Source organism: Brevundimonas sp. Root1279 (genome assembly GCF_001425945.1).
GTDB lineage: Bacteria > Pseudomonadota > Alphaproteobacteria > Caulobacterales > Caulobacteraceae > Brevundimonas.
In genome coordinates this window covers 108,976-161,053 of record NZ_LMEB01000009.1, presented here as the reverse complement: position 1 = coordinate 161,053, position 52,078 = coordinate 108,976, and the positions used below count along the sequence as shown (strand labels likewise).

Below are 52,078 nucleotides of genomic sequence, written 5' to 3'. Positions count from 1 at the left end.
GCGCGTGAGGTCTGAAGTGCCCCTGCCCCGCATCGCCCTCGTCGTCGCCCGCGCCAGGAACGGGGTGATCGGCCGTGACGGCGGCCTGCCCTGGCGACTGCGCTCGGACCTGCAGCGCTTCAAGGCGGTGACCATGGGCAAGCCCTGCATCATGGGCCGCAAGACCTGGGAGAGCCTGCCGCTCAAACCGCTGCCGGGGCGGATGAACCTGGTCCTGACCCGCGACGAGGGCTACGGCGAATCCGGCGCGACCAAGGGTGCGCTGGTCTGCACCACCCTGGACGAGGCCATCGAGATCGCGCGGGAACAGGCCGAGGACGACGGGCTCGACGAAATCTGCGTCATCGGCGGCACGGCACTGTTCGAGGCCGCCATGCCCCGCGCCAAGCGGCTGTACCTGACCGAGGTCGACGCCCAGCCCGAGGGCGACGCCCTTTTCCCCGGCTTCGACGAGGGCGACTGGACCGAGACCGCGTCCGAATCCTTCCCGATCGGCGACAAGGACGACCACGCCTTCACCTTCCGAATCCTGGACCGAAAGTGAGAACGCCATGCTGATCGTGACCACCAACGACGCCCCCGGCTACCGGATCGTGAAGACCCTCGGCGTCGTGCGCGGCATCACCGTCCGCTCGCGCAACGCCATCTCGGACGTGGTCGGCGGTGTGCAGTCGATCTTCGGCGGCCGGGTCTCGGCCTATGTGAAGCTGGCCGAGGACGCGCGGCAGGAGGCCTATGACGAGCTGGTCGAGCACGCCAAGGCCCAGGGCGCCAACGCCATCCTGGCCATGCGCTACGACGCCAACGAGATCATGCCGGGGATCACCGAAGTGCTGGCGTACGGCACGGCGGTGGTGGTGGAGGAAGGTTCTAGGGACTAGGTTTTAGGGGCTAGGGGCGGTCCCGCTTCCCTAGAACCTAGCCCCCTAGAACCTAGAACCTACGAGAGCGTCGCCATCGCCGAGCGTTCGAAGTCGCGCAGCTCGTCGTGACGGCCGTCGCGGATCTTCTCGACCCAGTGCGGATCGGCCAGCAGGGCGCGGCCGACGGCGACGAGGTCGAACTCATCCTTCTCGAGGCGCTCGATCAGACCGTCCAGCGAGGCCGGCTTGGAGCCGGCGCCGCCGAAGGCCGCAATGAACTCGCCGTCCAGGCCGACCGAGCCGACGGTGATGGTCGGCAGGCCCGAGACCTTCTTGGTCCAGCCGGCGAAGTTGAGGTCCGAGCCCTCGAACTCCGGCTCCCAGAAGCGGCGCTGCGAGCAGTGGAAGACGTCGACGCCGGCCTCGACCAGCGGGGTAAGCCACTGCTCCAGCTCGGCCGGGTCGTGGGCGTTCTTGGCCCCGAAGTCGTGCGACTTCCACTGCGACAGGCGCAGGATCAGGGCCATGTCGGGGCCGACGCCCTCGCGCACCGCCTTGACCACCTCGGCCCCGAAGCGGGCCCGGTCGGCGATGGTCCCGCCGCCCCATTTGTCGGCGCGGTCGTTGAGGCCGTTCCAGAAGAACTGGTCGATCAGATAGCCGTGGGCGCCGTGAATCTCGACGGCGTCGAAGCCGAGCTCGCGGGTGGCGCGGGCCGATCGGCCGAAGGCGGCGATGGTGTCGGCGATGTCCTCGTCGGTCATCGGCTCGAGCTTGCGGTTGCCCGGCGTGGTCATGCCCGAGGGGCTGTCAACCTTGCCCAGCGGCTGCCAGTCCGCGCCCTGGCCTCGGGCCGAGCCGACGTGCCAGAGCTGGGGCGCGATCAGGCCGCCGGCGGCGTGGACCTCCTCGACCACCTTCTTCCACTCGGGCAGAGCCTCGCCGTGGAAGACCGGCACCGCGGCGTCGTTGCGGGCCGCCGGACGCTCGACCACCGTGCCCTCGGTGACGATCAGGCCCACCCCGCCCTCGGCGCGGCGGCGGTAGTAGCCGGCGACGTCGGAGGTGGGGATCCCGCCCGGCGAGAAGGACCGCGTCATGGGGGCCATGACGATGCGGTTCGGCAGTGTCAGGGACTTGACGGTGAACGGGCGGAACAGGGCGTCGACGGACATGGGCAACTCTGGAAACTGACTGGAACCGGCAAGGTGGCGATTCAAGTTGCTTTTGGAAACCCTGTCCTCTGCCTTTTTTCCTTTCGTCGTCCTCCGGCGAGCGGAGGATGACAAAACGGAGGGGCCTAAAGTTCGAGCGCCTGAGCGATGCTCGCGGCGATGTCGGCGAACCGACGCGCGACATCGCCGCTGGGGTCGCTGATCACCACCGGCACGCCCGCATCGCCGCCCTCGCGCACGCTCGCCTCCAACGGCAGGTCGCCGAGGTAGGCGACGCCCAGTCGCTTGGCCTCAGCCTCGGCGCCGCCCTGGCCGAAGATCGGGCCGCTCATGTTCTCGATCAGGCCCAGCGTCGGGACCTTCACCTTCTGGAACAGGGCGTGGGCGCGACGGGCGTCGGCGAGCGCGACCTCCTGCGGGGTCGAGACGATGACGGCGCCGTCCAGCGGCGTCTTCTGGATCAGGGTCAGTTGCACGTCGCCGGTGCCGGGCGGCAGGTCGACGACCAGCACGTCGAGCGGCGCATCCTCCGTGCCCCAGCGGGTCTGGGTCAGCATCTGAGTCAGGGCCTGGGAGGCCATGGGGCCGCGCCAGATCATGGCGTCGTCCGCCTGGGTCAGCAGGCCGACCGACATGGCCTTGAGTCCATGGGCCACGTGCGGCTCGATCATGCCGTCGCGGTAGTCGGGCTTGCCCGAGATGCCGAGCATGGTCGGCAGCGAGGGGCCGTAGACGTCGGCGTCGAGCACGCCCACCGACAGGCCGCGCGCCGCCAGGGCCGCGGCCAGGTTCACCGAGACGGTCGACTTGCCGACCCCGCCCTTGCCCGAGGCGACGGCGAGGACGCGGCGCACATGCGCGGGGCGGTCGGTGGGGACCGGGGCCTTGGGCCGGGTCTGGTCGACGGCCTGGGGCGACAGGGAGGCGGTGCGCCGGGCCGGCGCGTGCGCCACGGCCTCGGCGCTGAGCACGACGGAGACCCGGGTCATGCCCGGCAGGGCCTTCAGCGCCGCCTCGGCGGCGTCGCGGACGGGGGCGTAGAGGGCGGTTTCATTGGGGGCGACCTCCATGACGAAGCCGGCGCGGTCTTCGGTCACGGTCAGGGCCTGGACCAGGCCCGAGGCGGCCAGTCCCTTGCCGCTCTTCGGGTCGAGGACGGCGTCGAGGGCGGCGAGGACGGAGGCGCGGTCGGGCAAGGCGGGATCCTGCGGGGCTTGCGGGGCGGGTCGCGGGCGTTCTATCGCCGAAAGGCCCCGCCTGTCTGGACGAAAATCCGAGCCCGCCTTGACCGAACCCCTCATCACCCTGATCGCCGGCGCGACCGCCTCGGGCAAGTCGCGGCTGGCGCTGGAGACGGCGGAGCGGACGGGGGCGGTGATCGTCAACGCCGACAGCCAGCAGCTCTACGCCGACCTGCGGGTGCTCAGCGCCCGGCCCTCGGCCGAGGAAGAGGCCCGGGCGGAGCACCGCCTCTACGGCGTGGCCGATGCGGCGGAGGCCTGGTCGGTGGGGCGGTGGAGCCGTGAGGTGATGCCGCTGCTGGATCAACTGGCCGGGCGTCCGGTGCTGATCGTGGGCGGGACGGGTCTTTATTTCACGGCCCTGACCAAAGGCTTGGCGGATATTCCTGACGTTCCGCTGGAGGCGCGCGAGGCGTCGGGCGCAGCCTTCGACGCCCTGGGCGAGACCGCCTTCCGCCGCCGGCTGGCCGAGGTCGATCCGGCCGCCGAGACGCGCATCGAGAGCGGCGATCGTCAACGGTTGACGCGAGCCTGGGCCGTGGCCGAGCACACCGGCCGGGCGCTCAGCGACTGGACCGCCGACACCACCCCCCTGCTGGCGCCGGGGTTGTGGACGGGCCTGGTCGTCGAGCCGGACCGGGCGGCGCTCTACGCCAACTGCGACCGGCGGGTGGCGCAGATGGTCGAGCACGGCGCGGTCGAAGAAGTGCGCGCCCTGCTGGCCCGCGGCCTCGATCCGTCCCTCCCGGCCATGAAGGCCGTCGGCGTGCGCGAGTTCGGCGCCCATCTGGCCGGCGAGACGACGCTGGCCGAGGCCGTCGAAGCGACGCGCCAGGCCACGCGCAACTACGCCAAGCGCCAGCTGACCTGGTTCAGGAACCAGACCCCCGGGTGGGCGCGGACCGCAGCCTGATCAACCGATCGTGACCCCCGACCAGAGGTTCGGCGCGCCCGGACGCCCCTCTCCGCAGTTTCACGGCGGTAGCGGGAGACTCCAGACATGGCGCAGGCGAACCAAGGGCCGCTGGCGGCCGTCATCGAGGGCGGCGATCAGGGAGAGACCCTGACCGGAACGGCCGGCGCGGACCAGATCAGCGGGCGCGGTGGCTCGGACGTCATTCGGGGCGGCGACGGTAACGACGTCCTGTACGGCTTCAGCGCGGCCGACCTGCTGCCGGGGGCTGGACAAATCGCGGCGACCCGGGTGGCGGCGGGCCTGGCCAATCCGCTCTTCGCCGCCTCGCCGCCGGGCGATCCGGACCGGCTGTTCATCGTCGAGCAGAACACCGGCCAGATCCGCATCCTCGATCTGCTGACCAACACCCTGCTCCCCACGCCCTTCCTGGATATTCCCCAGGAGCAGCTGTCGACGGGCGGCGAGCGCGGTCTGCTCGGTCTGGCCTTCCATCCCGGTTTCGCGGTCAACGGCCAGTTCTACGTCAACCTGACCAATGCCGCCGGCGACACCGAAATCTGGCGGTACGTCCGCACCACGGGAAGCGACGTCGTCAATCCGGCGACCCGCAGCCTGGTGATGACCTTTGACCAGCCGTTCGCCAATCATAACGGGGGCTGGATGGGCTTCGGACCCGACGGCCTTCTGTACATCGCCTCGGGCGACGGCGGCTCGGGCGGCGATCCGAACAACAACGCCCAGAACATCGACAGCCTGCTCGGCAAGGTGCTGCGCATCGGTGTGGACCGGGACGACTTTCCGGCAGATCCGACCCGGAACTACGCAATCCCGCCGGACAATCCGTTCATCAGCGTGTCGCCCGGCGCGGATGAGGTCTTCATGCTGGGGCTGCGCAACCCCTGGCGCATGAGCTTCGACACGAACGGCGACCTCTACATCGCCGACGTGGGCCAGGGCGCGCGCGAGGAGGTCAACGTCATTCCGGCGGGGACCGGCGCGGGGCTGAACTTCGGCTGGCGCATCCGCGAAGGCGACCTGCCCTTCAACGGGACGGACCCCGGCGGCCTGACCGAGCCGGTATTGGTCTACGGGCACGGCTCGGGGCCGATGCAGGGCAATTCGATTACCGGCGGCTACGTCTACCGCGGGCCCGGCGGCGCCGTGGGCTCCTACTTCTTCGGCGACTTCGTCAGCGGCAACCTATGGACCACGCGGGTGGTCAATGGCGAGGCGGTCGACTTCATCCGCCGCAACGAGCAGCTGGCGGTCGACGCCGGGACCGTCAATCAGATCGCCTCCTTCGCCGTGGACGGAAGCGGACGGCTGTACGTCGTCGGGCTGGACGGCGAGATCCACCGCCTGACCCCGTCGGAGACGGCGGGTGACGGGAGCGACAGGCTGTACGGCGGCGGCGGCGACGACACGATCTACGGCGGCGTCGGCGATGACGTTCTGGCCGGCGAGGCGGGCAATGACGTCCTGAACGGAGCGCTGGGGCGGGACGTGCTGCTGGGCCTGGACGGAAACGACATCCTGAGGGGCGGCGCGGGCACGGCCAACCAGTTGCAGGGCGGCGCAGGCGACGATCGCTATGTCCTCGACGCCAACGACACCCTCGTGGAGCTGGCCGGCGGCGGCATCGACACGGTCGAGACCTCGACCCTGGCGCGCTTCAGCCTGCCCGCCCAGGTGGAGGTGCTGATCCACACCGGCGCCGGCGACTTCGTCGGTCAGGGCAACAGCGTGGCGAACACCCTGAGGGGCGGAACCGGACGCGACGTCCTGATCGGCCTGGGCGGCAATGACGCTCTGGAAGGCGGCGCCGGCGCGGCGAACCAGCTGCAGGGTGGGCTTGGCGACGACCGCTACGTCGTCTCGGCCGCCGACACGATCGTGGAGCTGGCGGGCCAGGGCGTCGATACGGTGCAGACCACGCTCGCCGCCAACACCCTGGCCGTCAATGTTGAGAACCTGACGTTCCTCGGCGCGGGCCCCTTCCGCGGCGTGGGCAACGCCTCGGCCAACACCCTCACCGGCGGGAGCGGCGCCGACGTCCTGGCCGGGAGCGGGGGGAACGACACGCTGAACGGCGGCGGCGGCTCCGACATCGCCGAGTTGCTCGGACTGATGGCCGACTATCAGGTCGTCAATCTGGGCGGCGGGACCTGGCGGGTGACGGACGCCGTCGCCGGGCGGGACGGCGTGGACCTTCTCACCGGCGTGGAGCAGATCCGCTTCGCCAACGGCCAGGTGCTGACGCTGGGCGCGGCGGCGGCGCCGGAGGCTACGGCCAAAGATGTCGACTGGGCTCTCAGCCCTTGGGAGCGGGACGCGCCATTCTGAAGCCTAGTGCGCCGCCATCCAGGCGGCCGCCTCGGCCAGGGCTTGGTTCATGACATCCGCGTCCTTCCGCCCCGTTTTGGCCGGCACATGGAAGCTATGGTCGGCCTCGGGAATGAGTTGGAGCGTCGCGCGGTCGGCCAGCGGGGCGACGACGCCCTCGAGCAGGGCGAGGTCGGCCAGGGCGTCCCGGGTTCCCTGCACGAACAGCACCGGAATCGTGATGTCGGACAGATGCGCCGCGCGCTCGATCGAGGGCTTGCCGGCGGGATGCAGCGGGAAGCCGAAGAAGACCAGGCCGCGGACGCCCTCGAGCGCCGACTTCGCCTGGGCCTGGGAGGTCATTCGCCCGCCGAACGACTTGCCGCCCGCGAACAGCGGCAGGCCGGCCGCCCGCTCGCGCGCCGCCGTCACGGCCGCGCGCACGGCGGCATGCGCCACGGCCGGCGCGTCCACGCGCTTCCCGCCCTTCTCCATATAAGGGAACTGATAGCGCAGGGTCGCCACGCCCAGCCGCTCGAGACCGTCGGCGATGGCGGCCATCGAGCGATGGTTCATGCCCGCGCCGGCGCCGTGGGCGAGCACGAGGCAGGCCTTGGGACGTTCCGGCGCTTGCCAGAGGCCGGAGACGGACTCCCCGTCGGCGACGATGATGGAGACGGGATCGAGCGACATTCCGCGACCATAGATTGACCGGAGCTCGAAAGAGGAGGAAATTCGCTGCAAGGGTGGCTGATCGAGGACTCTGGAGGAGTCGTCATGACCTTCGTCGCCGCCATCGCGGCTCTCGTCGCCCTGGTCCCGCAGGACGCCCCTTCGCAACAGCCCCTGCCCCCGGCCGCCGTCCTGCCGCCCGTGGATGTGACCGCCGCCCCGGTCCAGGCGCCGAACAGCGCGCCCGCCCCGATCGCCGGAGAAGATCCGATGGACCGGGTCACCTGCCGCTCGGAGCCGGTCGTCGGCAGCCGCTTCAACAGCCGCGTCTGCATGACTCGTCGCGAATGGGCGCAGCGGCGGGAGGAGTCGCAGAACCTCGCCCGCCGTCTGGACGTGCAGAACAGCAACCGCGGCCGCGTCTACGCCCCGACCAACAGCGGCTCGGAGTAGCCGACGGCCTCTTGGAAGCCGGGCCCGGAAGCCCTATATTCCTCCTGTCCGGGTTCGCCCGGACTATGGCGATAAACGTGCCTGTAATAAGCGGACCGGACCCGGGTGCGATTCCCGGCGGCTCCACCATTTCTCCCCGCGTTATCGGCGGAGCGAGCATGGGGCCGACTAGCATCGACGGACGTGTAAAGAGGATTGCTTTCGCTCGTCCTGACCCACCGTATCGGGTCATTTTCTAACTGCGAACGATAACTTCGCTGGGGAATACGCCGTCGCCGCGTAATGCGGTTCCGGTAATTCCAATCTAAGTCCTGGGGGTTCAGATCCTCAGGCGGGGCCCGGAGGGCGCCTGGCAACAGAAGCCCTCCACTTCCTCCCGACAACCTTGACCAATGTGCTAGCTAACCAGCAGTTGTTGACCTCGCGAACCCCCGTTCGTAGGCTGGTTGCCTCAGGCCGTTTTCGTGAGCGGGCCCACAGGAGGGATGCATGCTGGTTTCGATGTTGGCGCTCGCGCTTCTGACCACCCAGGAAGTCCTCCCGCCGCAGCCGGTCATCCAGGCCGCGTCCGCCGCGCCCGCCGCCGAGCCGGAACGCCGCGTCTGCCGGAACGAGCGCGTGACCGGCACCCACCGGCGCCAGCGCGTTTGCCTGACGCGGACCGAACAGGAACATCTCCAGTTCATGGCCGAGCGGCATCACAACACGGTTGTGAACGACAGGCCGACGGACGCAAGCGAGACCGATCCGGGGGCGGCCCCCGCTGCGGTTCACCGGGCCGGCGGCGGCTGAGCCTGCCGTCGTCTCAAAGGCCAGGCCCGCAGAACACCTCGCCGGACCGCCCCGCTTGAGTCGGGCTGGTTAACAGCGCGGTGACTACACTTCGCATCTTCCGTCAGCCATCGGCTGCCGCTATCTGTCGCCCGGCAACGAGGATACTCATGGCCGAAGAGACGCCCCCCGTCGATGAGATGCACTACGAGCAGCTGGCGCAGGACGCCCTGCGCGGCGTGATCCGCTCGGCGCTCGAACGGGCCGCCACGCCTGAAGGCATCCCGGGCGCACACCATTTCTACGTCACGTTCAAGACCCGGGCTCCCGGCGTCAGCGTGCCGCCGGACATCCTGGCCAAATACCCCGACGAAATGACCGTCGTCCTGCAGCACCAGTACTGGGACCTGAAGGTCGAGCCGGGCCGCTTCTCGGTCATGCTGAAATTCGGCGGCATGCCGAAGGTGCTGGCCATGCCCTACACGGCGGTGACCCGCTTCTACGACCCGTCGGTGCAGTTCCTGCTGCAGTTCGAGTCCCCGGCCACGGTCGAGGAAATCGCCGCCGAGGTCGCCGCGGCCGAGCCGGCCAAGGCGCCCTCCCCCGAGACCGGCGACGACGGCCCGAAGGTCGTCTCGCTCGACCAGTTCCGGAAAAAGTAAGCCCCTTCCCACCGCCCACGCTTGAGCTAACCTCGGTCTTACGGGACTGGGCGAGGCGGATATGCGTCGGAACGGGATTCGGAGAACGGCGCCGCTGCTGGCGGCGATGGCGGCTTTGCTGGCGGGCCCGGCCTGCGCCCAGTCTCCGCCCGCACCCGGCCGCTTCGACGGCTGGACCACGGCGGTGATCGCCGCGGATTGGCGTGACGGCCGCGGCCAACCCATGCAGGCCTTCGACAACGCACGGCGCGATATCGTCCGCGGCTTCCAGGCGGCGGGCCTCCCGCGCGCGACGATGACCGACTACTCGCTGCGCCCCGACGCCCCCGACCCGGTGACCTCGGCCGAGGCCCTGCAGGGCGTGGCCGAGACGGCGGCGCGCGGCCAGAGCGGGTGCCTGCTCTACTTCACCTCCCACGGCTCGCCCGACGGCATCGTCTTCGGCCCAAAGGAGACCATCAGCCCGGCCGCCATGGCCAATCTGGTGCGGCGGTGGTGTGGATCGCGGCCGACGGTGGTGATCGTCTCGGCCTGCTACTCCGGCGTCTTCATCAACGCCCTGGCCGCCTCGAACCGGATGATCCTGACCGCCGCCAGCCGGGAGCGGACCTCATTCGGCTGCGGCGCCGAAGAGACCTATCCATGGTTCGACGGCTGCGTGCTTGAGGCCCTGCCCACGGCGCGCGACTTCCTGGCCCTGGCTGCCGGCGCGCGCGCCTGCGTCGCTCGCCGGGAGCAGGAAGCCGGCATCACCCTATCTTCCGACCCGCAGCTCTACGTCGGCGCCGACATGCAAATGCGTCTGCCGACGCTCCGCTTCGAGCGAAGCGGTTCCTAGGGGCGCGGAAACACTCTGATCGAAATCCGCTCGCGCTCGCCTTCGCTGCGCTCGACCAGCAGGCGGGCGACCTGGCTGTCGTCGTGGAACAGATAGCCCTTGATGGCGTCCAGCAGGGCCTTGGCCAGGTTGTCGAGGTCGATCCACGGCGGCTCGCCGACATGCTCCATGCGGATCTCGACGACATAGTCGCCCCAGGACGGACGCGAGGTCCATTCCTTGCGCATGAACTCATAGACCAGCGGCTTGTAGTATTTGGCCTGGGTGGTCAGGCCGTCGATGGTGATCTCGACAGCCCCGTCCGCCTCGCGGGCGCGGACCTTGCCGGTCCCGATCCAGCCGGCGCTCACGGTCGGCACTGCTCCGGAACCTCGCCCTCGATGCGGGCCGAGCGGATGGTGACGGGCGGGGTCAGTTGCTCCTCCCCGTCGGCGGGCGACATCTGGATACGGCGCGCGACGTCCAGCCCCTCGACCAGCCGTCCGAAGGCGGCGAAGCCCTGGCCGTCTGGATTGCGCCCTCCGCCGAAGTCGAGGCTGGGCGTGTCCTGGGTGACGATGAAGAAGCTGGAGGTGGCGGTGTCCGGGCCGTCGCGGGCCATGGAGATGACGCCGGCGACATGGCTCAGCCCGGTGTCGCGGGTCCGCTCCAGCGGGATCGAGGGGCGCGAGTCGTCGTCCGAGCCGCGCGGCGTGGCCGCCTGGATGACGTCGATCGGATTGGGATTGGCGTTGGTCGCACGCACCACGGTGCGGAAGAAGCTCCCGCCGTCGTAGTCGCCGTCGGTCGCATAGGCGAGGAAGTTGCAGGTCGACAGCGGGGCCTTGTCCAGCGCCAGCTCCAGCACCATCCGCCCGGCGTCGGTCTCGAGCGTGACGCGCGGATTGTCGGAGGCCGCGGCCGGGCCCGTCGCGCAGGCCGCCAGGGCAAACGCGCCCATGATCGTCGCCGCCTTGATCCGCATCGCCTGACTCCTCCGCTTGTCCCCTCGTCCGCCCGTGCTACACCGCCGCGCATCCTCCCGCCACGCCTGAAGAGCGCCTTCGCCATGAGCAACGTCCGCACCGAAACCGACACCTTCGGCCCGATCGAGGTCGCCTCGGATCGCTATTGGGGCGCCCAGGCCGAGCGGTCGCTGGGCAATTTCAAGATCGGCTGGGAGAAGCAGCCGCTGCCGATCGTGCGGGCCCTGGGCATCGTCAAGCGCGCCGCCGCCGAGACCAACATGGCGCTGGGCAAGCTGGACCCGGCCCTGGCCGACGCCATCGTCAAGGCCGCCAACGAGGTCATCGAGGGGAAGCTGAACGACCACTTCCCGCTGGTCGTCTGGCAGACCGGCTCGGGCACCCAGTCGAACATGAACGCCAATGAGGTGATCTCGAACCGCGCCATCGAGATGCTGGGCGGCGAGATGGGCAGCAAGAAGCCGGTCCATCCCAACGACCACGTCAACATGAGCCAGTCGTCGAACGACACCTATCCGACGGCCATGCATGTGGCGTGCGCCGAGCAGGTGGTCCGCGACCTGATCCCCGCCCTGAAGCACCTGCATGAGGCGCTGAAGGCCAAGTCGGACGCCTGGCAGGGCATCATCAAGATCGGCCGCACCCACACCCAGGACGCCACCCCGCTGACCCTGGGCCAGGAGTTCGGCGGCTACGCCCAGCAGGTCGCCAACGGCATCGAGCGTATCGAGCAGACCCTGCCCAAGCTGATGGAGCTGGCCCAGGGCGGCACCGCCGTCGGCACCGGCCTGAACGCCCCGGTCGGTTTCGCCGAGAAGGTCGCCGAGCAGATCGCCGGCATCACCGGCCTGCCCTTCACCACCGCCCCCAACAAGTTCGAGGCCCTGGCCGCCCACGACGCCATGGTCTTCAGCCACGGCGCGATCAACACGGTCGCCGCCTCGCTGTTCAAGATCGCCAACGACATCCGCTTCCTGGGCTCCGGCCCGCGCTCGGGCCTGGGCGAACTGGCCCTGCCGGAGAACGAGCCGGGTTCGTCGATCATGCCGGGCAAGGTCAATCCGACCCAGTGCGAAGCCCTGACCCAGGTCTGCGTCCAGGTGTTCGGCAACCACGCCGCCGTCACCTTCGCCGGCTCGCAGGGGCATTTCGAGCTGAACGTCTTCAACCCGGTGATGGCCTACAACTTCCTGCAGTCGGTGCGCCTGATGGCCGACGCGGCGATCAGCTTCACCGACAACTGCGTCGTCGGCATCGAGCCGCGCGAGGACAACATCAAGCGCGGCCTCGACAATTCGCTGATGCTGGTCACCGCCCTGAACGGCAAGCTGGGCTATGACGCCTGCGCCAAGATCGCCAAGACCGCGCACAAGAACGGCACCACCCTGCGCGAGGAGGCCGTCGGCGGCGGCTATCTGACGAACGAAGAGTTCGACGAGGCCGTGCGTCCCGAAAAGATGATCTCGCCGGGCTGAAGGGAGGCCCGATGACCTTCATCCTGATCGCCGCGGTCGTCTTCGCCATCTTCTGGCTGATGGCCCGCTCGATGACGCGTGAGAAGACCAGGGTGAAATCGGCCGAGGCCGCCCGTCAGCGGCTCGTGGCGGAGCACGCTCTGGACGACGCCTTCGTCTCGGAGGACGACGGCAGCCTGATCGGCCTGTCCACGACGCGCCGGATCCTGGTGCTCGGCGACAAGGACGGCGACCGGGTCATTCCGTTTGAGGCCCTTCGCCTGGTCGAAGGCCTGCGCGACGACGCTGTCCTGGTTCGCGCCGCTCGCGAGCCCCTGGAAGCCGGCCCTGCCAGCGAGGGCGACGCCCTGCCCCCGCCGACCACCCGAACCCTGAGCCTGCGGATCACCGCCGATGATCCGGAGCCGACGGCCCGGTCGGTGCTCTTCCTCGACGGCGGCAGGCACGGGTTGGAGCCGCACAACGCCCACCTGCGCCAGCAGGCCGCCCTCACCGAGGCCTGGTACCGCAAGGTGGTGGAGGCGATGCGGGGCTGATGTCCAACGGCGAAACGCCCTTCGAGCGGGAAGGCGCCCAGCACTTCCCGGGGTCCCTGACGGCGGACGAGGTCGAGGATCTGCGCGCCGTCGCCGATGCGCACCTAGGAGCACGACCGGGCGCCCGGCTCACAGGCTCCGACACGCTGTCCCGCGTCCTGTCGTCGGATGGGCCCGTCGGCGCCGTCGCCACTGTACTGACGTCGCCGGCCGCGCGACCCGTTCGCGCCGTGCTGTTCGACAAATCGCCCGCCGCCAACTGGGTCGTCGCCTGGCACCAGGACCGAACCATCCCGGTGCGGGCGCGAACCGACGCGGAGGGGTTCGGTCCTTGGTCGAGCAAGGACGGAATCCTCCACGTCGCGCCGCCGTTCGAAGTCCTGGCGCGGATGATCACCCTGAGGGTCCACCTTGATCCCGTCGACGCGGACAACGCTCCGCTCCGGTTCGCCGTGGGCACACATCGGATCGGTCGTGTCGCGGCGGAGGACGCGGTCGCTGTCGCGGCGCGGGCCGAACAGCGGGTCTGTCTTGCCGAGACCGGCGACATCTGGGCCTACCGCACCCCGATCCTGCACGCCTCGGACCGGGCGGCGGGCCAGCGGAGGCGACGCGTTCTCCAGGTCGACTACGCCGACTTCGACCTGCCGGCCGGCTTGGAATGGCGAGGCCTGGCGGCGTAACGCCAGCCCGAACGACCGCATTGGTCGTACCGGCCCTTTACGGTTAGGCTCCCTCCATCGACGACCGGGAGCAGGCCATGGCTGATGTCCGCGTGTTCTTCGCCACCAACCGGAACCACCAGCCGGGCAACAAGAAGCAGATCTTCGGACGGACCTTCAATCCGGACGGGGTCGCGGCGCTTCGGTACGGCTACGCCGACTTCCAGACCGATCCGAAGAAGCCGGTCCTCAAGACGCTCAACGTCTATCCCGACGTGCTCAACGAGCCGGACATCACCAAGACCGGCGGCGGCATGTTCATGGACGACCTGCGCAAGGCCATGTCGCGCGGGCCGCGCTGCGACACCCTGGTCTTCATCCACGGCTACAACGTCAGCTTCACCGGCGCGCTGCAGGCCGGGGCCCTGCTCGCCCAGGGCCTGAGCGTCGGCGGGCATCCGGTGAACATCGTGGTGTTCAGCTGGCCGTCGGACGGCTCGGCCATCCCGTTCATGTCCTACTACAGCGACCGCGAGGACGCCCGCGCCTCGGGCCCGGCCATCGCCCGCGCCTTCCTGAAGTTCCGGGATTTCGTCGTGGCCCTCGACGGCCAGGACTACTGCCAGCGGCGGGTTCACCTGCTGGCGCACAGCATGGGCGCCTATGTGCTGCGCCACGCGCTGCAGGCGCTGCTGGCCAAGGATCGCGAGAGCCTGACCCGCCTGTTCGACCAGATCATGCTGGCCGCCCCGGACGAGGACGACGACGTCTTCGAGCGGGACGACAAGCTGCGCCTGCTGCCGCGCATCGGTCGCCAGGTGACGGTCTATTTCAACCCGAACGACAAGGGACTGACGGTCTCGGACAAGACCAAGGCCAACCCGGACCGGCTGGGCTCGGACGGGCCTCGCTTCGTGGACCTGCTGCCCAAGAAGGTCGAACTGGTCGACTGCCGGGTGGTGGCCGGCGACGCCGACCCCTTCATCGAGCACAGCTACTATCTGCGCAGCCAGGCCCTGAGCGACGACATGTCGGCGGTGATGGGCGACGTCCCGCTGGACGACATCCCCAACAGGACCTGGGTCGGACGCATCCGCTCGTGGCGGCTAGGCGAGGAGACCGGGATCAAGCCGGCCGAACCGCCCCGCCCGACCGAGCCCGATGAGCCGCCCGACTGAGCGGACAGCAGAAAGGCCCCGCCGATGACGACGGGGCCTTCCAGACGTTCAGCGCCGCCTAGTGCTTCTCGGTCCAGCGCGCCTTGGCGTCATCCTTGGTGACGTTGAGGTGCACATGCTCGTCGACGTGATCGACCCAGCTCACCGGGATCATGTGGTGTTTGAAGCCGCCGGTGATGTCGAGCTTGGCCAGTTCGATCTGGTCGCCATGGACGTGATCGACCCGACCGACATGCTCGCCGTCCGAGCCGATGACTTCGAGGTGTTCGCGGATTTGAGAGACGTCTACCATGGGGATTCCTCACGTTTCGGGGGGCTTGAGAAACCGCCCGGAATGCGCCGGGTTGCATAGCGGAGGCCGCTGATGGGCGAGGTCGTCAACCTGAACCGGGCGCGCAAGGACAAGGCGCGCGGTGACGCCAAGGCGACGGCGGCGGCCAATCGCGCCGCCTTCGGCCGGACCAAGGCCGAGCGGGTGAAGACCGAGACAGAGAAAGCCCGGGCCGAGCGCCTGCTCGACGGCGCCAAGCGCGAGGACTGAGATGGCCGACGGAACCGATCGCAAGGTCAAGCACGGCCTGATCCCCATCCTGGTGGCCATGCGGGTCCAGGGCGAGCGCGACCGGCGCGCCGCCGAGGCCGCCAAGAAGGCCGGCCAGCCGGCTCCGGCGAAGAAGAAGCGCGGCTGGTTCAATTGATGCCACCGCCGCTGAAACCACTTATCCGAGCCAGGCGCTCATCGGCTGTGTGGTTTATCCCGGGGGCCGTAGTTCTGACAGCCCAAGCGCTTCCTTGGGTGCTGTTCGCTGCAGGTTGGCCGATGAAGAGCCACTTCTTGCTTATCGTGTATCACCTGATCCTTCTGCTAAGCACCGCCTCCCTCCTTCGAAGTGTGTTCTACTTCGGGGTCTGCTGGTTTCGCAGGAATCGATACGTTGTCTTCGCAGACGCCACGAATGCCCTCATCGTGCTCGACCCCGCAGCGATCCGACTGGATGTAACAAGCGTCGTCAGCGGCGAGGTCGTGCACCCCTCCTCGCGGCTTCGAGAATTCGTTCGCCTCAAGCTCGTGGCAGGTGAGCAAAAGCTTCACACCGGTCACTACGAGGGTCAGGCACCTGCATTGCTAGCAGCCATCGACGCTCTGCGCGCCGCCGGCCATCGCACGAGCGCTGGCCCTTGGAGCGCCGCGACCTAGGCCGCCGAGACCTTGGGCGCGCGGATCAGCAGCGCCTGGCCGGAGAGGACGAGCAACAGGCCCGCCAGCGCCGGCCAGCCGAAGCGGGCGCCCTCGAACAGAACCGAGACCAGCATGGCGATCGGCGGGGTCAGGGCCGAGATGTAGCTGGCCAGGGCGTAGCCGCGGGTGCGGGCGACCCAGAAATAGACGGCGAAGGCCACCACCGACCCGAACACGGCCAGATACAGCAGCGAGATCAGATAGCCGGCCGTCATCTCGATGCGCCATTCGACGCCGGTGGCGAAGCCGTAGATCGCCAGCATGGCCGTGCCGTAGGCCATCGCCCAGGCGGTGGAGCCGAGCACCGGCGAACCGGCCTGCTGGCCGCGCCATGAGAAGAAATTGCCCAGAGCCGAGCTCATCACGGCGACAACGGCCATGCCGATGCCTATCAGGGCGTGGCGGCCCATGTCGGCGGCGATCATCTCGCTTCCCGACAGGACGATGACGCCCAGGACGCCGAGACCGGCCCCGAACCAGGCGGCCGGCGCGGCCTTCTGACCGCCGACGACGCGGAACAGGATCAGGTTGAGGAAGGCCAGGGCGGCGAAGATCACCGCCACGATGGCCGAGGCGACCCGTTCCTCGGACTGGTAGACGAAGGCGTAGCTGAGCGCGAAGACGAACGCCCCCTGCCCGATCGCGGCCAGGTGCTGGGCCTTGTTCAGCCGCACGGGCTGACGGGCGATCAGGCAGCCGGCGAACAGCACCAGGGCGGCTAGGCCGAAGCGCCAGACCACCGAGACAATCGGATCGACCGTCCCGAGCTGCCAGGTGATGGCGTACCAGGTGGTGCCCCAGATCAGGGCGCAGACCACCACCCCGCCGATCGCCAGCAGGGTCGCGCGGCGCAGGCCGGCGGGGGTCGTGGCGACGGTGTCGGTGGGCGCGGTCATACTCGCCAAGTGGAGGAGGCCGCGCATGGGCGCAAGCCGAGGAATGGGTCGGGCGGCATAAGGACCGCTTATGGCGTCCGAGACGCGCCGATCAGGCCCGCAGCTTCAGGGCCGCGCGACGCGCCTCGGGCACCGCCTCATAGACGGTCGCCGGACGGATCCGCAGGCGGGCGCGGGCGGTCTCCAGCGGCTCGGCGAACAGGGCCTCATAGTCGAGCCCCGGCAGCCAGCGGGCGGCGCGGCCGTTGCGCCAGGCCTGCCAGACGGCGCGGCGGGCCGGCACGGCCGGGTCCTCGCGCTGGATCTCGCGGGCAGCGCCCCAGCCGATGAAGGCGAAGCCGAGGTTGCGGGTCTGGGCGTAGGAGAAGGCGACCACGCAGGCCTCGCCCAGCGCATCGGTGCCGTAACCGGTCAGCACGTGCCAGACGTCGTGGATGTCGCGGATGCGGCGCGAATACCAGATGACAGGATGCTGGGCGTCGGTCATCGGCGCGACCTTGCGCGCTTCGTCAGCCAGCCCCTCGGCGGTGAAGCCGCGCGCCTCGCGGAACTCGCGGTAGACCGCCCCGACGGTGCCCGGCTTGAACCGCGCCAGCCAGACCGGATCGTCCAGCTTGTGGGCCAGCTCGGTGCGCAGGAAGGCCTGGCGGCCGCCCTCCATGGTGTCGAGCATGCGGTAGTAGCCGCGCCGAATGGAACGACCGCTGAGCGCCCGCATGATCTCGAACACCTGGGCGGTGTCTTCCTTGTCGCGGACCAGTCGACGGAAGGCCCTGAACGCCTTCATCGGCTCCAGCTTCTGCGGGCGCAGGCGGTCGAACTCGTCGAAGTCGGCGGCGGTCATGAAGGCCATCCTGTCGGCAGCCCGGTCAACATAGCCTGAAGGCCGCTCCAGGTGAACGCCGATCATTCAACGGCGCGGAGGCCGCCCTCGGGAACATGCCGCCACCGTTGCGAGTAGTACGCCATAACGCCCACGCGAGGCGCAGCCTTATGCTTCGACGGCGCGTTCTGCTAAAGCTCGCTCAACGTCGAGGAAGCCATGCGCCGCGCCATCTTCGCCCTTCCCCTCGCCCTTGTGCTGGCGGCCGCCTGCGCGCCGACGCCGGGACCCGCGGTCGACACCACCCAGGTCCACGTCAGCGTCAGCTATCGCGAGCGCATCATGCTGCCGCCCGGCCATGTCGTTTCTGTGCGAGTGGAGGATGTGAGCCGCGCCGACGCCCCTGCCGTCGTGGTCGGAGAGGCGAGCATGACGACGGGCGAGCGCGGCCCGCCCTATGAACTGACCGTCGACGTCCCGACCAACCGGATCGATCCCCGCCTTGAGTACGCCGTCCGGGCCGAGATCCGCGAGCCTGGCGGCGCCCTGCGCTTCACCACCGACACGCGCCATTCCGTGCTCACCCGCGGCGCGCCCGACCGGGCCGAGATCATGCTGGTCGCCGCCCGATGAGCCGCCCCGCGTGAGCAGTCTCGTCAAGCGTTCGGTGTCCCTGTCGGGCCACGCCACCTCGGTGGCGCTGGAGCCGGCGTTCTGGGTCGTCCTGGACCGGATCTCCGACGAGTTGCAGCTGACCAACGCCGGGCTGATGAAGCGGATCGACGAGCGCCGGGGGCGCACGCCCCTGGCTTCCGCCTGCCGGCTGCTCGCGCTGGCCTGGGCAGGCGGCGACCGAAGCTTCGCCGAACACGGATAGGCCGATTGACAGGCGCTGCCGTTGGCGCATTCTCCGTCTCGGAGACCTCTCACATGAACAACGAGAAACTGATCCCGGCCGCCGTCTTCGGCGGTCTGTTGGCGCTCGGCCTGATCGGCGGCGGCTGGTTCATCGGACAGGGCGTGGTCAACGCCCGCGTCGGCGACCGCTCCGTCAGCGTACGCGGCCTGGCAGAGCGTGACGTGAAGGCCGACCTGGCCATCCTGCCGCTGCGCTTCACCGTCTCGGGCGAGGTGCTGTCGGACGTACAGGCGCGGATCGACAACGACCTGGCCATCGTGCGCCGCTTCCTGGCCCAGCAGGGCTATCCGGATGCGGCCGTCACCCTGGGCCGGCTAGAGGTCAGCGACACCCAGGCCCAGGCCTACGGGGCCGCCGACGGGCGACCGCGCTTCATCCTCTCCCAGACGGTGATCGTGCGCACCAATGACGTCGACCGGGTGCAGGCGACCTCGCGGGCGATGAACGATCTGGTCCGCCAGGGCGTACTGCTGCAGGACTACACGGGCCCCAGCTATGTCTTCACCAAGCTCAACGACGTGCGGCCGGCGATGATCGCCGAGGCGACCGCCTCCGCCCGCACCGGGGCGGAGCAGTTCGCCAAGGACTCGGGCACGGCGGTCGGCTCGATCCGTGAAGCCTCGCAGGGTTATTTCGAGATCCTGCCGCGCGACCAGACCGGCGACGAGAGCCAGTCCCCGGACAAGAAGGTCCGGGTCGTGACCACCATCAGCTACCGGCTACGCTGATCGCTAGTTCGCCGGAGCCGGCGAAGGCTGCGGCACCGTCGGCGGCTCGACCGGCGGCGGCGTCGGCAGGTCCGGCAGGTCCGGCGCCTTGGGCAGTTCCGGTCGCGGCAGGTCGACGTCGACGTCGACCTTCGTGTCGCGGTCCAGGCCGCCGCCGTTGGAGAACAGCACGAAGCCGATGATGATCAGCACCACGATGACGCCGCCGACCAGCAAGGCCATGACGCTGCCGCCGCCGCCGCGCTGAGGCGGCGGGTTGTTGATCGTCGTGTTGTGCACGACCTCGGGCCGCTCGGGCGGGGGAACGTTCGGATCGGTCATGCTCAGTTCCCCGTGCCCGGGACCTGCGGAGCCGAGACTTCCGGCAGTTTCACATCGACCTCGACCTTCTTGGTCTCGGGCGCGCCGCCCCGGACGAAGACGAAGTAGGCGATGACGGCCAGCACCACGACGACCGCGCCGACGATGAAGGCCAGCCCGGTGTTGCCGCCGCTACTCGGGTTGTTGTTGATGTTGTCAGCCATAAGCAGTCCCTTCCAGATCCCTGTCGGCGACGGAAACGAGCCTCAGGCTTGGCGGTTCCCGGGCCTGCCGGCCGCACGCGGGCGCTGACAGACGCCTCCGTGCCCCTTATGTTCTCCCGATGAGTCTCCCCGAAGCCCCTGCCCCGCGTATCTCCGACCTCGCCCGCTCGCGCGGCCCGGGCGGCCTGCCCGCCGAAATCCCCGACTACCTCTCCGGCCTGAACCCGGAGCAGCGCGACGCCGTGGAGACCACCGAGGGACCGGTGCTGGTGCTGGCCGGCGCGGGCACCGGCAAGACGCGGGTGCTGACCACCCGACTGGCGCACATCCTCGCCACCGGGCGGGCCCGGCCGTGGGAACTGCTGGCGGTCACCTTCACCAACAAGGCCGCGCGCGAGATGCGCGAGCGGATCACCCACCTGATCGGTCCGTCGGCCGAGGGCCTTCGCTGGCTGGGCACCTTCCACTCGGTCGCCGCCCAGATCCTGCGCCGCCACGCCGAGTTGGTGGGCCTCAAGTCGACCTTCACCATCCTGGACACCGACGACCAGGAGCGGGTCTGCAAACAGCTGCTGGAGGCCGCCAACCTCGACACCAAGCGGTGGACGCCGCGCTCGCTGAGCGGCCTGATCGATCACTGGAAGAACCGCGGCTGGACGCCGGAGAAGCTGCCCTCCACCGAGGATTTCGCCAACGGCAAGGGCCAGACCCTGTACGCCGCCTATCAGGCGCGACTGGTCAGCCTGAACGCCTGCGACTTCGGCGACCTGCTGCTGCACAACCTCACCATCCTGTCAAAACACGCGGATATCGCTGAGGAATATCGCCGTCGCTTTCGCTACATCCTGGTCGATGAGTATCAGGACACCAACGTCGCCCAGTACCTGTGGCTGCGCCTGCTGACCTCCTCGACCGGCAACGTCTGCTGCGTCGGCGACGACGACCAGTCGATCTACGGCTGGCGCGGGGCCGAGGTGGACAACATCCTGCGGTTCGAGCGCGACTTCCCGGGCGCCAAGGTGATCCGGCTGGAGCGGAACTACCGCTCGACGCACCACATCCTGGGCGCCGCCTCGGGCCTGATCGCCGCCAACAAGGGGCGGCTGGGCAAGACGCTGTGGACCGAGGCGACGACCGGCGACAAGGTCCGCGTCCGCGGCGTCTGGGACGGCGAGGCCGAGGCCCGGCTGATCGCCGACGAGATCGAGACCGCCCGCCGCCAGGGCGTGGCCTACAAGGACATGGCCGTGCTGGTGCGCGCCTCGTTCCAGATGCGCGCCTTCGAAGAGCGCTTCCTGATGCTGGCGGTGCCCTACACGGTCATCGGCGGCCCGCGCTTCTTCGAACGCGCCGAGATCCGCGACGCCCACGCCTATCTGCGGCTGATCCTCTCGGAGGACGACGACCTGGCCTTCGAGCGGATCGTCAACGTGCCCAAGCGCGGGATCGGCGACACCAGCGTGCAGCGCATCCTCCAGATCGCCCGCCTGTCTGAGCGCTCGGCCATGGCGGCGGTCCGCGACCTGATCGCTTCGGACGAGCTGCAGGCCCGGACCCGCACCGCCCTGGCCAATTTCGTGCGCGACATCGACCGCTGGCGCCTGCGGGCCCAGGACACCACCCACTGGGAGCTGACCGAGACCGTCCTCGAGGAGAGCGGCTACACCGACATGCAGAAGGCCGACCGCGCCTCCGGCCAGACGCGGCTCGACAACCTGAAAGAGCTGACCCAGTCGATGCAGCAGTTCGACACCCTGCCCGCCTATCTGGAGCACGTGTCCCTGGTCATGGACCTGGACCGCGGCGACAGCGCGGACTCGGTGCAGATCATGACCCTGCACGGGGCCAAGGGGCTGGAGTTCCCGTTGGTCTTCCTGCCCGGCTGGGAGGAAGGCGTCTTCCCCAGCCAGCGCAGCATCGACGAGAAGGGCGAGAAGGGCCTCGAGGAGGAACGCCGCCTGGCCTACGTCGGCGTCACCCGGGGCAAGCAGGACGTGCGCATCAGCTTCGCCGCCAACCGTCTGGTCTACGGCCGCTGGACCTCGCAGCTGCCGAGCCGCTTCGTCGACGAACTGCCGATCGACCACGTCGAGGCCGAGAGCGACACGGGCTATTATGGCGCCTCCGCCGGCATGAAGGAGGCCAAGAGCCGCTGGGACGACACGCCGACCTTCGGCTCGGGCTATTCCTCGCCCGGCTGGAAGCGCGCCCAGTCCTTCACCGCCGCCAAGGCCCCGGCCGCCCGCCCGGCCCGCCACACCCTCATCGAGGGCGACGGCCGCTTGGTCGCCACCGCCGACCCCAAGGCCGGCTCCGGCTGGAAGCGCTGCGACCGCGTCTTCCACCAGAAGTTCGGCTACGGCGCGGTGCGCACGATCGAGGGCAACAAGCTGGTCGTGGATTTCGAGAAGGCGGGCGAGAAGAAGGTCATCGACACGTTTGTGGAGAAGGCGTGATCAGGTTGAACTGTCGCCGTTCAACTAACCTGGGATTGCTGTCGCTGGCCCCCTCCTGGAGGCTGTGCGACACTTCCGGCCATGGCGACCCTCACCGTAAAACTGGATAGCTATGCGCTGAGCAAGCTGACGGAGGCCGCTCGTCGGATCGGCGTCACGCCTGAGCAGTTGGCCGCGACAGCGCTGGAGTCATGGATCCTCGCCGACGGCGACCTTTGCAGGTCGGGAGGCGTCGCTACGGGCGTCGGTGAGTCGACCCGGGCGTGGACGACGGCGAACGAAAGCGCAGCGGAATCCGACCCGACCACGACGGCCGACGACTACGAAGGGCCCTTCGTGGACCTGGACGAGGCGCTGGACGGCTTCAGCGACAAGCTGAAGGGCCGATCGAGGACCTCGGCCGATTGAGGGTCGTCCTGAGCCGGAAGGCGAACCTGGACCTGATCGCCCAGATTGACTGGCTGGCCGGGCTTTCACCTTCAGCAGCCCGTCACGCTGAAGCCGCCATCCGAACCCGCCTGAAGGCGCTGGCTGTGTTCCCACTGATGGGGCGAGCGATCAATGCAGACGAACGCGTGTTGGCGATCCGGTTCGGGCGAGACGGGTTCCATGTGATCTACAAGGTTGAGGCGGACCGACTGGTGATCGGCCGCATCCTGCACAGCCGACAGGATCGATGACGTCCCAACGCCGCCCGTCGTAATTCGTGATCGCCCTCCCCGCTGGCCGACCGGCGCATTCCCGGCGACAACAGCGTCACGGTAATTCGTCGGGAGCCTCGCCATGATCAACCGCCGCACCATTATGGGCGCGTCTCTCGCCGCCTCCGCCCTCGCGCTGACCGGCTGCGGATCCGCCAAGGCCCGGCCGGCGTCGACCAGCTTCGTCCGCCGCGACGGCACAGCCCTGACCCTCGACGGCAAGCCCTACCGCTTCGTCGGGGCCAACATGTGGTACGCGGCGTGGATCGACCGCGCGCGGCTGGGACGCGAGCTCGACGCCCTGGCGGCCGACGGCGTCACCAATTTGCGCGTCGCCGCCTCGGCCGAGCATTCGCCGCTGAAGAACTCGGTCCGTCCCGCCTTCCACAATGGCGAGGGGGCCTATGACGAAGCCCTACTGACCGGGCTGGATCATGCGGTGGCCGAGATCGGCAAGCGCGGCCTGAAGACCGTGCTGTACCTGACCAATTTCTGGGAGTGGTCGGGCGGCATGGCCACCTACCTGCTGTGGACCAACGGGGGGCGGTACATCGACATGAACGACCCGGCCCACCCGTGGCCGGAGTTCCCCGACTTCGTCGCCGGCTTCTATCGCAGCCAGGAGGCCGTCGGTCTCTATCACGACCACGTCCGCCGCATCGTCGGCCGGACCAACAGCGTCACCGGCGTGCGCTACGCAGACGACCCGACCATCATGGCCTGGCAGCTGGCCAACGAGCCGCGGCCCGGCGGCACCGACGCCGTCACCGACCAGACCCTGCCCGCCTTCCACGACTGGATCTCGGGCACGGCGCGGCTGATCAAGTCGATCGCGCCCAAGCAGTTGGTCTCCACCGGCGGGGAAGGCCTGAAGGGCTCGATGGAGCGGCCGGCGCTGGTGCTGTCATCCCAGGCCGACGAGTCCATCGACTACACCACCGCCCACCTGTGGCCGGGCAACTGGGGCTGGCTGGACCGCAAGGACATGGCCGGCTCGCACGCCCGCTCGATGACCCTGTCGGCTGAATACATCGCCCAGCACGTCGCCCTGGCGAAACAGGCCGGCAAGCCGCTGGTCCTGGAGGAGTTCGGCTATCCGCGCGACGGCGACCTCTACGCCCTCGACGTGCCGACGACGATGCGGGACCAGTTCTACGAGATGGTCCACGACGCCGTCCTGGCCGACGCCCGCGCCGGCGGGCCGCTGGTCGGCTCGAACTTCTGGGCCTGGAACGGCGAAGGGCGGGCGGCGCATGCCGACGCCCGCTTCAAGCCGGGCGACACGGCCTTCCTCGGCGACCCGCCGCACGAGCCGCAGGGCTGGTACGGCGTCTTCGACCAGGACGCCTCGACCCGGGCGATCTTCCGCGACCGTGCCGGAGCGCTGGCGGGGGTCTAGCGCTTGGCGGTCGGCGCGACGTCGTCCGTCAGGGCGGAGCAATCCATGCGCAAGCAGAGCTGCTTCATCATCTCCTCCTCCATGGCTGCCCCGAAACTCTCGTAGAGCTCGCCCGATTGACGGGTCAGCATGACGGTCTTGGACATCATCGAACGGCCGACGGGGCTCTCATAAAAGGCGACCAGTTGCTGCAGCTCGTCGCGGGTGAAGGCCTCGGCGTACATGTCGATCATGGCGTCGTTCATTTGAGGCATGACATTGGCGAAGGCCGCGAGAGCGGCGTCACGAACCAGTTCGCGCTTCTCCTCCGGGATTTCGGAATCCTCGAGCATCGAGCCCATCATGGACTCCATCATCCCATTCATAAGCTTATCCATCTGAATGGCCGTCAGATAGCGACGGACAAGCGCCTCCCGCTCGGCGCGATCGGCGTCCTGGGCGACGACCGGGACCGCCCGAGGGGCCTCCTGCGCCATGGCGGGCGCGGTGACGGACAGCGCGGCCGCGGTGGCGGCCAGGACAAGCAGGTATTTCATGTAATCCCCCGAGAGGAGCCTCTTATGGCGCAGGAGGCGACCCGTTGACCAGACCGCCTAGGCCGTCCGCCCAGCCTGCGGAACCAGGGTCTCCCAGGCTGCGACAAAGACCAGCACCGTCGTCGTCGCCATGGCCAGGGTTAGGGGCGTCAAGAAGGGCAAGGCGGGGATCAGCGCCAACAGTAGCCCCACCCCAACCAGTCGCGAGCGCGACCAGACGCCGAAGGCTGCCAGCTTGAAGATCAGTGCGCCGAGCATGAACAGCAGCGGCCCTCCGATCAGCACCAGGGCCGCGGTGACGGCGACAGGCCCCTCGGGGTGGCTCAGCGACAGCTCGTCGCCGACGGCGCTAACCACGATCCCGGCCACCGCCAGCACCGGCCCGTAGGTGAAGGCCCGGCGCGCGACCCGGCCGGGGTCCTTCGCATGCTCGATGACCTCCGACGCGGCGTCATGGGCATGGCTGAAGTAGATCCACCACATGGCCACCGAGCCGACGAAGGCGGTGGACGCAGCCAGAACCACATCCGGGGTCCAGACCAGGCCCGCGAAGGTCGCGCCGGTGACAAGGATGGACTCCCCGAGGCAGATAATGATGAACAGGCCGACCCGCTCGGCGATGTGACCGCCCTCCACCTCCCAGTCCGTGGTGCGGGACCGACCGAGGCCGGGAACCCAGAAATAGCAGAGAGGGGCGGCGAACTCGCCCAGCACCGCCGCCAGCCAGATCACCACCCGGGTCTGACCCTCGGCGAGGCCGCCGGCGATCCAGAGCACGCCGCCGACGATCGACCAGACGCAGATGCGCTGGAAATTGCGGCGCAGCTTCTCGTCACGCCGCACCGCCCAGAGCGCGAACAGGCCCCGGCCGACCTGGATGGCGACGAAGGCGCAGGCGAAGGCCAGGCCCCGGTCATCGAACGCCCTCGGCAGGGAGGTCGACATGACCAGCCCGGCCCCCATCAGGAAAAACAGCAGGATACGCACCTGCGGCCGTTCAGGATCGAGCCAGTTCGTGATCCAGCTGGTGTCGATCCAGGCCCACCACAGCGCGCCGAGCAGCATGGCCGCCTGCAGGGCCCCCAGCCAGGTCAGGTGCTCCAGCAGGGTGTGGGACACCTGGGTGATGGCGAAGACGAAGACCAGATCGAAGAACAGCTCGACGAAGCCGACCCGGGCGTGCCCGCCGTCCCGGGCCCTCAGCAGGTCGCGCGCCATCGAATCCAACCCTTCCTTAAGCCTGTTCGCCGACCCTGCGACGGTGAACGCCCACCGTCCAGCCGAGGCCATGATCGAGCCCGCTCCCAACGTCTGGGAGCGCGGTTTGTGCATTGTGCTGATCGCCATGCTGACCGGCGCCCTGATCGGCCCGGTGTTCGCGCCCTTGCAGGAAGAGACGCCGGTGCTGCGCCTCGTCTGGCTGCCGGCCTATGCGGCCATCGGCGGCTTGATCCTGTTCCGCATGAACCGGATGTGGCGGGCCTGGCCCGGAGCCGTCGCCATCGTCCTCCTGATCGGCCTGACCTTCGCCTCGAAATACTGGTCGATCGACCCCGCTACGACCAGCCGCCGGGTGATCGCCCTGACCATCAGCGGCGCCTTCGCCCTCTATCTCGGCGCCGTCTTCCGCGGTCCCCACCTGCCCCGCCTGCTGATGCACGCCGCCCTGCTGATGGCCGTCGGCAGCCTGATCATGGTCTTCGCCTTCCCCGCCATCGGCGTCCACCACCAGGAGAACGCCGGCCTTTGGCGCGGCCTCTGGTACGAGAAGAACCAGATGGGGGCCGTCATGGTCATCGGGGCCACGGCCGCCGCCGCCTGCCTGGCCTCGCCGGACCCTCGCCGCCTGCTGCCCGCCATCGCCCTGGCCCTGTCCAGCGGCCTCGTGCTGGCCACGCAGTCCAAGACCTCCCTGCTCTGCCTGATGATCGGCCTGGGCATGGTCGGCGGGTTCTGGGCCCTGCGCCGCGGCGGTCCAGCCTTCGCCGTCGTCGCCATCTGGGCCGCCGTGGTCGCCGCCGCGGCCGGCATCTGGATCTGGGAGTCGCACTCGGTCGCCGTGCTCGAGGCGCTGGGCAAGGACCCGTCGCTGACCGGCCGGACGGACATCTGGGACGCCCTGATGCGCAAGGTCGCCGACCGGCCGTGGACCGGCTACGGCTACGGCGCCTTCTGGGGCCGCGAAGGCGAGTCCGTGCCCGCCGACTGGGTGCGCAAGGAGACCGGCTGGGCCGTGCCTTCGGCGCACAACGGCTGGATCGACCTGCTGGTCCAGTTGGGCTGGCCCGGCGCGTGGCTGGTCGGCGGCCTGATCGGTCTGAGCGGCCTCGTCACCGTCCTGCGGGCGACCGGCGCCGGCATGCGCGAGGGCTGGTGGTCGCTGGGCTTCCTGGCCGCCTTCTTCGTGCTGAGCCTGTCGGAATCGATCCTGCTGACGCACCAGAGCCTGCCATGGGTGCTCTTCCTGGCGGTCCTGACGCGCGCCCTCATGCCGTCATCCACAACCGAGGCGGTCCCGCTTGCTCCCAAGCGGCGCGGGGCCTACCAGACCCCTCCCCGAATCGCCGCACAGTATCCCTATGGGCCAGTCCGCCGACCTCCTTTCGCTGTTCGATGACGAGCCGACGCAACCGCGTCCGGCCGAAGCTTCCGTCACGCCTGAAATCGCGCCCGCCGCGGCCGCCGAGCCGGCGCTGACGCCGCAGGCCGCCGCGCCTCGGCCAGAGCCTGCGCCCGCGCCGACGCCGAAGCCCGCCGACGTCCCTTCGACGGCGCCGATCGCCGCCGCCACCGGCTACTCCGCCTCGTCGATCGAGGTGCTGGAAGGCCTGGAGCCCGTCCGCAAGCGCCCCGGCATGTACATCGGCGGCACCGACGAGCGGGCCCTGCACCACCTGTTCGCCGAAGTCCTCGACAACGCCATGGACGAGGCGGTCGCCCGCCACGCCAAGCAGATCAAGGTCGACCTCGACGCCGACGGCTACCTCTCGGTCTTCGACGACGGCCGCGGCATCCCCGTCGATCCCCACCCGAAGCACCCGGGCAAGTCGGCGCTGGAAGTCGTCATGACCGTGCTGCACTCGGGCGGCAAATTCTCGGGCAAGGCCTACGAGACCTCCGGCGGCCTGCACGGCGTCGGCGTCTCGGTGGTCAACGCCCTGTCGGACCACCTGGACGTCACCGTCTGGCGCGACGGCTTCGAGTGGCGCCAGTCCTTCTCCAAGGGCCATGTGCTGGGCCCGATCCAGCAGGTCGGCCCTTCGAAGAAGAAGGGCACCCTGATCCGCTTCCATCCGGACGAAGAGATCTTCGGCGTCGGGGCAGCCTTCAAGCCGGCCCGCCTGTTCCGCATGGCGCGGTCCAAGGCCTATCTGTTCCGCGGCGTCGAGATCAAATGGACCTGCGCGCCCGAGCGGATCACCGATGCGACGCCCGAAAGCGCCGTGCTGCACTTCCCCGGCGGCCTGGCCGACGCCCTGTCCGAACGGATCGGCGAGATCGAGACCGTGACACCGGCCTTCGCCGGCCGGGTCGAGCGCAAGGGCGAGGCCGGCGCCGTCGAATGGGCCGTGACCTGGTCGCCGATCGGATTCGGCGAGGCCGACGGCTTCGTCTCCTCGTACTGCAACACCGTCTCGACGCCCGACGGCGGCACCCATGAGGCCGGCTTCCGCGCCGCCCTGGTCAAGGGCCTCAAGGCCTATGGCGAGCTGACCAACGAGAAGCGCGCCGGCCTGATCACGGCCGAGGACGTCATCGCCAATGCCGGCGCCCTGATCTCGGTCTTCATCCGCAACCCCGAATTCCAGGGCCAGACCAAGGACCGCCTGTCGTCGCCGGAAGGCGCGCGCCTGGTCGAGCAACTGCTGCGCGACCCGCTGGACCACTGGCTGACCGAAAGCCCCAAACAGGCCAACCAGCTGCTCGGCTTCGTCATCGAGCGGGCCGAGGACCGGCTGAAGCGCCGCAAGGACAAGGAAGTCCAGCGCGCCGCGGCCACCCGCAAGCTGCGCCTGCCGGGCAAGCTCAGCGACTGCAGCCGGCAGTCGTCCAACGGCACCGAACTGTTCATCGTCGAAGGCGACTCGGCCGGCGGCTCGGCCAAACAGGCGCGCGACCGCACCACCCAGGCCATCCTGCCCCTCCGCGGCAAGATCCTGAACGTGGCCTCGGCCACGGTCGACAAGCTGCGCCAGAACGTCGAGCTCAGCGACCTGGCCCTGGCCCTGGGCGTCCAGCCCGGCGCGCGGTTCAACATCGACGACCTGCGCTACGAGCGCATCGTCATCATGACCGACGCCGACGTGGACGGGGCGCACATCGCAGCGCTGCTGATCACCTTCTTCTACCGCGTCATGCCCGAGACCATCCGGCAGGGCCGGGTCTTCATGGCCCTGCCGCCGCTTTACCGGATCCAGGCAGGAGCGCTGTCGGAGTACGCCCGCGACGACGCCCACCGCGACGAGCTGCTGGCCACCGTCTTCAAGGGCAAGAAGACCGAGATCGGCCGGTTCAAGGGTCTTGGCGAGATGATGGCCTCCCAGCTCAAGGAGACCACCATGGATCCGAAGAAGCGGACCCTGGCGCGGATCGAACTTCCCGAGAGCGAGGAAGAGATCGAGGACCTGGTCGAGCGGCTGATGGGCAAGAAGGCCGAGGCTCGCTACCAGTTCATCCAGGAAAACGCGCGCTTCGCGGTGGCTGACCTGGACGTGTAGAGGTAAGCTCCCTCAATCTTTGGGGGATCTCTCATGCGCAACGTCCTGCTCGCCGCGGCCTCGGCCGCCTGCCTGGCCACGCCCGCTTTCGCCCAGCGCGCGCCCGATCCCGTGCCCATCGAGGAGTGGCCGCTCGAAAAGGTCAGCGCGATCGGCGAGGCCATCTACGACCAGGACGTGGCGGCGTGGGTGAGCACTGACGCGCTCATGGCGCATCTGGCAGGCGCGCAGCCTCCGGCGGACATGGCGGGCTGGATTGTCGTCAAGGACGGCGCCGATCAGCGGGTTCGATACCTCCGCGACGACGCGGGCGTGTTGAAGGCGGCCTTCGACGTGGTCGTGCGCAATGGGCGGGCGGGACCGGTCAAGGTCGTCGACGAGGCGCTTTCGGAGTCCGAACAGGCCCAGTTTCGCGCCCGCCAGACCGCCATCCAGAACATCGGGCCGCTACGCTGCTCCCGGCAGCTGAACGCCGTCGTGCTGGACGACCCTGACAGCGACGGTTGGCTGGTCTGGCTGCTGACGCCCACGCCAGACAGTGGAGCCATTCCCATCGGCGGGCACTACCGGTTCCGCATCAGCGCCGACGGCGGCTCGGTGCTGCGACGCGATCAACTGAGCAACGGCTGCTTCTTCGCGGATCGCCCCCCGGCGGAGATGCGGGACGCCCTGCTGTTCTACACCCAGATCGTCTCAAAGGGGCCGGTCGAGACCCACGTCTTCTTGTCGCTCCAGAACCGGCTGCCGCTCGTGATCGGCGCAGGCGATCGCTTCTTCTCGGTGGAAGGAGACCGGATCGAGGACGTCACCGACATGGTCCAGAAATGAAACCCTGCGCCTCGCCTAGGGGCAGTTGGCCGGCGCGCCGTAGCGGCTGACCTCGCCATGCGCGCCCTCGGGCATCAGGTGCAGGGTGGTCAGGCGATCGAACTCGCATTCCTGCATGTCGGCGGCGTCCGCATAGCCCAGGGCCCGGGCGATCTGCGGGATGGTGTTGCTGTGGCCCACGACAACGACGGTGGCGTCGGCCGGATAAGAGCGCACCTTGGCGGCCACGGCCGCCACATGGCCCTCCACGCCGCCGGCCAGCGGAATCGCTTCCGGCGTCACCGAATGCGCTTGGGCCGTCGGCGCGGCGGTCAGGCCGGTGCGCTGCAGCGGGGTCACCAGGATGGCCGCCGGATGGCTATCCGCCAGCGTCGCCGCGAGGGCCTGCGCCCTCGCCTGCCCGGCGACCGACAGCACCGGATCGGAGCTCTGGTCGGCCTTCTCGGCGTGCCGAACCAGCACCACCGTCTGGGCCAGGGCCGAACCGGCGGTCAGCAGCGACAGCGCGGTGGCGAGCAGCAGGCGTTTCATCATCATCTCCCCTTTGGTCCCAGACTGGCGGCCACAAACCGCCGTGTCGAGGCCCTCACTCGGCGGCGGTGGCGATGCCCCGGCCCGCGAACGCGGCCTCGCCGCTGACGTCGGCATAGGTGTCGAAGAGGCCCTCGAACACGCGGTTCCAGGCGAAGCGGTCGACCGCCTTCTGGCGGGCGGCGGCGCCGATGGCCTCGATGTCGCGGGCGAACAGGGCCTCGACCGCCTCGGCGTAGTGAGCCGGGTCGGCGCTCTTGGCCAGTTGGCCGACCGAATTGTCGACCGTCTCCTTGACCCCGCCCGCGTTGACCCCGACCACCGGACGGCCGCAGGCCATGGCCTCCAGCACGATCAGGCCGAACGGCTCCTTGTCATTGGCGTGCACGAAGGCGTCGCAGGAGGCGATGATCTTGGCCACGGCCTTGGGGTTGGCCTCGTACGGCAGCGAAATGACCCGCTCCTCGGGCGGCAGGCCTGCGCCGGCCCCGACGAGGATCAAATAGTAGGGGTCGCCCAGCTTCTGGACGGCCTCGATCAGCACATCGATGTTCTTCTCGCGGGCCGGGCGGCCGGCGAAGCACAGCAGCCGGGCCGACGCGGGCAGGCCCAGCTTCTTCAGCAGCCAGTCGCGGTCGCGGCGGTCGGGGCGGAAGGTGTCGACCTCGACGCCCAGCGGCTGGATGACGATGTCCTGGATGCCCGCCTCTTCCAGGCGACGGGCGATGTAGCGGCTCGGCGAGATGACGCGGTCGAACTGGCCGAACAGGCGGGCCCAGCGCTTCTCGACCGGCTTCTTGGCCCATTCGCCGAAATGCAGAGCCGCCAGACCCGCGGGGTCCGAGTGGCAGAAGCCCACCACCGGGCAGCCGGCGCGCTGGCCGGCCTCCAGAGCGCCCTGCCCCGGCGTATAGGGATCGCCGGCCTCGATCAGCGCCGGGTTCAGAGAGGCGACCCAGGCGCCCCACCGCCGCACCGAGGTCGGCCAGCGATAGCCGTCGCCGAAGGGCAGTTTGGTGGCGTGCAGTTGGACGATGCCGTCATCGCCCGCCTTGTGGTGCGTGCCCGGCACGACCAGCGAATGGGCGACGTCGGGACGGTTGGCCTCGAGCCAGGCCTTCTTCGACAGCAGGTAGCGCTTCACCCCGCCGGAGCGCGGCGCATACAGCATGGTGGTGTCGACCAGCCGCGGCCGGGGATCCTCGCCCGCGACCTTGGTGGCGCGCAGGGTGTCGGAGACCTCCTCGTCCCAGCCGGGGATCAGGCGAAGCTCGCCCTCCTGAACCTCGAGACCGGCGAGGTTCATCAGCTCCCGCTCGGCTGGACTGATTCCAGCCGCGCCGACGCGTCGAGCCCGTTTGTGGAGGCTGCGGGCCTTGCGGACCTTCGCCATGTGCGACTTCACCATGACCGGCCCGTAGCGCCGGTCGCCGCGAAGCTCAAGCGCCGTCCTTCGGCGGAGCTTGTTCGTCGATCGAAAGGCCGCGCCGGTGCAGGGCCTCGCGCAGCAGGACCTCCAGTTGTGCGTTGACCGAGCGCAGCTCGGCGGCGGCCAATCGCTCGACCGCCGCCATGACGCCCGGGGACGTCCGCATCAGGAAGGGCTTCCTGACCTTGCCTTGCCGGGGCGCGGCCATCTCAGCCGTACAGCGTGCCGGTGTTGACCACGGGTTGGGCCTCGCGGTCGGCGCACAACACGACCAGCAGGTTCGAGACCATCATCGCCTTGCGGTCCTCGTCCAGCTCGACCACGCCGCGCTCGCCCAGGTCCGTCAGGGCGTTCTCGACCATGCCGACGGCGCCCCGCACGATCAGGCGGCGGGCGGACAGCACCGCCTCGGCCTGCTGGCGCTTCAGCATGGCCCCGGCGATCTCGGGCGCATAGGCCAGGTGAGCCAGGCGCGCCTCATCGATGGAGACCCCCGCCCGAGACACCCGCCCGACCAGTTCGTCGCGCAGGCGGGCGGCGACGTCCTCGGCGTCGGCGCGCAGGGTCAGTTCATGCTCCTCGCCGTGGTCATAGGCGTAGTGGGAGGCCAGATCGCGCAGGCCGGTGTCGACCTGGATGTTCACGAAGGCCTGGTAGTCGTCGACATCGAACAGCGCCTGGGCCGAATCCTCGACGCGCCAGACCACGTTGGCGGCGATTTCGATCGGGTTGCCGCGCTTGTCGTTCACCTTGAGCTTGTCGGAGGTCAGGTTGCGGACCCGCAGGCTGACCTTCTTGCGGCTGTACCAGGGCAGGACCCAGCGCAGGCCGGTGGTGCGATCGGTCCCGCGATAGTCGCCGAACAGCAGGATGGCCATGGCCTCGTTGGGCTGCAGCGAATACAGGCCGCAGATCAGCAGGAGGCCGACAAGGGCGGTCAAGATCCCGCCGACCACGAACAGGATGCTGTCCGAGTTCTGGGCGACGCCCACCGGCCCCGCGACCATCAGGCCCAGGCCGACCAGCAGCATCAGGATGCCATTGGCCGTCGATGCGGGGCGTTCGGTGGATTTCGAATGCGTAGTGGTCACGGGTCCCTCCTGTGTCGATATGAAAGTGATATCACTTTGATCTCGAACTTTGCAATAGCGCGTGTCTCACGGAGGGACAGCTGCGCACCTTCGGCCTTGCATTCGCCTCAAATTCGAGAAAGTTGAGGCAGGCTGGCACGATCCCTATTAGAGGATCGCTGGCGTCTCTGCGCGTGTCGTCCACAGGGGTTCATTGAGAATGCGTATTCTACTCGCGACCGCGGTTGCGATCGCTCCCCTGCTGGCTGCGTCCGGAGCATCGGCCGAGGTAGTCATTTCGACTGCCCGCACGACGCCGATCACCACCAGCAATGCGACCGGCACTGCTGCGGACAACATCCGCATCGCCACGGGCGGCTCCATCGCCGTCAACACCGGCGCCGCCGCGACGGTGAACTCGAACAACACGTTCGACATGGATTCCGGCAGCTCGATCACGATGGCCAACACGGCCAGCGGCTCGACCGGCCTGCTGATCAACGGCGGCGTGACCAGCACCGTCACGGTGGGCGGCACGATCAACCTCACCGACGACATCACCAGCGAAACCGACACGGACGCCGACAACGACGGCGACATCGACGGCGAGTTCGCGAACGGCACCGCGCGCTATGGCATCCGCCTGGACGGAACCTCGCCCTTCGTCGGCAACATCATCGTCGAGAGCACCGGCGCGATCGGCGTCGACGGCAACGATTCGTACGGCATCTCGCTGGAAGCGCCGCTCACCGGCAATTTCGACATGCTGGGCGGGGTCAACGTCACCGGCAAGAACAGCTACGGCGTGCGGACGACCGGCACGATCAGCGGCGACGCCCGCCTGGTCGGCAACATCACCGTCCGCGGTCCGGCCTCGACCGGCGCCTCCGTCGAAGGCGACGTGGCTGGGGCCCTGCTGGTCGAATCGACCATTACGGTCAGCGGCTATCGCTACCCGGCGCGCCCGGCCGACCGGCCCGAGGGCTACAATGAAACGACGGACAACGACGACGACGTCCTGTTCGTCGACGAGCTGGACGCAGACGACCTGCTTGCGGGCGGCCCGGCCCTCAGCATCGCCGCCAACATCGCCGGCGGCGTGTTGCTGGACCGTCCGCCGGCCTACGCCAACGGCGGCGTCGAAGGCGACGACGACGGCGACAACATCAAGAACGGCGACGAAGACGACGACGGCGACGGCACGATCAACCGCAACGACACCGATCGTGACGGCGACGGGCTGTTCGACGCCAGCGAGCAACAGGCGAGCATCACCAGCCTCGGCACGGCTCCGGCCGTCCAGATCGGCTCGACGACGCAGTCGATCACGCTGGGCGCGGTCGGCACGGGCGACGAAGCCTTCGGCTTCATCAACCGCGGCTCGATCACCGCTCAAGGCATCTATGACGGCAAGGCCGCCAGCGCGATGGTCATCGGCGGCAACGCCGGCCAGACCGTCGACGTCGCGGGCGGCGTGCGCAACGAAGGCACCATCGCCGCCATCGCGTTCGAAGCCGACTCGACCGGCCTGCGTTTTGGTCAGGGCGCGACGGCCGACCAACTGATCAACTCGGGCTCGATTACGGCGGGCGTGAACTCCGAGACCGGCGGCACGGCGACCGCCATCCGCATCGACGCGGGCGCCAACGTCAGCGAAATCCACAACAGCAGCAGCATCGTGGCGGCCTCTGCAGGCGGCACGGCGAGCACCTACGCCATCCGCGACCTCGAGGGCTCGCTGAGCCTCGTCACCAACACGCGCTCGATCCAGGCCACCCAGGGCAACGACATCGAGGGCGACGCCTACTCGCCCACCGCGACCGCGATCGACGTTTCGGTCAACACCACGGGCTTCACCTACATCCAGTCGGGCATCGCCGGCGGCGTCACCACCGGCAACCCGGACAGCGACGGCGACGGCGTGGCCGATTCGGCCGAGCCCAATCTGGTCGGCGAGGTCCGCCTCGGCTCCGGCGACGACCTGATCGACATCCAAAACGGTCTCGTCATCGGCGACATCGCGTTCGGCGCCGGCGCTGACAGGCTGTCGATCACGGGCGGCGGCCAGGTCCACGGCGCTCTGTCCGACACCGACGGCAATCTGACCATCGACGTCACCAAGGGCACCCTGGACGCCCGCCAGACCACCGCGCTGAACATCTCCGAGCTGAACGTCGGCGGCGAAGGCGAGCTGATCGTCACCCTCGACCCGACCAACAACGCGGTCGGCGGCTTCAACGTCGCCGGGACCGCCACGCTCGCCGACGGCGCGGGCCTGGGCCTGCGCTTCGACTCGCTGCTGGTCGCGCCGACCCAGACGACCCCGGCGCAGCGCTTCACCCTGATTGACGCCGGGACGCTGAACTTCGGCGATATCGACCTCACCTCGATCGAAGAGAACTCGCCCTACCTGTACGTGGTCAGCGCCGACGCCGACGTCGCCGCCGGCCAGGTCTTCGCCGACGTGCGCCGCCGCACGGCCGCAGAGGCCGAGATGATCCCCGTCGAAGCGTCGATGTTCGACTCCTTCTACGGCGCGATCGGCTCTGACAACGCCGAGGACATCCGCAACGCCTTCCTCGGCCAGACCAACCGCGACGACTTCATGAACCTGTACGAGCAGCTGCTGCCCGACCATTCGGGCGGTCCGCTGATCTCGCTGGCTTCGGGCGTCGACGCCGTCACCCGCGCCCTCACCGGCCGCAACGCCTCGGCGTCGCCGGGCGAGACCAGCGCCTGGGTGCAGGAAATCAGCTTCTACGCCGACAAGGACAAGACCGACTCCTACGGCTTCCGCTCCGAGGGCTTCGGCGTCGCCGGCGGCGTCGAGCGCGGCACCGGCCTGGGCGCCATCGGCATCACCGCGGCCTTCACCTCGTCGGATCTCGAGGATCCCGAGGCCGAGGCCGAGGAAGTCCTGTCCGCCAGCCTGTTCGAGCTGGGCCTCTACTGGCGCGCTCAGGGCCAGTACTGGACCACCTGGGCCCGCGCCGCGGCCGGCTACGGCACTTTCAGCTCGGAGCGCCGCTTCGTTGGTGAAGGTCTGAACCTGACCAACACCTCCGACTGGCACGGCTTCTCGCTGGCCGTGGCCGGCGGCGCCTCCTACGAGCGCAATTTCGGCTCCTTCAACGTCCGCCCCGAAATCTACGCCGAGTATTTCTCGCTCAGCGAGGACGGCCACACGGAAACGGGCGGCGGCGACGGCTTCGATCTCGAGATTGACGACCGCGAAGGACACCTGTTCTCCGCCACGGCGGCGATCAACATCGGCATGTCGATGGGCGAGAACAACTGGCTGCGCCCGGAAATGCGGGTCGGCTGGCGCCAGAACATCTCGATGGATCCGGGCGCCACCACCGCCCGCTTCCTGTCCGGCGGCGACGAGTTCACCCTCAGCCCGGCGGGCATCGAGGGCGGCGGTCCGATCCTCGGCTTCCGTCTGAACGTCGGCAACGAACTGGGCATGCTCTCGGTCAGCGCCGACGCGGAGATGATCGACGACTACATCCGGTACATGTTGTTCCTGCGGGCCAGCTTCCGGTTCTAAGATACCGGGCCGGGCGGCTAGCTCAGCTGGTCAGAGCACCTCGTTTACACCGAGGGGGTCGGGGGTTCGAACCCCTCGCCGCCCACCAGACAACAGATCAACCGGCGGCTCCCCTGGGAGCCGCCGGTTTTTCTTTGCGGTCAGAAGGACTGCTTGGCGATGACGTGCAGACGGTCCAGCGACCCCTCCTGCCCGCTCGCCACGGTGCGTTCGCCGTGGCGGAACTCGACGCCCAGGTCGAAACCGGGCGCCGGCGTGTAGAACAGGTTGGCGCCGACGCTCCAGGCCGAGGTGTTCGAATCGAGCGCCAGCAGGCCGTCCGGCGAGTCGACGTTCTGTCCGGACAGCATGAAGGTCGAGCGGACCTTGTCGGTCCAGAACAGCCGGGTCGACACATAGGCGGCGGTGACCGTCACCGGCTCCAGGTCCGAGTCGGTCAGGTCGATGATGGCGTCCGGCGCGAAATTGACGCCCACGTAGCGCCCGATGCCGTCGCCATAGGTCAGCAGGAAGCGGACGTCGTTCCGGTTCCGCTCGCCGAACGGCATCTTGCCGCCGACGCTGACGCCCCAGCCGCCGGCGCTCTCGTCATAGCCGGGGCCGTCGACGGCCAACCGCCGGGCCACGCCGGCGAAGCTGAATTCGCCGTAGGGCGAGGCGTAGACCAGCTTGGCCGTCAGATCAGGCGTCGAGTCGTCATCGTTCTCGATCATCACCGCCGACAGCGGCGTGTTGCTGGCGGTCTCGGCGTTCTCCGCCGCAATGAACAGGGTGAGGTCGTCGCTGAACGCGTGCTTGTACCGGATCAGCGGCTGCCGGACGAAGATCACGCCTTCGGTCGGGCCGATCAGGTCGGTGGTCTCCGGCATCACCGGCGTATGCATGAAGTTCGACCAGTCCTGGCCGATGGTCCACGAGCCGTAGCTGATGAAGGCCCGGCGCAGCGCGAAATTATAGGCGTTGGTCGTTCGCTCGGTGCCCTGGGTTCCGGGCGCGCCCTGGAAGTCGCCCTCGATATGGGTCGTCACCGCCCCGCTCCCGACCGGCGTCGAGGAGTTGAACACCAGCCGGGTCTGTTTGGCGTGGATGTCGAAGTCGAGGTTCTCGGTCGCGAAGCCGCCGACGGGAATGGTCGAGGGCAGATAGTAGTCGCGGCCGGCCGCGGCGGTGGCCGTATCGCCGTCGCTGTAGGAGCTGGCCAGGGCGTCGACCTTGACGAAGCCGGACAGCTTGATGGTCGTGTCGCCGACCTTGAAGCCGTCGGCGCGGGCGGCCGGTTGGCCGGCCGGCCCAGAGGCCGGAGCGGGGGCAGTCCCCGGAGCCGGAGGTCCCGCCGTGGGCCCGGCCGTCGGGATCGGACCGGCGGCGACCTGGGTGGGAACCGGGGCGGCCGCCTGTGCGGTGGCCGCCCGTTGGGCCGCAAGTTCGGCCCTCAGTTCCTGCAGAGCCGTCTCAAGTTCGACGACCCGCTGCTCAAGCGCAGCCTGCCTGTCAGGCGCGGGAGAGGTCTGTGTCGTCGTCGGTCCGCTCGCCGCGGGCGCGGTCTGCGCGCCGGCGGGGCTCGCCAGTATGGCTGTCGGCAGGGATATCAACATCGCCGCCACCGGCGCCGAACGACTTCTCTTCGCGCATTGCACTGGCCGTATCCTCTCTGTTGGGACTGACACGATCATCGACTGTCGAAGCGGCGATAAGCACCGCGGGACTCAGTACTGTGACCGGCTGGAGCCCATTGGGGAGGCCCTCGGCCTTCGGTCCAAAGCGGGTGGAAATGTAGTGCTCGACCACGGTGAATCCGGCGCCGAAGAGGGCCAGAAGCACCAGATAGCCGCCCAGGAACACCCAGATCGGGGCGGCGAAGTTCAACTCTCGCACAGTGCCAAGGAAGAACGGAGTCCACCAACTGGCGGCCGAAACGGCCCCGCAGACCCGCATCATGATCCGGTCGCGGCGCGTGCTTCCCTGCTTGCAGAACAGCGGACGGCCGACGGCCCGGGCGACCTGCGGCAGCACCTTGAAGTGCAGGATTGCCCCGTTGATCGTCAGGATGGCGACGACAATGAGCTTCGCCTGGACCTTGGGACTGCCGAACAGGGCCGGGTTGTCGAACCACGCCAAGGTCATGAAGCCGATCCCGGACAGCCACAGGGCGGCCAGACCGGCCGCGGCGAGCAATGAAACCAGATGCACCAGATGCGCGTCGGAACGCGTGACTGTGTCACCTCTCAAGAACTTCAGAAGGTAGAAGTCAAGCGTGGTTACGCTTCCCAGTCCTATAACTAGACCGAGCAGGTGGAGCAGGACGAAATAGGTTTTCGGGTCCACTCTAAGCCCTCCTTTTAACTGAGGGCCCGGTGTCCGGTGCGTCCGTGTCTGGATTATGTCGACTTATGTACTAATGTTAATCGGTGACAGTGTACTAATACCTTGGCCATTACGGTCTACGCCTAAGGTAATAGCCGACAAGTCCCGGCTTTCAACGTCCCTACTTTGGAGTAAGGGTGGGTCCGCGACGGCAACGCTGGCGCTCTCCCGCCGGCCCTGCGGCCGCGCAAGAGCCCGACCCCCGCACGCCGATCCAAGTGTCGATCACGCCTGGGGCTGAACGGGTGGGAGAACCGCATGTGCCGATTGGCGAGAGTCGTCGCACCAGGCTTGCCGCACCACGTCTCGCAGTGGGGAAACCGACGCGAGCAGGTCTTCTTCAACGACGACGACTACCGGGCCTATCTGACCCTGGTCGGCCTGGCGGCGCGGCGCGCGGGCACAGAGATCTGGGCGTATTGCCTACTGCCCAATCACGTCCATTTCATCATGGTCCCGGCTGAGCTGGACGGTCTGAGGGCCACGTTCGCGGACGCTCATCGGCGCTACACCGCTCGCATCAACGGCCGGCTGCGGCAGACCGGTCATCTCTGGCAGGGCCGGTTCAGCTCGGCCGTGCTTGACGAGCGGCACCTCGTCGCCGCCGTCCGCCACCTGTCCTTGAACCCGGTGCGCTCCAAGCTCGCCGATCGGCCGGAAGACTGGCCCTGGTCGAGCACGCGCGCCCTGCTCGCGGCGCGCGACGACGCTCTTCTGTCCACCGGCCCGATGCTCGACCACCTCGGCGACTTCGCCGCCTTCCTGGAGCAGCCTGAGGACACGGAGGCCATCTCCGCCCTGCGTCGCTCCTATTCGACGGGGCGTCCGGTCGGGGCCCAGGACTGGATCGCCCAGCTCGAGGCTCTGACCTCCCGTCAGCTCGCCCCGCGAAAGCGCGGTCGCAAGCCCAAATCCGAGACTGAAGCCTCCTCCCCCGACGGCCTGGCCCCCCTCGGAGCCTGAGCCGCCCTGCTTCGGCCACGGAGGCGTCAGACTGCGTTCACCATTGATGGGTTAACCCTGCCGCGTCGGGAGCCCCATCGCCATGTCCAAGCTGATCACCAAAGCCGCCGCCCTGTCCGCCGTTCTGGCGGGCGCGCTGATGCTGCAGGGCTGCGTCGTCGGCGCGGTCGTAGGCGGCACCGCCGCCGTGGTCGGCGGCACGGTCAAGGCCACGGGCGCGGTCGTCGGCGCGGGCGTCGACGCGGTCACCACCTCGGACGAGGAAACCAAGCTGAAGCGCGAGCGCGAACAGCGCGAATACGAGCGCGAGCAGCGCCGCTGCGAACAGCGCCGCGAGCGCGGGCAGAACTGCTGAAACCGGCGCCGATCGAGCGCCAGGTCGCTAGAGGGTCAGGACGCAGCGCTCGTGGATGGTCGGACGCGCCACCTGGATACGGCACAGGCCCGGCCACTCGGGCTTCAGCGTCTTGGCGAACCACAGGCACAGGTTCTCGAGGCTGGGCAGCTCCAGCCCCGCATGCTCGTTGAGCATGCCGTGATCCAACTGTTCGGCGGCCGCCTTCAACGCCCGGTCCAGCGCGCCCAGGTCGGCGACCCAGCCGTGTTCGGCGTCCAGCACCTCGCTGCGCACCGTCGCCTCCACCGTGAACGAATGGCCGTGGACGCGGCGATAGATGCTGCCCTCGGGCTCGTTGGGGAAGTGGTGGGCCGCGTCGAAGGTGGCCTGTTTGGTGATCTCGAAGACGGGCATTAGCGGACGCCGATGTACTTGTGGGTCTGGACGCTGAGCCGCCACTGCGGGTGCGTCAGGCAATAGTCGATGGCTGCGGCGGTGTTGGCCTCGCGGTCAGGGCCGTCCATGGGCTGCAACCAGAAGCGCTCGAACGACAGGTGCTCGAACCGGTCCGGCATGGCCTTGGCCTGCGGGAAGACCAGCTTCAGCTCCTGGCCCGAGGTCTGGACCACCGGAGCGTCGGCCTTGGGGCTGACGCAGACCCAGTCGATCCCGGCCGGGGCCTCAAGCGTGCCGTTGCTTTCGATGGCGATCTCGAAGCCGCGGGCGTGCAGCGCGTCGATCAACGGTTGATCCAGCTGCAGCAACGGCTCGCCGCCGGTGCAGACCACCAGCTTCGGGTCCCCCGCCCTGCCCCGCCACATGGCGTCGACATGGTCGGCCAGCGCCTCAGGCGTCGCGAACTTGCCGCCGCCGTCGCCGTCCGTCCCGACGAAATCCGTGTCGCAGAAATTGCAGATCGCCGTCGCCCGGTCGCGCTCCAGCCCGTTCCACAGGTTGCAGCCGGCGAAGCGCAGGAAGACCGCGGGCCGCCCCGCCTGGCCGCCCTCGCCCTGCACCGTCAGAAAGACTTCCTTGGCCGCATAGCTCATGGCCGCGCCACCCACTGGCCGTAGCCGACGGCGCGCAGCTCGCACGCCGGGCAAGTCCCGCAGCCGTAGCCCCAGCCGAACCGCAGGGCGCGGTCGCCGCGGTAGCAGGTGTGGCTTTCCTCGACGATCAGGTCGACCAGGGCCTGGCCGCCGATGCGGTCCGCCAGGGCCCAGGTCTCCGCCTTGGTCAGGGCCATCAGCGGCGTCTCGATGATCACCGGCTTGTCCAGGCCGAGGCTGAGCGCATGCGCCATGGCCTCGATGGTGTCGCGGCGGCAGTCGGGATAGCCGGAGTAGTCGGTCTCGCACATGCCGCCGACCAACACCTCCAGGCCGCGGCGGTCGGCCAGGGCGGCGGCGCAGGTCAGGAACACCAGATTGCGCCCCGGCACGAAGGTGGTCGGCAGGCCGCGCGCGTCCATCTCGATGGCGCGCTCGGCCGTCAGGGCGCTCTCGGCGATCTTGCCGTAGCCGGTCAGGTCGACGACGTGATCCGGGCCCAGCCGGTCGGCCCACTGCGGCAGCACCTTGGCCATGCCTTTGCGCACGTCGAGGCGCGCCTGCATCTCGACCGAATGGCGCTGGCCATAGTCGAAGCCGACTGTCTCGACGCGGTCGAAACGCTCCAGCGCCCAGGCCAGGCAGGTGGCGCTGTCCTGCCCGCCGGAGAACAGAACAAGGGCCGATTTTTCAGGGCTTTGGCTGATTTCGCTCATGACAAACCTGCGGTCGGCCGGTCGGCCGCGCGCATGGACAAGGGTGATGGACCGCTCCAGGGCGGGCGGGCCTTCTACACCAACGCGTCCGGAGGGGCAAAAGAGGCGGGAATCGGCAAGCTCAGCCTTAATGCTTCCGCAAAGAGTTCAAGGCACTGTCCGCCAGTCGCAGTGGAGTCCCAGGCAGAATGCCGACCATCGAAGCCCTGACAGAACGCGCGGAGGCGGTATCGCCCGACACGCTGGGCAGCGATGTCTTCGCGCGCTTCACCAGCGAACCCGACACCCTGGTCATTCCGGTCGTCGACGGCGATCGCCCGCTCGGCCTGATCGAGCGCAACGCCTTTCTGCTCAAGATCGCCGGGGCCTTCGGACACGCCCTCTACGCCAAGCGCCCGGTCATCCATCTGATGGACGAGGACCCGGCCGTGGTCGAGGCCGGCGTGGCCATCGACACCTTCTGCGATGTGCTGATGAAGAGCGGCGCCGGCGCCCTGATGCGCGGCTTCATCGTCACCCGCGGCGGCAAATATCACGGCGTCGGAACGGCGGTGTCCCTGCTGCAGGCCGTCAACGACCGCCAGCGCAAACAGAACGAGGAACTGGCCGAGCAGGCCCGCGTCCTGACCGACACCAAGACCCAGGCTCTCGCCTCGGCCCGCGCCAAGAGCCAGTTCCTGGCCATCATGAGCCATGAGCTGCGCACCCCGATGAACGGCGTCCTCGCCGTCGCCGAACTGCTGCGCCGCCAGCCGCTGAACGCCCAGGCCCACGCCCATGTGACGACGATCGTGGAGTCGTCGGAGACCCTTCTGCGCATCCTCCAGGACGCGCTCGACCTGTCCCGCGCCGAGGCCGGCGAGCTGGAGATGCACGCCGAGCCGACCCCCCTGCGCGCCCTGATGGACGACGTCCAGGCGATGTGGGCTCCGCGCGCCTCGCAGGACAACGTGACCCTCATGGTGGGCTACGAAGGCGACACGGAACTCGCCGCCGTGGTCGACCCCGTTCGCCTCAAGCAGGTGTTCAACAACCTGATCGGCAACGCGCTGAAGTTCGCCCGCAACGGCGTCGTCGAGGCCGGACTCAAGGCTGTGGCCCAGGGCGGCCGCATCCGCCTCGAGGCCCGCATTCGCGACGACGGCCCGGGCGTCGACGCCGACCGCGTCGACCTGATCTTCCAGCCGTTCGTCCACGGCTCGGGGCCAGACGGCGCCGGCCTGGGCCTGTCGATCTGCCGCCAGGTGATCGAGCGCATGGGCGGCCGCATCTGGGCCGAGAACAACCCGGGCCAGGGCGCCACCTTCGCCTTCGATGTCGAGGTCGAGCGCGCCTACGTCGAGGCCCCGACGGCCTCCAACGTCCAGTCCCTGTCCGACATGGACCTGGCCCACAACGCCACGCCGCACGTGCTGATCGTCGACGACAACGCGACCAACCGCGTCGTCGCCCAGGCCCTGTGCGAGATGTTCGGCTGCACCTCCGAGACCGCCGAGGACGGCCTGCAGGCCGTCGAGATCGTGCAGGAACGGCTGTTCGACCTGATCCTGATGGACATCAAGATGCCGCGCATGGACGGGGTCCAGGCGACCCAGGCCATCCGCGCCCTCACCGGCCCGGCCGCCGCCATCCCGATCGTCGCCCTGACCGCCAACGCCGACCCGGAAGACGCGCGCAAATACATGGCCAACGGCATGGCCGCTGTGGTCGAGAAGCCGATCAAGCCGGAACGCCTGCGCATGGCCATGAATGCGGCCCTGGAACAGGCCGCCGCGGCCGCCGCGGTCGTACCCAGCACGAAACGGGCCCGGTCGGCGGCTTAGCTGACCGGTTCGGCGACCTCCCCCGCCGCTTCCTCGTCCTCGTCGTCGTAGCCCACCAGCCGCAGGGCCCGCGCCTTCTGCCCGTGCAACTCGCACCAGCGCAGCAGCCCCTCCTCCCGCCCATGGGTGATCCAGATCTCCTCGGGCTTCAGCTCGGCGAAGGTGGCCGTCAGCTCCGGCCAGTCGGCATGGTCCGACAGCACCAGCGGCAGCTCGACGCCCCTCTGCCGCGCCCGCGCCCGCACACCCATCCAGCCCGAGGCGAAGGCCAGCACGGGATCGGCGAAGCGGCGCGACCAACGATCCTGGGTCGCCGACGGCGGAGCGATGACCACCTCGCCGCCCAGCGCATTGGGCTTCAGTCCGGTGGCGGGCGCCAGCGGACCCAGGTCGACGCCCTCGCGCTCGTACAACCGGTTCAGCCGCTCCAGCGCCCCGTGAACGTAGATGGTCCGATCCCAGCCCGCCTCGCGCAACAGGCGGATCACCCGCTGCGCCTTGCCCAGGGCATAGGCCCCGACCAGATGGGCTCGCTCGGGAAACTGGCGCAGCGACTGCACCAGCCGTCCGATCTCCTCGGCGTCCGGCGGATGGGTGAAGACCGGCAGGCCGAAGGTCGCCTCCGAGATGAAGACATCGCAGGGGACCGGCTCGAACAGGGCGCAGGTGGGGTCGCGCCGCCGCTTGTAGTCGCCGGACACCACCATTCTCACGCCACGCCACTGGATCACCGCCTGGGCCGAACCCAGCACATGGCCTGCCGGGACCAGGGTCACGTCGACGTCGTTATGCGAGGCTGTCTCGCCGTAGGTCACCGCCTGCCGGCGAAGGGCGAATTCCTCGCCGTAGCGCTCGGCCATGATGGCGAGGGTCTGGGGCGTAGCCAGCACGGCGCCGTGCCCGGCCCGGGCGTGGTCGGAGTGGCCGTGGGTGATGACCGCCCGATCGACCGGCCGCACCGGATCGACGTAGAAGTCGCCGGGCGGGCAGTACAGACCGGCCGGGGTCGGCCTGAGCAGGTCTTCGAAGCGGATCATCGGGCGAGGAAACGCGCGAACGCCGCTTGCGTCCACCGGCCGACCGAGACGATACCAGACCATGACCGCCTCGCCCCTGCAGTCGCTCCTGCCCCAGCTCGCCTCCGGCGCCGCCCACACCCACGCCCTGGGCTTCGCCTACGAAGGCCTGGAGGGCGACCGGGTGCGCATCCGCGTTCCCTGGCGCGAGGACCTGGTCGGCGATCCCGACACCGGCGTGCTGTCGGGCGGCCTGGTCACCACCCTGCTCGATCACGTCGGCGGTCTGGCCGTCTGGGTCGCCCTGGACCGCTTCGAGTCCATCGCCACCCTCGACCTGCGCGTCGACTACATGCGCGCCGCCGAGCCCGGCCGCGACCTGATTGCTGAAGCCCGTTGCTATCATCTGGGCCATTCCGTCGCCTTCGTCCGGGCCTGGGCCTTCGAGGACAGTCCCGAAAACCCCGTGGCGGCGGCGCAGTCAGCCTACATGCTGAACTCCAGCGGCGGCCGCGGCCTGGGCGCCAACCTCAAGGCGCCGCGCGAGGCCGGTCAATGAGCGAGCTTCTGAACCGCCTGCCCTACGCCCGCTTCCTCGGCCTGACCTCGGCCGAGGACGGCGACGCCCTCACCGTGACCATGCCCTTCGCCGAGAAGCTGATCGGCAACCCCGTCCTGCCGGCCCTGCACGGCGGCTCCACCGCCGCCCTGCTAGAGCTGACGGCGGTCGCCCAGGTCGCCCTGCTTTACCCGCGCCTGCGCCTGCCGCGGCCGATCAACGTCACCGTCGCCTATCTGCGCTCCGGGCGGCCGGTCGACGTCCAGGCCCGGGCCCGCATCAGCAAGGCCGGCCGCCGCGTCGCCCACGTCCTGGCGGAGGCCTGGCAGGAGGACGAGGCCCAGCCGATCGCCTCCCTGACAGCGCACTTCCTGCTCGCCGAGCACGACCTCTAGGCATATCCGCCTAGACGCACACGCGCCTCATTCAACCATCGAGCGACCTTAGCCGTAGTCCGCGCTGACGGGCGATTCCGCTCGCCTCCAAGCCTCTCGGGCCCTTCCGGCGATCAACCGGAGATTGCTTCACTGTGTCCGGAAAGGGACATAAGATGGTTTATGGTCAACAAAACCCTACCTAAACGGCCTATGCCGTGTTAAGGCCTGGTTTACCTAGTTTGGAGGGTATCAATGGACCGCACTGAAGTCGTCGCCAGCCTCGCCGGTGACCTGAATGCCACCGAGCAAGCCGTCGACGCGGCTATCGCTCACGCCACCACCCTGGTGCAGTCGTTCATCGGCGCCCGCACTGCCCTCTCGCTCTCGCCGGTCGCGGCTGCGGAATCGCAAGCCAAGGCCATGGCGGCCATCGCTGCCCTCGCCGCCGCTCGCGCCGCTGTCGTCGAGTGCCACGCCGAAATGGCGAAGGATCACCGTCGCCTCGGCTTCGGCACCTACATGGGCGGGATCCTGGACAAGCCGGCGGAAGACCGCCCGCGCACGGCCGGTTCGGCCGACCACCTGCGCGCCGTTTAGTTCGGCGTAATGTCGGGCGGCGGACGTTTCGATCCGCACCGACTTGATGCATTGTCGCCCCCAACGCTTTGAGCGCTGGGGGCGATTCTGTGTTTGACACGACCTACTCGATGATTGGCGTCGCGATCATCGTGCTGATCGCGGGCTTCGCCTTCCTCAAGGGGGACGAGCCGGAGCGGATCGGCGCCGGCGCCTTCGTCATGGTCGCGCTGGCCTCCCTGCTCATCCAGGACAACACCGGCTACTTCGGGCCCAAATACGGGCAGCTGGCCGCCGACCTGGTGCTGCTGGCCATCTTCGCCATCATCGCCTGGAAGAGCCGCCGCACCTGGCCCGTCTGGGCCGCCGCCTTCCAGGGCATCATCGTCGCCGGCCACCTGGTCTTCATCATGGACACCGGCGCCGGCAACATCGCCTTCTACGCCGTGAACAATCTGTCCGGCGTCGCCATCCTGATCACCATCGGGGTCGGCACCTTCTGGGCCTGGCAGGAACGCCGGGCCGCCGGGATCGAATAGGCGGCGGACCAGACATGCCGGAGAGCGTCATCGCCCACGCCGGCTTCGCCCTCGTCGTCCTCGTCGCCATCGTCGGCTTCCTGAAGGGGGACGAGCCCGAGCGCATTGGCGCCGGCGCCTACGCCCTCGCCCTGTTCTCCACCCTGCTGCTGCGGGAGGAGAGCCTCATGGACCAGCCCCAGCTCGCCCTGATCCTGATCGACGCCGCCCTGCTGGTCGTCTACGGCGCCCTGGCCTGGAAGAGCCGCCGCGCGTGGCCCGCCTGGGCCGCCGCGGTCCAGACCGTCGCCGTCATGGCCCATGTGCTGATGATCGCCCAGCCCGGCGCCTCGATCGCCACCCTCTATGAGGTCGTCAGCCTGGCCAATTTCGCCGCCCTCGGCGTCCTGTCCATCGGCGTCTTCCAGGCCTGGCGCGACCGCGCAATCGTCGCCGAGCCGCGTTGACCACGACGGGACATAGGCGGATATTCCTACAGATCGCCGCCAAGGCGCTGCTGATTCGGCCGTCATGCCCCTGTCCCACGCCCAGCTCTGGAAGGCGATCGACGGCCTCGCCCGGCGCGAGGGCCTCAGCGCCTCGGGCCTGGCCCGGCGCGCCGGGCTGGACGCCACCAGCTTCAATCCTTCCAAGCGTTTCGGCCCCGGCGAGCCGCCGCGCCCGCGCTGGCCCTCGACCGAAAGCCTGACGCGCATCCTCGAAGCCACCGGCGCGACCCTCGGCGACTTCGCCGCCTTGGCCCAGGACGCCCCGGACCGCCCTTCCACCGTGCCCATGCTCGGCCTGGCCCAGGCCGGCCAGGACGGCTTCTTCGACGACGCCGGCCTGCCCGTCGGCGACGGCTGGGAACAGACCGAGCTGCCGCGTCCCCGCGACACCCTTCTCAGCCTGCGCATCAATGGCGACTCCATGGTCCCGCTGTACCGTGAGGGCGACCGGGTCATCGTCGATCGCGAAGCGTCCGACGTGCGCAAGGGCGACCGCGTCGTGGTCCGCACCACCGGCGGCGAGACCTTGGCCAAGGAGGTCGACCGGCTCACCACCGAGACCGTCACCCTCGCCTCGATCAACCCAGCCTACGAACCGCGCACCGTCGAACGCCGCGACATCCAGTGGATGGGCCGCATCCTGTGGGTGAGCCAGTAGCAGGGCCGGCCTAGTCCAGGTCCGTCTGGATCCACTTCGGCGAATGGTGGATGTCGATCGTCTGCAGGCGGCCCGGCCCCAGGTTCTCGAACCTGTGCGGAACGCCGGCCGGCCCGAACACCACGTCGCCCTGGGCCGCCTCCAGCGTCGTGTCGCCGACAAAGAACCGCGCCCGCCCGGCGATGACGATGAAGGTCTCGTCATAGGGGTGGACGTGCAGCCGCGGCCCCTCCCCGATCGTGTCCGTGCCGTAGGCTAGGACGGTCGTCTGTCCGCCCCACGCCACCCCTTCGACGACCCCACGCCATGGCCCGGCCGCGGCGCCGTCGAACAGGGTCTCCTTGCTCGCCGCCCGCCCGTCGGCTGTGACGCTGGCGGGATCGAAGTCTCTGCGTGGCATCCAGGGTCCCTCAGGTTGCGGTTTGCGCCGCCTGGGCGCGTGCATCGGAGCATCGCGCAGGCCGAGCGGCCGGGCAAATCGAGCGGACGCGAGTTCAACGTCGCCTTCGAGCGCTACGGAAACAGGGCTTCGTTGCCCCGCTGGGCCAGCCATCCATTCTCGTCATCGGCCGCCGCGCACCGGCTTTTGCTTTGGTAGCCGGGCGAGCCTCCCCTGCTCGGACAGGAGATCCTCCAAGCAGACCTGGGCCTGGAGATCCGAACAAAAAAGGCCGCCCCGAAGGGCGGCCTCTCCTTGTCTCTGCGCCAGTGCTTAGCGCGTGACGTAGTGGGCGTTGACCCAGCCGCCGCCGGCGATCTGGACCCATTCGCCCTGCGAGCCGGTGGCCGTGAACGGCTGGCCGGCCGACAGACGGCCCATGGTGCGGTAGCCGGTGCCCGGGCCCGAACGAATGTTCAGGTTGGACATGGCCCGGTACTGGGCGCTGTTGTCGTAGCTGTAGTTCGAACTGGCGGCGCGCTGGCGCTGCTGGTTACAGCCGATGTACGAGCCGGCGGCCGCACCCGCGGCGCCGCCCGCGACCGCGCCGAGGGCGCGCTCATTGTCCGAGATTTGGCTGCCGGCCAGGGCGCCGAGCACGCCGCCGATCAGGGCGCCGGTGCGCTGGCGGCCGCCGGGGGCGTCACAGTTGGTCACGCCGTTGGCGCGCGATTGGGCGGAAGCGATGGTCGGAATGGCCGCCGGAGCGAGCGTGCCCAGAATGGCGGCGGCGGCGATAGCGACGGTGATTTTCTTGTTATTCGACATGGCTCATCTCCTGTCATCGAGTTGGTCGATGGCAGGCACAATGCACTGGCCAAGCTGAAGGCTCCCGGAGGGTCGCCGTTATATTCGGTTCATGTTCGTTAGCGCGCTAACGCTCGCGACGCGGTCGCTCGCTGCTTGAGCGCGCGAAGCGCCAGGCCGCGTCGGGTCGGGAGGTCCCGCAGGGCCGACGACCGCGGCCGACTAAGACGCCAGCTCGCCGTTCGCGCCAGCCTCGATCAGAGCGATCGTCTGCGGCAGGCCGTAAATGGCCGCGAACGAGCCGAACCGCGGCCCCTGCGACGCGCCCAGCAGCACCTCGTACAGCGCCCCGAACCAGGCGCGCAGCGGCTCGAACGCGTGTTCTTTGCCCACGGCGTAGACCTCGCCCTGGATCAGTTCGCCGTCCGTGGTGTCGGCCGGCAGGGCCTTCAGCCGCGCCGCCAGGTCCAGCAGCGCCGCCTTCTCCTTGTCGTCGGGCAGGCGGTAGGACTTCGTCGGCTTCACGAAGTCCTCGTAGTAGTTCAGCGCCCGGTCCATCAGCTGGTCGAGCAGCGGTTCGTTCTCGGGCGTCGCCTCGGGCAGGTATTTGGCGAAATAGGCCCATAGCTGCGCCTTGGACGAGGCATTCGCCACGCCCACCAGGTTGAGCAGCAGGGCGAAGGACACCGGCGAGGTGTGCTCGGGCGGCGCCCCCGAATGGATCGACCAGACGGCGTTGTCGATCCGCTTCGGCGGCTCCTGCGTCTTATAGGCCTCGATGAAGGCCAGATAGTCGTCGATCGCGCGCGGAATGACGTTGAAATGCAGCGACTTGGCGGACTTCGGCGACTGGAACATGTACCACGACAGGCTCTCGGGCGTGCCGTAGCGCAGCCACTCCTCCATGGTCAGGCCGTTGCCCTTGGACTTGGAGATCTTCTTGCCCTCGATGTCGAGGAAGAGCTCGTAGTTGAAGCCCTCGGGCGGGACGCCCCCAAGCGCGCGGCAGACCTTGGAGCTCTCGCGCACGCTCTCGATCAGGTCCTTGCCCGACATCTCGTAGTCGACGTCCAGCGCCGTCCAGCGCATGGCCCAGTCGGGCTTCCACTGCAGCTTCACATGGCCGCCGGTGACCGGGACCTCGGTTCGTCCGCCGGCGGGATCGTCGAACACGATCGTGCCCTTCTCGACGTTGCGCTCCAGCGTCGGCACCTGCAGCACATGGCCGGTGATCGGGCTGACCGGCAGGAAGGGCGAATAGGTGGCGCGGCGCTCTTCGCCGAGCGTCGGCAGCATGATGGACTGGACCGCGTCGAACCGCTCCAGCAGACGCAGCAGCACCTCGTCGAACCGCCCCGACCTGTACTGCTCGGTCGAGGAGAGGAACTCGTACTCGAAGCCGAAGCCGTCGAGGAAGGCGCGCAGGCGGGCGTTGTTGTGCGCCCCGAAGCTGTCGTGCGTGCCGAACGGGTCGCGCACCACGGTCAGCGGCTTGTGCAGGTCCTCGCGCAGCATCTCCGGATTGGGGATGCCCTCCGGAACCTTGCGCAGTCCGTCCATGTCGTCCGAGAAGGCGATCAGCCGCGTGCGCCAGTGGTCGCCGGTCAGGGCGCGGAAGGCGTTGCGCACCATGGTCGTGCGCGCCACCTCGCCGAAGGTGCCCATGTGCGGCAGGCCCGACGGCCCATACCCCGTCTCCAGGATCACCGGCCGCTGCAGCGCCTCGAAGGTCGCCAGCGCCTCGTCCGCCTTGCCGGCGTCGATCAGCAGCTTGGCGGCGTTCCGGTCGGCGTCCGACAGCCGCTTCTTCAGAACGTGGTTCAGAAGATTGCGGGCCTGTTCGAACGGCCAGGACTTGGCCTCACGCGAGAGGGTTTCGAGGTTCTGCAGCATGGGAGGGGCTTTGCAGCGTCAGGGGCGGCGGGTCAACGCCCGGCGCGTCACCGATCGCCCGGTTCAGCCCGCAGGGCTCGCGGAAGCATTCGGCGGAAGCCTTCGTCCGCCGACACCCCGTCACGCCGGGCCCGGCCATAGATCAAACCGGCGACGACCAACGGAAAGGCCGCAAGGATCGTGAGAAAGATCCAACTGCCGCTGAGATCGATCCCCAAGAAGCTCAAGAACCCCATCGGGGCGAGGACTGAAATCGGCGTCAGGACAAGGCCGAAGAACAGCGCCTTGCCGGCCGTCCCGAGCCGGGTCGGGCGCTGCTCCGGTCGCTTCATCGCCCCGCGCGCACTGGCCGCTCGCTCCAGGCGCTGCAGTTCCGCAGCCTGATGCGGGCTCCGAAACTCGGTCTTCTCAAGGAAATGTCCGTCCGGCCAGATCAGGCTCGCCGTTACGGCGGCCG

At 68.9% G+C, this 52,078-nt stretch carries 61 protein-coding genes, 1 tRNA gene and 1 other RNA gene (1 of these 63 cut by a window edge); 37 read left to right on the top strand and 26 right to left on the bottom strand.

Annotation, left to right across the window (positions count from 1 at the left end):
- Window positions 1-16: 16 nt before the first annotated feature.
- Window positions 17-544, top strand: coding sequence for a dihydrofolate reductase (locus ASC65_RS14215; RefSeq protein ID WP_056454667.1), 528 nt, complete (start codon window positions 17-19; stop codon window positions 542-544).
- Window positions 545-551: 7 nt separating this feature from the next.
- Window positions 552-881: a YbjQ family protein gene (locus ASC65_RS14210; protein ID WP_056454664.1), complete on the top strand. Its 330-nt coding sequence runs from the start codon at window positions 552-554 to the stop codon at window positions 879-881.
- A 59-nt stretch (window positions 882-940) separates the two neighbouring features.
- On the opposite strand, the gene ASC65_RS14205 is transcribed toward ASC65_RS14210, so the two are convergent.
- A complete protein-coding gene (locus ASC65_RS14205) occupies window positions 941-2,038 on the bottom strand; it encodes an NADH:flavin oxidoreductase (RefSeq protein WP_056454661.1) in 1,098 nt (365 codons plus the stop codon).
- Window positions 2,039-2,163: 125 nt separating this feature from the next.
- Window positions 2,164-3,234 (bottom strand): Mrp/NBP35 family ATP-binding protein, encoded by a 1,071-nt coding sequence (locus ASC65_RS14200; RefSeq protein ID WP_056454658.1) that lies wholly within the window; start codon window positions 3,232-3,234, stop codon window positions 2,164-2,166.
- Between the two features lie 88 nt (window positions 3,235-3,322).
- Between ASC65_RS14200 and miaA the strand changes: the two genes are divergently transcribed.
- Window positions 3,323-4,192, top strand: coding sequence for a tRNA (adenosine(37)-N6)-dimethylallyltransferase MiaA (miaA, locus tag ASC65_RS14195; protein WP_056454655.1), 870 nt, complete (start codon window positions 3,323-3,325; stop codon window positions 4,190-4,192).
- 87 nt (window positions 4,193-4,279) lie between these two features.
- Window positions 4,280-6,538 (top strand): PQQ-dependent sugar dehydrogenase, encoded by a 2,259-nt coding sequence (locus ASC65_RS17750; RefSeq protein WP_056454653.1) that lies wholly within the window; start codon window positions 4,280-4,282, stop codon window positions 6,536-6,538.
- A gap of 3 nt (window positions 6,539-6,541) precedes the next feature.
- Here ASC65_RS17750 and ASC65_RS14185 read toward each other — a convergent pair whose 3' ends face one another.
- The gene (locus ASC65_RS14185; RefSeq protein ID WP_056454650.1) at window positions 6,542-7,210 is read right to left on the bottom strand and encodes an alpha/beta hydrolase family protein; all 669 of its coding nucleotides are present in this window, start codon (window positions 7,208-7,210) and stop codon (window positions 6,542-6,544) included.
- A gap of 84 nt (window positions 7,211-7,294) precedes the next feature.
- On the opposite strand from ASC65_RS14185, the gene ASC65_RS14180 reads away from it, so the two are divergent.
- The 5 genes from ASC65_RS14180 to ASC65_RS14165 all read left to right on the top strand — a co-directional run bounded on the left by ASC65_RS14180 (window position 7,295) and on the right by ASC65_RS14165 (window position 9,913).
- On the top strand, window positions 7,295-7,642 hold the full coding sequence (locus ASC65_RS14180) for a hypothetical protein (RefSeq protein WP_056454647.1): 348 nt from the start codon (window positions 7,295-7,297) through the stop codon (window positions 7,640-7,642).
- Window positions 7,643-7,649: 7 nt separating this feature from the next.
- Window positions 7,650-8,013: a transfer-messenger RNA gene (gene ssrA / locus ASC65_RS16840) on the top strand.
- A 118-nt stretch (window positions 8,014-8,131) separates the two neighbouring features.
- The gene (locus tag ASC65_RS14175; RefSeq protein ID WP_056454644.1) at window positions 8,132-8,434 is read left to right on the top strand and encodes a hypothetical protein; all 303 of its coding nucleotides are present in this window, start codon (window positions 8,132-8,134) and stop codon (window positions 8,432-8,434) included.
- Between the two features lie 149 nt (window positions 8,435-8,583).
- Window positions 8,584-9,075 carry an SspB family protein gene (locus ASC65_RS14170; RefSeq protein WP_056454641.1) on the top strand — a complete coding sequence of 164 codons (492 nt, stop codon included), beginning with the start codon at window positions 8,584-8,586 and terminating at the stop codon, window positions 9,073-9,075.
- Between the two features lie 61 nt (window positions 9,076-9,136).
- Entirely contained in the window at window positions 9,137-9,913 is a 777-nt protein-coding gene (locus ASC65_RS14165) for a C13 family peptidase (protein WP_082526068.1), read from the top strand.
- Here the strand turns inward: ASC65_RS14165 and ASC65_RS14160 are convergent.
- Window positions 9,910-10,263, bottom strand: coding sequence for a RusA family crossover junction endodeoxyribonuclease (locus ASC65_RS14160; RefSeq protein ID WP_056455254.1), 354 nt, complete (start codon window positions 10,261-10,263; stop codon window positions 9,910-9,912). The genes ASC65_RS14165 and ASC65_RS14160 overlap by 4 nt on opposite strands.
- Window positions 10,260-10,877, bottom strand: a complete 618-nt coding sequence (locus ASC65_RS14155; protein WP_200939848.1) for a peptidylprolyl isomerase — start codon at window positions 10,875-10,877, stop codon at window positions 10,260-10,262. Before ASC65_RS14155 ends, ASC65_RS14160 begins: the two co-directional genes overlap by 4 nt.
- Window positions 10,878-10,961: 84 nt before the next feature.
- Here ASC65_RS14155 and fumC point away from each other — a divergent pair, with 84 nt between their 5' ends.
- The 4 genes from fumC to ASC65_RS14135 all read left to right on the top strand — a co-directional run bounded on the left by fumC (window position 10,962) and on the right by ASC65_RS14135 (window position 14,729).
- Window positions 10,962-12,353, top strand: a complete 1,392-nt coding sequence (gene fumC / locus ASC65_RS14150; RefSeq protein WP_056454635.1) for a class II fumarate hydratase — start codon at window positions 10,962-10,964, stop codon at window positions 12,351-12,353.
- 11 nt (window positions 12,354-12,364) lie between these two features.
- Entirely contained in the window at window positions 12,365-12,889 is a 525-nt protein-coding gene (locus ASC65_RS14145; RefSeq protein WP_056454632.1) for a hypothetical protein, read from the top strand.
- On the top strand, window positions 12,889-13,572 hold the full coding sequence (locus ASC65_RS14140) for a phytanoyl-CoA dioxygenase family protein (RefSeq protein WP_056454629.1): 684 nt from the start codon (window positions 12,889-12,891) through the stop codon (window positions 13,570-13,572). Before ASC65_RS14145 ends, ASC65_RS14140 begins: the two co-directional genes overlap by 1 nt.
- A gap of 77 nt (window positions 13,573-13,649) precedes the next feature.
- Window positions 13,650-14,729, top strand: coding sequence for an alpha/beta hydrolase (locus tag ASC65_RS14135; RefSeq protein ID WP_056454627.1), 1,080 nt, complete (start codon window positions 13,650-13,652; stop codon window positions 14,727-14,729).
- A gap of 58 nt (window positions 14,730-14,787) precedes the next feature.
- Here the strand turns inward: ASC65_RS14135 and ASC65_RS14130 are convergent, their stop codons facing one another.
- The gene (locus ASC65_RS14130) at window positions 14,788-15,021 is read right to left on the bottom strand and encodes a DUF2171 domain-containing protein (RefSeq protein WP_056454624.1); all 234 of its coding nucleotides are present in this window, start codon (window positions 15,019-15,021) and stop codon (window positions 14,788-14,790) included.
- A gap of 72 nt (window positions 15,022-15,093) precedes the next feature.
- Here ASC65_RS14130 and ASC65_RS16835 point away from each other — a divergent pair, with 72 nt between their 5' ends.
- The 3 genes from ASC65_RS16835 (at window position 15,094) to ASC65_RS14125 (ending at window position 15,927) form a co-directional block, all read left to right on the top strand.
- The gene (locus ASC65_RS16835; protein ID WP_082526067.1) at window positions 15,094-15,270 is read left to right on the top strand and encodes a DUF4169 family protein; all 177 of its coding nucleotides are present in this window, start codon (window positions 15,094-15,096) and stop codon (window positions 15,268-15,270) included.
- 1 nt (window position 15,271) lies between these two features.
- The gene (locus ASC65_RS17225) at window positions 15,272-15,427 is read left to right on the top strand and encodes a hypothetical protein (RefSeq protein WP_156459677.1); all 156 of its coding nucleotides are present in this window, start codon (window positions 15,272-15,274) and stop codon (window positions 15,425-15,427) included.
- A gap of 122 nt (window positions 15,428-15,549) precedes the next feature.
- Window positions 15,550-15,927 (top strand): hypothetical protein, encoded by a 378-nt coding sequence (locus tag ASC65_RS14125; RefSeq protein WP_056454622.1) that lies wholly within the window; start codon window positions 15,550-15,552, stop codon window positions 15,925-15,927.
- Here the strand turns inward: ASC65_RS14125 and ASC65_RS14120 are convergent.
- Both ASC65_RS14120 and ASC65_RS14115 read right to left on the bottom strand, forming a co-directional pair.
- Window positions 15,924-16,865 carry a DMT family transporter gene (locus ASC65_RS14120; protein ID WP_235561509.1) on the bottom strand — a complete coding sequence of 314 codons (942 nt, stop codon included), beginning with the start codon at window positions 16,863-16,865 and terminating at the stop codon, window positions 15,924-15,926. The genes ASC65_RS14125 and ASC65_RS14120 overlap by 4 nt on opposite strands.
- A gap of 91 nt (window positions 16,866-16,956) precedes the next feature.
- Window positions 16,957-17,709, bottom strand: coding sequence for a Coq4 family protein (locus ASC65_RS14115; RefSeq protein WP_327019508.1), 753 nt, complete (start codon window positions 17,707-17,709; stop codon window positions 16,957-16,959).
- Window positions 17,710-17,907: 198 nt separating this feature from the next.
- On the opposite strand from ASC65_RS14115, the gene ASC65_RS14110 reads away from it, so the two are divergent.
- The 3 genes from ASC65_RS14110 to ASC65_RS14100 are packed head-to-tail and all read left to right on the top strand — an operon-like array spanning window position 17,908 to window position 19,335.
- Window positions 17,908-18,321, top strand: a complete 414-nt coding sequence (locus tag ASC65_RS14110; RefSeq protein ID WP_056454618.1) for a YbaY family lipoprotein — start codon at window positions 17,908-17,910, stop codon at window positions 18,319-18,321.
- Between the two features lie 10 nt (window positions 18,322-18,331).
- Window positions 18,332-18,565 (top strand): ribbon-helix-helix domain-containing protein, encoded by a 234-nt coding sequence (locus tag ASC65_RS14105; protein WP_056454615.1) that lies wholly within the window; start codon window positions 18,332-18,334, stop codon window positions 18,563-18,565.
- 53 nt (window positions 18,566-18,618) lie between these two features.
- The gene (locus tag ASC65_RS14100; RefSeq protein ID WP_056454612.1) at window positions 18,619-19,335 is read left to right on the top strand and encodes an SIMPL domain-containing protein; all 717 of its coding nucleotides are present in this window, start codon (window positions 18,619-18,621) and stop codon (window positions 19,333-19,335) included.
- A gap of 3 nt (window positions 19,336-19,338) precedes the next feature.
- On the opposite strand, the gene ASC65_RS14095 is transcribed toward ASC65_RS14100, so the two are convergent.
- Together ASC65_RS14095 and ASC65_RS14090 are read right to left on the bottom strand one after the other, a co-directional pair.
- Window positions 19,339-19,656 (bottom strand): hypothetical protein, encoded by a 318-nt coding sequence (locus tag ASC65_RS14095; protein ID WP_056454609.1) that lies wholly within the window; start codon window positions 19,654-19,656, stop codon window positions 19,339-19,341.
- A 2-nt stretch (window positions 19,657-19,658) separates the two neighbouring features.
- Window positions 19,659-19,859, bottom strand: coding sequence for a hypothetical protein (locus tag ASC65_RS14090; protein WP_056454606.1), 201 nt, complete (start codon window positions 19,857-19,859; stop codon window positions 19,659-19,661).
- Window positions 19,860-19,978: 119 nt separating this feature from the next.
- Between ASC65_RS14090 and ASC65_RS14085 the strand changes: the two genes are divergently transcribed.
- The 4 genes from ASC65_RS14085 to ASC65_RS14070 all read left to right on the top strand — a co-directional run bounded on the left by ASC65_RS14085 (window position 19,979) and on the right by ASC65_RS14070 (window position 24,415).
- Window positions 19,979-22,315 (top strand): ATP-dependent helicase, encoded by a 2,337-nt coding sequence (locus tag ASC65_RS14085; RefSeq protein ID WP_056454603.1) that lies wholly within the window; start codon window positions 19,979-19,981, stop codon window positions 22,313-22,315.
- Between the two features lie 81 nt (window positions 22,316-22,396).
- Window positions 22,397-22,723 (top strand): hypothetical protein, encoded by a 327-nt coding sequence (locus ASC65_RS17385; RefSeq protein WP_056454601.1) that lies wholly within the window; start codon window positions 22,397-22,399, stop codon window positions 22,721-22,723.
- Window positions 22,720-22,995, top strand: coding sequence for a type II toxin-antitoxin system RelE/ParE family toxin (locus tag ASC65_RS14075; RefSeq protein WP_056454598.1), 276 nt, complete (start codon window positions 22,720-22,722; stop codon window positions 22,993-22,995). Before ASC65_RS17385 ends, ASC65_RS14075 begins: the two co-directional genes overlap by 4 nt.
- Window positions 22,996-23,098: 103 nt before the next feature.
- Entirely contained in the window at window positions 23,099-24,415 is a 1,317-nt protein-coding gene (locus ASC65_RS14070; protein ID WP_056454595.1) for a glycoside hydrolase 5 family protein, read from the top strand.
- Here ASC65_RS14070 and ASC65_RS17745 read toward each other — a convergent pair.
- Window positions 24,412-24,951: a DUF2059 domain-containing protein gene (locus tag ASC65_RS17745; RefSeq protein ID WP_056454592.1), complete on the bottom strand. Its 540-nt coding sequence runs from the start codon at window positions 24,949-24,951 to the stop codon at window positions 24,412-24,414. The two genes, ASC65_RS14070 and ASC65_RS17745, sit on opposite strands and share 4 nt — an antisense overlap.
- A gap of 57 nt (window positions 24,952-25,008) precedes the next feature.
- Window positions 25,009-26,169 carry a low temperature requirement protein A gene (locus ASC65_RS14060; RefSeq protein ID WP_056454589.1) on the bottom strand — a complete coding sequence of 387 codons (1,161 nt, stop codon included), beginning with the start codon at window positions 26,167-26,169 and terminating at the stop codon, window positions 25,009-25,011.
- A 70-nt stretch (window positions 26,170-26,239) separates the two neighbouring features.
- Here ASC65_RS14060 and ASC65_RS14055 point away from each other — a divergent pair, with 70 nt between their 5' ends.
- Genes ASC65_RS14055 through ASC65_RS14045 form a run of 3 tightly spaced genes read left to right on the top strand, consistent with a single transcriptional unit; the run spans window position 26,240 to window position 30,497 of the window.
- A complete protein-coding gene (locus ASC65_RS14055) occupies window positions 26,240-27,568 on the top strand; it encodes an O-antigen ligase family protein (RefSeq protein WP_056454586.1) in 1,329 nt (442 codons plus the stop codon).
- A complete protein-coding gene (gene parE, locus ASC65_RS14050; protein WP_082526065.1) occupies window positions 27,531-29,669 on the top strand; it encodes a DNA topoisomerase IV subunit B in 2,139 nt (712 codons plus the stop codon). Before ASC65_RS14055 ends, parE begins: the two co-directional genes overlap by 38 nt.
- A gap of 33 nt (window positions 29,670-29,702) precedes the next feature.
- Window positions 29,703-30,497 carry a hypothetical protein gene (locus ASC65_RS14045; RefSeq protein WP_056454583.1) on the top strand — a complete coding sequence of 265 codons (795 nt, stop codon included), beginning with the start codon at window positions 29,703-29,705 and terminating at the stop codon, window positions 30,495-30,497.
- 15 nt (window positions 30,498-30,512) lie between these two features.
- On the opposite strand, the gene ASC65_RS14040 is transcribed toward ASC65_RS14045, so the two are convergent.
- From ASC65_RS14040 to ASC65_RS14025, 4 genes are all read right to left on the bottom strand, one after another.
- Entirely contained in the window at window positions 30,513-31,028 is a 516-nt protein-coding gene (locus tag ASC65_RS14040) for a SixA phosphatase family protein (protein WP_235561508.1), read from the bottom strand.
- Between the two features lie 55 nt (window positions 31,029-31,083).
- The gene (locus tag ASC65_RS14035; RefSeq protein ID WP_082526085.1) at window positions 31,084-32,334 is read right to left on the bottom strand and encodes a glycosyltransferase; all 1,251 of its coding nucleotides are present in this window, start codon (window positions 32,332-32,334) and stop codon (window positions 31,084-31,086) included.
- A 133-nt stretch (window positions 32,335-32,467) separates the two neighbouring features.
- The gene (locus tag ASC65_RS14030; protein ID WP_235561506.1) at window positions 32,468-32,623 is read right to left on the bottom strand and encodes a hypothetical protein; all 156 of its coding nucleotides are present in this window, start codon (window positions 32,621-32,623) and stop codon (window positions 32,468-32,470) included.
- Between the two features lie 43 nt (window positions 32,624-32,666).
- Window positions 32,667-33,548 carry an SPFH domain-containing protein gene (locus ASC65_RS14025; protein ID WP_056454573.1) on the bottom strand — a complete coding sequence of 294 codons (882 nt, stop codon included), beginning with the start codon at window positions 33,546-33,548 and terminating at the stop codon, window positions 32,667-32,669.
- 199 nt (window positions 33,549-33,747) lie between these two features.
- Here ASC65_RS14025 and ASC65_RS14020 point away from each other — a divergent pair, with 199 nt between their 5' ends.
- Together ASC65_RS14020 and ASC65_RS14015 are read left to right on the top strand one after the other, a co-directional pair.
- Entirely contained in the window at window positions 33,748-37,077 is a 3,330-nt protein-coding gene (locus tag ASC65_RS14020; RefSeq protein ID WP_056454570.1) for an autotransporter outer membrane beta-barrel domain-containing protein, read from the top strand.
- 11 nt (window positions 37,078-37,088) lie between these two features.
- Window positions 37,089-37,165, top strand: a tRNA-Val gene (locus ASC65_RS14015).
- A 52-nt stretch (window positions 37,166-37,217) separates the two neighbouring features.
- On the opposite strand, the gene ASC65_RS14010 is transcribed toward ASC65_RS14015, so the two are convergent.
- Window positions 37,218-38,672 carry a DcaP family trimeric outer membrane transporter gene (locus tag ASC65_RS14010; RefSeq protein WP_056454567.1) on the bottom strand — a complete coding sequence of 485 codons (1,455 nt, stop codon included), beginning with the start codon at window positions 38,670-38,672 and terminating at the stop codon, window positions 37,218-37,220.
- Entirely contained in the window at window positions 38,569-39,402 is an 834-nt protein-coding gene (locus ASC65_RS17380; RefSeq protein WP_056454564.1) for a hypothetical protein, read from the bottom strand. The genes ASC65_RS14010 and ASC65_RS17380 overlap by 104 nt, the downstream gene beginning before the upstream one ends.
- A gap of 297 nt (window positions 39,403-39,699) precedes the next feature.
- On the opposite strand from ASC65_RS17380, the gene ASC65_RS14000 reads away from it, so the two are divergent.
- Both ASC65_RS14000 and ASC65_RS13995 read left to right on the top strand, forming a co-directional pair.
- A complete protein-coding gene (locus ASC65_RS14000; protein ID WP_056454561.1) occupies window positions 39,700-40,404 on the top strand; it encodes a transposase in 705 nt (234 codons plus the stop codon).
- A gap of 82 nt (window positions 40,405-40,486) precedes the next feature.
- A complete protein-coding gene (locus ASC65_RS13995) occupies window positions 40,487-40,759 on the top strand; it encodes a hypothetical protein (protein WP_056454558.1) in 273 nt (90 codons plus the stop codon).
- A 27-nt stretch (window positions 40,760-40,786) separates the two neighbouring features.
- Here the strand turns inward: ASC65_RS13995 and ASC65_RS13990 are convergent, their stop codons facing one another.
- From ASC65_RS13990 to queC, 3 genes are read right to left on the bottom strand one after another with little or no spacing between them, the layout of a single operon-like run.
- Window positions 40,787-41,155: a 6-pyruvoyl trahydropterin synthase family protein gene (locus ASC65_RS13990; protein WP_056454555.1), complete on the bottom strand. Its 369-nt coding sequence runs from the start codon at window positions 41,153-41,155 to the stop codon at window positions 40,787-40,789.
- Complete coding sequence (gene queE / locus ASC65_RS13985; RefSeq protein WP_056455242.1) at window positions 41,155-41,790, bottom strand: 7-carboxy-7-deazaguanine synthase; 636 nt, start codon at window positions 41,788-41,790, stop codon at window positions 41,155-41,157. Before queE ends, ASC65_RS13990 begins: the two co-directional genes overlap by 1 nt.
- Entirely contained in the window at window positions 41,787-42,506 is a 720-nt protein-coding gene (queC, locus tag ASC65_RS13980; RefSeq protein ID WP_056454552.1) for a 7-cyano-7-deazaguanine synthase QueC, read from the bottom strand. Before queC ends, queE begins: the two co-directional genes overlap by 4 nt.
- Window positions 42,507-42,694: 188 nt before the next feature.
- On the opposite strand from queC, the gene ASC65_RS13975 reads away from it, so the two are divergent.
- Window positions 42,695-44,329, top strand: a complete 1,635-nt coding sequence (locus ASC65_RS13975) for a response regulator (RefSeq protein ID WP_056454549.1) — start codon at window positions 42,695-42,697, stop codon at window positions 44,327-44,329.
- Here the strand turns inward: ASC65_RS13975 and ASC65_RS13970 are convergent.
- Complete coding sequence (locus tag ASC65_RS13970) at window positions 44,326-45,366, bottom strand: ligase-associated DNA damage response exonuclease (RefSeq protein WP_056454547.1); 1,041 nt, start codon at window positions 45,364-45,366, stop codon at window positions 44,326-44,328. The two genes, ASC65_RS13975 and ASC65_RS13970, sit on opposite strands and share 4 nt — an antisense overlap.
- A 61-nt stretch (window positions 45,367-45,427) precedes the next feature.
- Here ASC65_RS13970 and ASC65_RS13965 point away from each other — a divergent pair, with 61 nt between their 5' ends.
- The 6 genes from ASC65_RS13965 to ASC65_RS13940 all read left to right on the top strand — a co-directional run bounded on the left by ASC65_RS13965 (window position 45,428) and on the right by ASC65_RS13940 (window position 48,542).
- On the top strand, window positions 45,428-45,904 hold the full coding sequence (locus ASC65_RS13965) for a PaaI family thioesterase (protein WP_056454544.1): 477 nt from the start codon (window positions 45,428-45,430) through the stop codon (window positions 45,902-45,904).
- Window positions 45,901-46,299: a PaaI family thioesterase gene (locus tag ASC65_RS13960; protein ID WP_056454541.1), complete on the top strand. Its 399-nt coding sequence runs from the start codon at window positions 45,901-45,903 to the stop codon at window positions 46,297-46,299. Before ASC65_RS13965 ends, ASC65_RS13960 begins: the two co-directional genes overlap by 4 nt.
- Before the next feature lie 234 nt (window positions 46,300-46,533).
- Window positions 46,534-46,878: a hypothetical protein gene (locus tag ASC65_RS13955; protein ID WP_056454538.1), complete on the top strand. Its 345-nt coding sequence runs from the start codon at window positions 46,534-46,536 to the stop codon at window positions 46,876-46,878.
- 89 nt (window positions 46,879-46,967) lie between these two features.
- Window positions 46,968-47,396 (top strand): hypothetical protein, encoded by a 429-nt coding sequence (locus ASC65_RS13950; protein ID WP_056454535.1) that lies wholly within the window; start codon window positions 46,968-46,970, stop codon window positions 47,394-47,396.
- A gap of 14 nt (window positions 47,397-47,410) precedes the next feature.
- Window positions 47,411-47,842: a hypothetical protein gene (locus ASC65_RS13945; protein ID WP_056454532.1), complete on the top strand. Its 432-nt coding sequence runs from the start codon at window positions 47,411-47,413 to the stop codon at window positions 47,840-47,842.
- A 64-nt stretch (window positions 47,843-47,906) separates the two neighbouring features.
- On the top strand, window positions 47,907-48,542 hold the full coding sequence (locus ASC65_RS13940) for a S24 family peptidase (RefSeq protein WP_056454529.1): 636 nt from the start codon (window positions 47,907-47,909) through the stop codon (window positions 48,540-48,542).
- 10 nt (window positions 48,543-48,552) lie between these two features.
- Here ASC65_RS13940 and ASC65_RS13935 read toward each other — a convergent pair whose 3' ends face one another.
- From ASC65_RS13935 to ASC65_RS13920, 4 genes are all read right to left on the bottom strand, one after another.
- Window positions 48,553-48,942: a cupin domain-containing protein gene (locus tag ASC65_RS13935; protein WP_056454526.1), complete on the bottom strand. Its 390-nt coding sequence runs from the start codon at window positions 48,940-48,942 to the stop codon at window positions 48,553-48,555.
- 312 nt (window positions 48,943-49,254) lie between these two features.
- A complete protein-coding gene (locus tag ASC65_RS13930; RefSeq protein WP_056454523.1) occupies window positions 49,255-49,749 on the bottom strand; it encodes an SH3 domain-containing protein in 495 nt (164 codons plus the stop codon).
- Between the two features lie 201 nt (window positions 49,750-49,950).
- The gene (locus ASC65_RS13925) at window positions 49,951-51,621 is read right to left on the bottom strand and encodes a lysine--tRNA ligase (protein WP_056454520.1); all 1,671 of its coding nucleotides are present in this window, start codon (window positions 51,619-51,621) and stop codon (window positions 49,951-49,953) included.
- A 47-nt stretch (window positions 51,622-51,668) separates the two neighbouring features.
- On the bottom strand, window positions 51,669-52,078 hold the 3' portion of the coding sequence (locus ASC65_RS13920) for a hypothetical protein (protein ID WP_056454517.1). 274 nt of this gene lie beyond the right edge of the window; only the last 410 of its 684 coding nucleotides appear in the window; its start codon lies off the right edge, out of view — the gene reads right to left on this strand; its stop codon occupies window positions 51,669-51,671.

Coding starts and splice junctions, on each gene's coding strand:
- ASC65_RS13965 (WP_056454544.1), top strand. CDS start 45,428: ATGACCGCCTCGCCCCTGCAGTCGCTCCTGCCCCAGCTCGCCTCCGGC.
- ASC65_RS14100 (WP_056454612.1), top strand. CDS start 18,619: ATGAACAACGAGAAACTGATCCCGGCCGCCGTCTTCGGCGGTCTGTTG.
- ASC65_RS13940 (WP_056454529.1), top strand. CDS start 47,907: ATGCCCCTGTCCCACGCCCAGCTCTGGAAGGCGATCGACGGCCTCGCC.
- ASC65_RS13925 (WP_056454520.1), bottom strand. CDS start 51,621: ATGCTGCAGAACCTCGAAACCCTCTCGCGTGAGGCCAAGTCCTGGCCG.
- ASC65_RS14180 (WP_056454647.1), top strand. CDS start 7,295: ATGACCTTCGTCGCCGCCATCGCGGCTCTCGTCGCCCTGGTCCCGCAG.
- ASC65_RS14170 (WP_056454641.1), top strand. CDS start 8,584: ATGGCCGAAGAGACGCCCCCCGTCGATGAGATGCACTACGAGCAGCTG.
- ASC65_RS14135 (WP_056454627.1), top strand. CDS start 13,650: ATGGCTGATGTCCGCGTGTTCTTCGCCACCAACCGGAACCACCAGCCG.
- ASC65_RS13990 (WP_056454555.1), bottom strand. CDS start 41,155: ATGCCCGTCTTCGAGATCACCAAACAGGCCACCTTCGACGCGGCCCAC.
- ASC65_RS14175 (WP_056454644.1), top strand. CDS start 8,132: ATGCTGGTTTCGATGTTGGCGCTCGCGCTTCTGACCACCCAGGAAGTC.
- ASC65_RS14125 (WP_056454622.1), top strand. CDS start 15,550: ATGAAGAGCCACTTCTTGCTTATCGTGTATCACCTGATCCTTCTGCTA.
- ASC65_RS16835 (WP_082526067.1), top strand. CDS start 15,094: ATGGGCGAGGTCGTCAACCTGAACCGGGCGCGCAAGGACAAGGCGCGC.
- ASC65_RS17225 (WP_156459677.1), top strand. CDS start 15,272: ATGGCCGACGGAACCGATCGCAAGGTCAAGCACGGCCTGATCCCCATC.
- ASC65_RS14140 (WP_056454629.1), top strand. CDS start 12,889: ATGTCCAACGGCGAAACGCCCTTCGAGCGGGAAGGCGCCCAGCACTTC.
- ASC65_RS14095 (WP_056454609.1), bottom strand. CDS start 19,656: ATGACCGATCCGAACGTTCCCCCGCCCGAGCGGCCCGAGGTCGTGCAC.
- ASC65_RS14110 (WP_056454618.1), top strand. CDS start 17,908: ATGCGCCGCGCCATCTTCGCCCTTCCCCTCGCCCTTGTGCTGGCGGCC.
- queE (WP_056455242.1), bottom strand. CDS start 41,790: ATGAGCTATGCGGCCAAGGAAGTCTTTCTGACGGTGCAGGGCGAGGGC.
- ASC65_RS14115 (WP_327019508.1), bottom strand. CDS start 17,709: ATGACCGCCGCCGACTTCGACGAGTTCGACCGCCTGCGCCCGCAGAAG.
- ASC65_RS13960 (WP_056454541.1), top strand. CDS start 45,901: ATGAGCGAGCTTCTGAACCGCCTGCCCTACGCCCGCTTCCTCGGCCTG.
- ASC65_RS13955 (WP_056454538.1), top strand. CDS start 46,534: ATGGACCGCACTGAAGTCGTCGCCAGCCTCGCCGGTGACCTGAATGCC.
- ASC65_RS14090 (WP_056454606.1), bottom strand. CDS start 19,859: ATGGCTGACAACATCAACAACAACCCGAGTAGCGGCGGCAACACCGGG.
- queC (WP_056454552.1), bottom strand. CDS start 42,506: ATGAGCGAAATCAGCCAAAGCCCTGAAAAATCGGCCCTTGTTCTGTTC.
- ASC65_RS13995 (WP_056454558.1), top strand. CDS start 40,487: ATGTCCAAGCTGATCACCAAAGCCGCCGCCCTGTCCGCCGTTCTGGCG.
- ASC65_RS14145 (WP_056454632.1), top strand. CDS start 12,365: ATGACCTTCATCCTGATCGCCGCGGTCGTCTTCGCCATCTTCTGGCTG.
- ASC65_RS14210 (WP_056454664.1), top strand. CDS start 552: ATGCTGATCGTGACCACCAACGACGCCCCCGGCTACCGGATCGTGAAG.
- ASC65_RS13975 (WP_056454549.1), top strand. CDS start 42,695: ATGCCGACCATCGAAGCCCTGACAGAACGCGCGGAGGCGGTATCGCCC.
- ASC65_RS14130 (WP_056454624.1), bottom strand. CDS start 15,021: ATGGTAGACGTCTCTCAAATCCGCGAACACCTCGAAGTCATCGGCTCG.
- ASC65_RS14185 (WP_056454650.1), bottom strand. CDS start 7,210: ATGTCGCTCGATCCCGTCTCCATCATCGTCGCCGACGGGGAGTCCGTC.
- ASC65_RS13930 (WP_056454523.1), bottom strand. CDS start 49,749: ATGTCGAATAACAAGAAAATCACCGTCGCTATCGCCGCCGCCGCCATT.
- ASC65_RS14035 (WP_082526085.1), bottom strand. CDS start 32,334: ATGAACCTCGCCGGTCTCGAGGTTCAGGAGGGCGAGCTTCGCCTGATC.
- fumC (WP_056454635.1), top strand. CDS start 10,962: ATGAGCAACGTCCGCACCGAAACCGACACCTTCGGCCCGATCGAGGTC.
- ASC65_RS14085 (WP_056454603.1), top strand. CDS start 19,979: ATGAGTCTCCCCGAAGCCCCTGCCCCGCGTATCTCCGACCTCGCCCGC.
- ASC65_RS14020 (WP_056454570.1), top strand. CDS start 33,748: ATGCGTATTCTACTCGCGACCGCGGTTGCGATCGCTCCCCTGCTGGCT.
- ASC65_RS14055 (WP_056454586.1), top strand. CDS start 26,240: ATGATCGAGCCCGCTCCCAACGTCTGGGAGCGCGGTTTGTGCATTGTG.
- ASC65_RS14155 (WP_200939848.1), bottom strand. CDS start 10,877: ATGCGGATCAAGGCGGCGACGATCATGGGCGCGTTTGCCCTGGCGGCC.
- ASC65_RS14120 (WP_235561509.1), bottom strand. CDS start 16,865: ATGACCGCGCCCACCGACACCGTCGCCACGACCCCCGCCGGCCTGCGC.
- ASC65_RS14165 (WP_082526068.1), top strand. CDS start 9,137: ATGCGTCGGAACGGGATTCGGAGAACGGCGCCGCTGCTGGCGGCGATG.
- ASC65_RS14030 (WP_235561506.1), bottom strand. CDS start 32,623: ATGCGGACGTCCCCGGGCGTCATGGCGGCGGTCGAGCGATTGGCCGCC.
- ASC65_RS14060 (WP_056454589.1), bottom strand. CDS start 26,169: ATGGCGCGCGACCTGCTGAGGGCCCGGGACGGCGGGCACGCCCGGGTC.
- ASC65_RS14000 (WP_056454561.1), top strand. CDS start 39,700: ATGTGCCGATTGGCGAGAGTCGTCGCACCAGGCTTGCCGCACCACGTC.
- ASC65_RS13945 (WP_056454532.1), top strand. CDS start 47,411: ATGCCGGAGAGCGTCATCGCCCACGCCGGCTTCGCCCTCGTCGTCCTC.
- ASC65_RS14205 (WP_056454661.1), bottom strand. CDS start 2,038: ATGTCCGTCGACGCCCTGTTCCGCCCGTTCACCGTCAAGTCCCTGACA.
- ASC65_RS14040 (WP_235561508.1), bottom strand. CDS start 31,028: ATGAAACGCCTGCTGCTCGCCACCGCGCTGTCGCTGCTGACCGCCGGT.
- parE (WP_082526065.1), top strand. CDS start 27,531: ATGGGCCAGTCCGCCGACCTCCTTTCGCTGTTCGATGACGAGCCGACG.
- ASC65_RS13970 (WP_056454547.1), bottom strand. CDS start 45,366: ATGATCCGCTTCGAAGACCTGCTCAGGCCGACCCCGGCCGGTCTGTAC.
- ASC65_RS17745 (WP_056454592.1), bottom strand. CDS start 24,951: ATGAAATACCTGCTTGTCCTGGCCGCCACCGCGGCCGCGCTGTCCGTC.
- ASC65_RS14010 (WP_056454567.1), bottom strand. CDS start 38,672: ATGTTGATATCCCTGCCGACAGCCATACTGGCGAGCCCCGCCGGCGCG.
- ASC65_RS14070 (WP_056454595.1), top strand. CDS start 23,099: ATGATCAACCGCCGCACCATTATGGGCGCGTCTCTCGCCGCCTCCGCC.
- ASC65_RS17750 (WP_056454653.1), top strand. CDS start 4,280: ATGGCGCAGGCGAACCAAGGGCCGCTGGCGGCCGTCATCGAGGGCGGC.
- ASC65_RS14045 (WP_056454583.1), top strand. CDS start 29,703: ATGCGCAACGTCCTGCTCGCCGCGGCCTCGGCCGCCTGCCTGGCCACG.
- ASC65_RS13935 (WP_056454526.1), bottom strand. CDS start 48,942: ATGCCACGCAGAGACTTCGATCCCGCCAGCGTCACAGCCGACGGGCGG.
- ASC65_RS17385 (WP_056454601.1), top strand. CDS start 22,397: ATGGCGACCCTCACCGTAAAACTGGATAGCTATGCGCTGAGCAAGCTG.